Origin of the sequence: Streptococcus sanguinis (assembly GCF_050222175.1) — a bacterium.
GTDB lineage: Bacteria > Bacillota > Bacilli > Lactobacillales > Streptococcaceae > Streptococcus > Streptococcus sanguinis_M.
In genome coordinates this window covers 2,277,542-2,335,212 of the sequence record NZ_CP071420.1, presented here as the reverse complement: position 1 = coordinate 2,335,212, position 57,671 = coordinate 2,277,542, and the positions used below count along the sequence as shown (strand labels likewise).

Here is a 57,671-nt window from a genome sequence, read left to right as displayed (position 1 = left end):
AATTGGATGTTTATCCAAGATATAAAGGAGCAGTTCCTCTGTCATCTGACATTCTTTTGGAAAGCGGCCGATGAGAAGGGCTTTCGGGTTAGGATAGGCCTGAAGGAGGGCAGCTAGATTGCGGTCAAACTCCACATAATCATCTTCCTCCGCCTCTTCAACAAAGAGGACATAGTTTTCATCTGTCGGGGCATAGGGGGTGCCGCGCAGAAGTGAGAAAGTGGAGAGATTGCCGCCGATAATAGTGGCTTGGGCTTGCCCGTGATGATAGACTTTCCACTCTGTCTCATGGAAGGTCATTGGCGCATCGGGCAGATACCAAGCATTGTCGCCCCATTTTTCACTAGGAGTCAATTCATAAGAAGTCTGGCTGATGGCCTTGAGCCAGCTCTCGGTCTGATAGTCCTGCAGGGCATCCATCTTAAAGCTGGAGTAGGACGGTCCCATGTAGGTTTTCATGCCGGTCTTGCTATAGATAGCGTTGAGCAAGGCTGTTGTATCTGAGTAGCCGCAGAAAATCTTAGGATTTCTAGCAATCAATTCAAAGTCCAGATAGGGTAGGAGCTCATTGCAGTTGAATCCGCCGATGGTGGCCAGAATAGCATCAACAGAGTCATCCGAAAAGGCAGCATGAATGTCTGCCACCCGGCTTTCGATGGAGGCAGAGTCTAGCATATCATTTTCCAGATAATGTTCCGAAAAAGACACGGTAAATCCTAACTTTTCTAAGCGCTCCTTGGCGGCTAGATTGGCCTCAAAGCCACCGATGTGTTCGATTGACGCTGAGGGGCTAACGACCCGAATGTGCATGCCAGGTGTGAGTTTTTTCATAGGAACCTCCTTGTGATAAATTTTTATAGAATATCATAGCACAAAGGCCAAGACCTGTAAAGCAAACTTAGGTCAGTGCGGGAATTTTTATCAAAAAAAGGGAGCCGCTGAAGACTCCCTGATTGTATATATTCTTTTCTATGATTTATTCGCTGAGCTTAATGCTACCGCTTTCGACGCTGGCAGTAAGTGTAGTTGTCGGATTTTCGACTTTACGGATGGCAGAGCCGCCAAGTTCATGGCCTTTGGAGTGCTCTACACTTATACTACTAGGGATGTCAATTTCACCTAGATCCGTTTTCAGATCAAAGGATAGCTGCGACAAACTGCCAGAAACCAGATGCAGATTAATATCGCCCAGTTGGTTAGTGATAGAGATTGTACCAGCTAATTCCAACTGTTCAGAGTTCAGTGAGCCGCTTGAGATTTTCAGAGTGCTGTCGGAGATTTTGCTCGAGTTTAGATTGACCTCTCCCAGAGAGTTTGATATTTCGCCAGATGCGAACTGGCTGTTGCTCAGAGTGATGGTACCCGAAGAATCAATGATTTTTCCAGAGCTAATCTGACTGTTATTGATGGTAATCTCTCCCAGAGAGTTCTTAAATTTACCAGATGCGAATTGGCCATCATTCACAGTCAACGAGCCCTGAGATAGAGAGAAGTCAGCATTTTTGGCTGATAGATTGGACAGCGTAACATCTCCTAATGACGAACTGCCGCTGAATGTCTCAAGCTTGGTCCCCTTGGGCAGGGAAAGCTCCACAGTACGCTTCTCCTGAGATTCTTGGTCAAATAAGCTGAGTAAGGAGCGGATGCCAGTGCTTATGTGGAAGGAGCGGATGTCAGTGCTTATGTGGAAGGAGTCTGCACCATCTTCCTTGATGTTTAAGTTTCCATTTTCAGAACTTGTTGTTATTTTTCCAAGCATGCTGCCGCCAATCTGATAGTTGCCGTCTCTTTGGTAATAGGTCAAGTGAGCCTTGTCATCAGGAGATTCGCTGATGACGAGGTTTCTAGCTGCTAAGTTGATATTTAGGGAAGAAAGATCAGAGAAACTTTCTTCTTTTTTCGTTAGTTTTACCTTGCTTTTGGTAGAATTGACCAAGTCATTGACACCGCCTGTAATGGAGCCGATAGTTGTCAGGGCTCCACCAAAGAGGCAGGCTAAAATAGCTGCAGATAAAAGAGGTTTTTTCAATTTGATGTTAGCCATGACGTGTTCCTTTCTTTGCGAAAAGTTGAGCTAGTTTGACAAAGCCAGCCTTGCCAAACTGAGTAACAGGAGAAATGCCTGCGTAGAAGATGCCGGACAGTCCCAGAACTAGAACACTGAGCCCCAGAGTGAACAGGAAGGCCGGGATCGATGTTGTCAGTCCCACTGTCAAAGTGTCCCAGATCAGGCTGATTCCAAAAATAAAGAAGGCAAAGGCACCTATAGCCATGACTAGAGCAAAGATAAAGACGAAGAGGAAGAAAATAATAATCAAAAGTGCTGCTACTATAAAGAGCGGAATAGCCAAGGGTGCTGCCAAAATGGATAGGATAGCAATCTGGACGATGTTCTTAGTGTTTTTTGATGAACTGCTGTCTTGATTATCTTCCTCGACTTTTTTGTCCAAAAGATTTAGCATAATCTCGTGGGCCGCTTCCTTTGGGCTGCCTAAATCAGCAATAGCAGCTGCCTCGCCCTCTGGGCCTACCTCGTCGAAGTACTCAGTGAAGTAATCCATAGCTTCCTGGTAGTCCTTGCGTGGCAGTTTTTTCAGATATTTTTCTAGCTCAGCTAGATACTCGGTTCTTGTCATGACGGATGCTCCCTTCTATGATACCGTTGATGGTCATGGTATAAGTTTGCCACTCTTCTTTTAGAGTGAGTAAATGTTCATGCCCGTAGGCAGTGAGTGAATAGTATTTTCGTTTTCGTCCTTGGTACTCCTGCGAATAAGTCGTGAGGCAGTCATTTTGCTCCAGCTTCTTCAGAATGGGGTAAAGTGTTGATTCTTTGATATTAGCAATCAGCTTGATCGTTTGGCTGATTTCATAACCGTAGGAATCGTCTTTTTCAAGGATGGCTAAGATGAGAAACTCAATCAAAGCCGATGATGTGGGGAAAGACATAGGACCACCTCCTTGTGTAAAATATTTATATATAATCTTTCTATATATAGTCTACAACCTCTTAGGAAAAAAGTCAAGCAAAATATATAAAATTTTTATATATTTTTTGAAAAAGTCTTTTAATGGCTGTTTATAAGGCACATCAAAGTATATTTCTTCCTTACAAGAACTTTACATCTTCCTTAGCTTTTGTGTTGAAAACATCTTCCATAAAATGGTAAAATGGTGTAAGTCTAACTAAAAATATAAGAGAGATCAATGAAAAAACATCAAACCCTATATAAATTTTTAGGCCAAACCCTACTATATTTTGTTATCTTTCTGGCCTTGCTTTATTTCTTTAGCTATCTGGGTCAGGGTCAGGGTGGCTTTATCTATAATGAATTTTAATGTGAGAGAGTAGGAAACAATGTCAAATAAAGTGATACATGATATGATTGAGGCGATTGAGCATTTTGCTCAGGTGCAGCCGGATTTTCCGGTCTATGATATTTTAGGTCAAGTTCATACTTATGGTGATTTAAAGAAGGATTCCGATTCGTTGGCGGCTCAGATTGACCGTTTGGGACTTCCTGACAAGTCTCCGGTTGTGGTCTTTGGCGGTCAGGAATACGAAATGCTGGCTACTTTTGTGGCCTTGACCAAGTCTGGTCATGCCTACATTCCTATCGACAGCCATTCAGCCTTGGAGCGTGTGGCAGCGATTGTGGAAGTTGCTGAGCCAAGCTTGATTATTGCTATCAATGATTTTCCGCTGGCAGATGTGACAGCTCCTATTTTCAGTGCGGAGCAAGTTCAGACAGCCTTCAGAGATGGAGCGTCCTATGAGCTTAGCCATCCAGTGCAAGGAGATGATAACTATTACATCATTTTCACATCAGGAACGACTGGCAAGCCTAAGGGAGTTCAGATTTCCCACAATAATCTGCTTAGCTTTACGAATTGGATGATTACGGATAAGGAGTTTGCGACTCCAGCTCGTCCTCAAATGTTGGCTCAACCGCCTTATTCTTTTGACTTGTCAGTCATGTATTGGGCACCGACTTTGGCCTTGGGAGGGACTCTTTTTGCCCTACCTTCGGCTGTGACTCAGGATTTCAAGCAGCTGTTTGAGACGATTCTCAGTCTGCCTATTGCTATCTGGACTTCGACACCTTCCTTCGCGGACATGGCCTTGCTGTCGGATGATTTTAATAGCCAGAAGCTGCCTCAGCTGACGCATTTCTACTTTGACGGCGAGGAATTGACAGTCAAGACAGCTCAGAAGCTGCGCGTTCGCTTCCCTCAAGCTCGCATTATCAATGCCTATGGTCCGACTGAGGCAACAGTGGCCCTGTCTGCAGTAGCAGTGACTGATGAGATGCTGCAAAATTGCAAGCGCCTGCCGATTGGCTATACCAAGGCGGACTCTCCTACCTTTGTCATTGATGAAGAGGGGCAGAAGGTGCCGAATGGCCAGCAGGGAGAAATCATCGTCTGCGGCCCAGCTGTATCCAAAGGCTATCTGAATAATCCTGAGAAGACAGCGGAGGCCTTCTTTGAATTTGAAGGTCTGCCAGCCTATCATACAGGAGATGTAGGCTCGATGACAGATGAAGGTCTGCTACTCTACGGTGGCCGGATGGACTTCCAGATTAAGTTGAATGGTTTCCGTATTGAGCTGGAGGATGTGTCTCAGAACCTGAACAAATCGAAATACATTGAATCTGCAGTGGCTGTGCCCCGCTACAATAAGGACCACAAGGTCCAAAATCTGCTGGCCTATGTCATTCTCAAAGACGGTGTGGCTGAGCAGTTTGAGCGAGAAATCGATATTACCAAGGCAATCAAGGAAGATCTGCAAGATATCATGATGTCCTACATGATGCCGTCCAAGTTCCTCTATCGAGAGACCCTGCCTCTGACCCCGAATGGCAAGATTGACATTAAGGGGCTGATTAGCGAGGTCAATAAGCGATGATGGATTTCTTGAAAAAGCTGCCTCACTTGGAACCCTACGGCAATCCAGTTTACTTTGTCTATATCGTTCTGGCAGTTCTGCCAATCTTTGTTGGACTTTTCTTTAAGAAACGCTTCCCCCTTTATGAAGCCTTGGTCAGCTTGGTCTTTATCGTCCTGATGCTGACAGGTCCCAGTCTGGCGCAGCTTTGTGCTCTGCTGGGCTATGTCATCTGGCAGATAGTCTGGGTTTATTCATACAAACTCTATCGCCGGTCGCGGGACAGCAAGTGGATCTTTTATCTGCATACCTTGCTGGCGGTTCTGCCGCTTGTGCTTGTCAAGGTAGAGCCCGCGATTAGCGGTCATCAGTCTCTCTTTGGCTTTTTGGGGATTTCCTATCTGACCTTTCGCTCGGTAGGGATGATGATTGAGATGCGCGATGGGGTTCTGACAGAGTTCACGCTCTGGGAGTTCTTGCGTTTCCTGCTCTTCATGCCGACCTTTTCAAGCGGTCCTATTGATCGTTTCAAGCGTTTCAATGAAGACTATTTGAACATTCCCGAGCGCGATGAGCTGCTGGATATGCTAGAGCAGTCTGTCAAGTATATCATGCTAGGCTTCCTTTATAAGTTTATCCTGGCCCATATCTTTGGACATCTGCTGCTGGGCCATGTCAAGACCTACGCTCTCTATACCGGCGGTTTCTTTAATCTAGGAACTCTGGGCGTCATGTATGTCTTTGGTCTGGATCTCTTCTTTGATTTTGCCGGTTATTCGATGTTTGCGCTAGCTATTTCCAATCTCATGGGAATCAAGAGCCCTATCAACTTTGATAAGCCCTTTCTCTCACGCGATTTGAAAGAATTCTGGAATCGCTGGCACATGAGTCTGTCCTTTTGGTTCCGTGATTTTGTCTTTATGCGGTTGGTCATGGTCCTGATGCGCAATAAGGTCTTTAAAAACCGCAACACGACCTCTAGTGTGGCCTATCTGATCAACATGCTGATTATGGGCTTCTGGCATGGTGTAACCTGGTATTATATCGCCTACGGTCTCTTTCATGGAGCTGGTCTAGTCGTCAATGATGCCTGGCTGCGCAAGAAGAAAACGCTAAACAAAGAGCGCAAGGCTAAGGGGCTCCCGCCTCTGCCAGACAATAAATGGACCCAAGCTTTGGGGATTGTGGTGACCTTTCACGCAGTCATGCTCTCATTTTTGATCTTTTCTGGATTTTTAAATGAGCTTTGGTTTAAAAAATAAAAATGAATGAGGAATAAAAATGGATATAAAAGCAGAAGTAATTGAAATTATTGAAGAACTATTTATGGAAGATGTGTCAGATATGATGGACGAGGATTTGTTTGACGCTGGTGTCCTAGACAGTATGGGAACGGTGGAGCTGATTGTTGAGCTGGAAAACCGTTTTGATATCCGCGTGCCAGTATCAGAGTTTGGCCGCGATGACTGGAACACAGCCAATAAAATCGTTGAAGGCGTAACGGAGCTTCGCAATGCTTAAACGACTCTGGCTGATTCTGGGGCCGGTTTTCTGCGCCATGGTCATGGTTGCCCTGCTCTTTTTCTTCTATCCGCTTGATAAAAAGCATGATATAGAAGCGGAGAAGCGCTCAGCAGTGACCCTGACAGCAGAAAACTTCAAGAGCCGCAGTAAGAAGGTGACAGCCTTGACCGATAAGAAGATGCGTTTTGTTCCCTTCTTTGGCTCTAGCGAATGGCTGCGCTTTGATAGTATGCATCCGGCAGTGCTGGCTGAGAAATACGACCGCTCCTATCGTCCCTATTTTCTAGGACAGCGCGGGGCAGCATCATTTAATCAGTACTTTGGTATGCAGCAGATGTCCTCTGAGCTGGAGGGACAAACGGCGGTCTATGTAGTGTCGCCCCAGTGGTTTACCAAGACCGGCTATGATGCTTCGGCCTTTCAGCAGTACTTCAACAGTGATCAGCTGACGGCTTATCTGTCTCAGCAGCAAGGAGATGCGGCGGCGCAATATGCAGCTCAGCGCCTCCTTCAGCTCTATCCAGATGTCGCTATGGCAGAGAGCGTCCAGAAGCTGTCTGAAGGTAAAAAGCTGAGCAGCTTTGAAGAGCGCCATATTGAGATGACGGCTCATCTTAATGAGCGTCAAGATGCTTTTTTCAGCAACTTTGCTGCCCTCAACAATGAAAATTATGACCAGCGAATTTTGCCTTATATGGCTGATTTGCCAGACACCTTCTCCTATCAGGCTTTGGAAGAGATTGCCACAGCAGAAGCCAAGAAGAAGACCAATAACAACCAATTCGGCATAGACAATCATTTTTACAAGACTCGTCTGGCCGGCAAGGTTGCCAAGCTCAGAGGTTTTCAAACCAAGCAATCTTATGAAAAATCTCCTGAGTACAACGACTTGCAGCTGGTTCTGGACCAGTTTGCCAAGTCAAAGACCAATGTCATCTTCATCATTCCACCGGTCAATTCTAAGTGGATGGAGTATACAGGACTCAGTCCTGAAATGTACCAGCGGACGGTGGCTAAGATTCGCTACCAGCTGGAAAGTCAGGGTTTTACTAACATTGCTGATTTTTCTAAGGACGGCGACAAGCCTTACTTCATGCAGGACACTATTCATATGGGCTGGAATGGCTGGCTGGCCTTTGACAAGGCGGTTGATCCTTTTGTAGCCAATCCACAGCCGGCGCCAAACTACCAGATCAATGACCGCTTCTTCAGCAAGGAATGGTCTCAGTATACTGGCAAACCAGAAGAATTCAAATAAGGTTGGGACTTTCCAGCCTTATTTTTATAAAGGAGGAAAGATGAAGATTCGTTTGTCCCAAATAGAAGATATCCCAGCCATTATGGCGATTTATGATGTGGCTCGTCAGTTCATGAAAGACCAAGGCAATCCGACTCAGTGGGATGGAGGCTATCCCAGCGCGAGCTTGATTGAGGATGACATTGCGGCTGGCCATTCCTTTGTTGTCGAGGAAGAAGAGCAGCTGGTCGGCACTTTTGCCTTTATCATTGGAGAAGACCCGACCTATCAGGTCATCGAAAAGGGAGCCTGGCATTTTGCAGAGCCTTACGGTACCATTCACCGCATCGCCTCAAATGGCCAAGTTAGGTGCCTATCCCGTCAGGTCTTTGATTTTTGCTGCCAGCAGATTCCCTACTTGCGAATCGATACCCATGCGGACAATCAGCCTATGCAGGTAGCTGTGCTGAACTATGGCTTTAGGGAGTGCGGCATTATTTATGTAGCTAACGGTAGTCCTCGCCTAGCTTATGACTATCATCAATAAAAAAATCTGCTCAAGGGCAGATTTTTTAGGTTATATCAAAACATACTTTTCTATAGCTTCTGCGACCCCGTGCTCATTGTTACTTTTGGTGACGGCTTTTGCCTCGGTTTTGACTGCTTCGGGGGCATTGCCCATAGCGACTCCAAGTCCAGCCAGGCGGAGCATAGGAAGGTCATTGAAGTTGTCTCCGATTGTCATGACCTGCTCTAGGGGCACTTGGTAGTGCTGGGCAATTTCGTACAAGGCTTGCTCCTTGGAGACATGCTTGGCCGTGACTTCCATGTAGTTGTCCTTAGAAAGATAGAAGGCTGTCTTGGGAAAGTCTAAGGTCTGCAGGTAGTCGTGAAGTTTCTGGATGACAGGCGCTTGATCAATCAGGAGTAACTTGTGAGCAGGCATTAGAACATCCAGCACCGGCATTAACACATTCTGAATTATCGGCTGCTCACCTGTAATCTCAGCCTCTATCTGCACCCACTTATCCAGACGGTCAGCGATCCAATCCTTACCAGAATAGAGATTGATGGACACACTAGGAAATTCAGCCTTGACAAATTCCAGAAAAGTGCGGATTTCTTTCTTGTCCAGAGGGTGCTCAATAATGGTCTCGTAAGCTTGCGGGTCGCCCTTGATGACCAGAGCGCCATTGTAGCAGGCCAGCGGATTATTTCCTAGCCCCAGCTCACGGGCAATAGGCTCCATGCCTAGAGGAGAGCGGGCAGAAGCGAGAACGAAAGGGATTTTTTCTCGGTTTAGTAGGGGAATGATATCCTTGAGTTCGGAATCTACTTGATGCTGGTCGTCCAAAATGGTGCCGTCAATATCGCTGATAATCAGACGAATCGGTTGTGTCATAGCTCTTCCTCCTTTGTGTCTAAAAGATCGATTTAATAAATTATTTTAACCTTGTCTCCAATCAGTTCTTGAACTTCTGGGCTGGGCTCTTGGTCCGTAATCCAGTAGTCAAAGTTGCTGACAGGACCCAGGATGTACTTAGACTCTTTCTGCCATTTGTCTTGCTCAGCCAGCAGAATCTTAACCTTGGCGTGTTTCAAAGCTAGTTTTTTCAGGTGAGCATCAGCCTCGTCTTCAAAGCTGACCAGACCATCAGAGACACTAGCTGCCCCTATAAAGGCAATGTCAAAGGAAATCTGCTCCAGCAGCTCTGCTTCATTGAGCGCGTAGTAGAATCGGTTTTTGGGATAAAATTTCCCACCTAAGAGGTGAAAGTCTACTTTGTCCTGACTGCTCAGCATGATTGCATTATCCAGAGAATGGGAGTAGATTGTCATAGGCTCCTTGATGCGCTGAGCCAGATGGAGAACGATGGTTGAGACATCAAAGAAAGCTATTTGCCCCGGCTTGAGAAAGTCGTGGGCCTTCTGAGCAATAGCCTTTTTTTCTTGACTTAGTTGGTTGATACGGTCGTTAAAGGACGGGATTTGCCGGCTAGTATCCAGCGGGATAATGCCTCCGTGGGTGCGCTGCACAAGTCTACGCTCGCTCAAAATCGAAAAATCTCGCCGAATAGTATCTTTAGAAACCTGAAAATGCTCAATCATATCCTTGGCTGACAGCTGTTTTTTCTCAGCCAAGAGCTCTAAGATTTCAGCTAAGCGTTGTTCTTGGTACATACTTGTCCCTCCTTACTTTTCTAAATAGAGTATAACATAGCAAATAAGTTTTTACAAGTCTTTTTAATGTTTTACAAGTTTTTTGAAATGCGCAGGAGAAAATCAAAAAACCGAGCAAATCTCGGTTTTCATGAATTATAATAATCGAAATATATTTTTCAATTAAGGTGTTTGAATATTGACAGATCCATCGCTGCCGACCTTAACATCAACGCCGCCGCCTTGGACATGAACGCCATCTTCATTTACGCTAACACCAGCGTTGTCAGTTTGTACATTAGCACTACCGTCTCCGTTAGTTTCAACAGAAGCATCGCCGCTTTCGTCATCGCCATTTACATTAACGCTAGTATCACCGCCGTTTACGTTGACTTTGGCACTGCCGCTTTCTTCAGATGTGCTGCTAGAGCTTGTCTTAGCTTTAGATGAAGAAGATACGCTTGAGCTGGAACTTGAGCTTTCTTCAGTCTTCTTATCTGCAGAATTTCCGCAAGCTGCTAAAAAGAAAAGTGCAATTAGTGGTAATAAAAATAAAGAAATTTTAGATAATTTTTTCATCTTACCCCTCCTTCTAGTATAATATTAAACAAATATTTCATTTGAAGCAATGAAAAACTGGATTGATACATAAATAACATACTCTGTTAATAAAAATGTTACAAAATATATGTACGATAAATAGATAATGCATAGATTTTATAAGCTTTTCCACGATTTTTTGGCTGTTTGCATCGTAATCTTTTTGTAATAAATAATGAGTCTATGTGAAGGAGAAAAATAACATTTTTGCAACATTTCTTTTCCTCTGTAAATGGAGAAATCATGCTATAATCAACCTATGTTATCAAGAGATTTTCAGAAACTAATCGAGACAGACACAGTTGCAGCAGCGCGAGCTTTGCTAGGTATGCAATTGATTCTAAATGGCCAGAAGCTAGGCCGAATTGTCGAAACAGAAGCCTATCTAGGAGGTCAGGATAGTGCCTGTCATTCAGCTAGAGGGCGCCGCTCCCCTAAGAATGAATCCATGTATCTGCCAGCAGGTCACTGGTATGTTTATCAGATTTATGGTTATCAGATGCTGAATCTGGTGACCAAGGCTGAAAATGTTGCTGAAGCCGTACTGATTCGAGCCTTGGAGCTGCCGGATGGCCGACTTTTAGCTAACGGCCCCGGCAAGTTAACCAAGTATGCTGGGATTGATAAGCGCTTTGATGGACAGAGTTTAGCGACTTCCAGTCTGCAATTAGCCCATGATCTGACTCCCAATCAGATTGCCAGCCGTTCGCGGATTGGCGTGACCTGCACAGATGCCTGGCGGGAGGAGCCCTTAGGCTTTTATGTGGCCGGCAATCGTCATGTCTCAAAAGTGCCCAAGCGAGGCCTGCTGGATGATGAGGACACTTGGAAGAAGGAGTAAAAGATGAAGAAAACAGAGATTTTTGAGCAAGTCGTAGAAATTATGCGAGAGGATTCCTCTACAAAGAAAGACATTCTGGGTGCAAATCCCGAAGAATATCGAGCGCGTATCACAGACCAGATGAGCCAAGAGGACTTTCTTTACCAGATGCATTGTTATATAGCCAGTTTTGGAATTTTGTCTCATGTTTGGTTTGGACTTAAGGAAACGCAAACGCCCGGCTTTAAACTGAGATATTACCAAGACTGCCTCTACGTCCTGCAGGCAAATAGTGACACGGGGCTGAAACGTGGAGACCAGATTCTAGCCTTGGATGGGAAAGCCTTGCCTCAGGTTTATCAAGAGCACAAGGATTATTTTGTCAGTTCCACACCAGAGCGACAGCACAAGGAGTGGGCTTATTTTGTGGAGCATGCCGGAGAAGTTACAGTAGTCCGCAATGGCAAGGAAGAGCAACTGCATGTTCAGCCAACCGCTCACCCAAATAAGTCACCGCAGTTTGAATGGCGCAATCTTTCTGAGGACATCGTTTATCTCAAGTTAGAAGATTTTACGGATGAGGCTGCTATCAGTCAGCTATATGCAGACAGTCAGGCAGCAATTGAGCAGGCCAAGTATTTAATCATTGATGTTCGAGTCAATTATGGCGGGACGGACTCGCTTTATTATCCACTTTTCAAATATACTCTCCCTCAGGGGAAGGCTTTCAGTGACTTAGATTTGCCGAGCGATGATGGGATGGAGATTCTCTACACTGATAGAAATGTTGATTTGCGCCAGCAACTGATGCAAAATATCCTAGAAGATCCAAACTTGTCAGCAGAAACTCACCAGATTCTCAAAGAATTTCTAAAAGAGCTAGAAGAAAATCGGGGGAAAGGTTATGTCCTCTATGGCGATGAAGACAGCAATCAAAACTTTCTGCCAGATGTCCTAGGCCTAGCTCGACCTGAAAAAGTCTTTGTGCTAGCAGATGTTACCTGTGGGTCTTCAGGTGATAATTTTGTTGATACTATGAAAAAGATGCCCAAGGTTACGGTCCTAGGGCGTCCGACTATGGGAATTTTAGATTATTCCAATTGCTGTGTGAAGGATTTTGGTGACTATGAGCTCCTGTTTCCCACTTCACGTGACATTAGGATTGATCAAGGAAAGGGCATGAATGACAAGGGAGTTGAACCAGATATCTTGATTCCTTGGACACCAGAGCACTTAGAACGGGATGTGGACCTGGAAGAGTGCCTCAACTATTGCAAAAACGCTTAGGATTTCTAAGCGTTTTTTCGTCTATATTAGATCTTGTCAAACTTCTCAATGTAAAAGAGTGTTAGTGTCACAATGGCAGCCAAGCCAATGAGAATGAGGATGGCTGGAGTCCAGGAATGGAATAAATCAAAGCTGTATCCAAAGAGGCTAGGTCCAAAGGCGGCCAGAATATAACCACCAGTCTGGGCTAAGCCAGATAGCTGAGCGGTTTGCTCAGGAGTACTGGTTTTGAGCGAGAAAGTGACCATGAGGTAGGGGAAGAGGGCGCTGACGGACATACCGATTAGCAGATTGAGGATGAGCCAGTAGACAAAGGAATCTGTCTTGACCAGCAGCATGCCCAGACCAACCATACCAGTTGCAGAAAAGAGAGCTATCATCCCCAAGCGTTTTTTAGCGGATAGACGCGTTGTCAGACTAGGTATCGTCATAGCCAAAGGAAGGCTGATAATTGAAAAGATAGAGGCTAAGAATCCAGTAGCATCATCAGAAAGTCCAGCCAATTGTCCAAGAGTCGGCAGCCAAGTGATAGCTGTATAAAAGAGTAAAGATTGCAGGCCACCAAAAATAATCAGAGCCCATACTCTAGGATTTTTTAGCAGGGAGCCCATTTGCTGCTCGCGATTTTTACTAGTCAGTTTGTGATTGTGCCGGCTGTTGGGCAGCCAGATTAAGCAGGCCAGTAAGCAGATGAGGGTCAGGACGAGAATCAAGCCTTTCCAGCCAGCTAAGCGGACAATAGGTGCAGCCAAGGGAGACATGATTGAGATAGCTAGTCCCATAGAAGTGATATAAAGCGTGGTTAGAAATCCAATTTTCTCTGGCTGATTAGCCTGAATGACATTGGGCAGGAGCACATTTAAGACAGCGATGGCAGCCCCTAGCATGATTGTACCTGCGTAGAGTAGAGGCAGGTTAAAGATACGAATAAAAGAGCCCAGAGTCAGCACAATCATGGCTATGGTAAAGAGCTTTTCCAGACCGACCTTTTGAGCCAGGCGTGGGGAAAAGGCTGAGCAGAGGGCAAACATGATCAAGGGCAGGCTAGTCAGCAGTCCCAGAGAGTTGACGGGAACTTGCAGCCCCTTGGCAATATCGCCCAGAACAACGGGCAGCACTGCAAAAGGCGCCCGTAGGACAACCCCCACCATCAGAATGCCTGGAAGTAAAAATTTCGAATGTTGCTTTTTCATAAAGTAAAGTTTCCTCCTATATAAATATCAAAATAAAATCAGTCCATCAAATCCAGAAAATACTGGCTGATAATTGTTTCTGGCAATGTTTTCTTCTGCTGGAGCCACCAGCTGACCGTCTCCACAAAGGTAGAAGTCACGTAATTTCTCAGAAAGGGCTCTGGTAGCTGAGATTTTTTTCGCAGGAGCTGTTCCTGAATCATCGGAAAGAGATAGTTTTCCAGCTCAATCTTTAAGCGATTGGTGAAATAGATATTTTTCGAAAGCAGCAAGGTTGCAATCTTGTCCTGATTCTTTTGGAAATGCTTGAAAATGTGGGTGGTTGCTTCAAAGAGATCCTTGCCGTCGTCGCGTTCAAGAAAGGTATGCTGAAAGAGGTCTTGGCAAACCTCCTCCAGCAAGGCTTCCTTGGTATCGAAATGGGCATAAAAAGTCGACCGGCCAACGTCTGCCAGGTCGATGATTTCTTGCACGGTGATGCTTTCATAGCTTTTTTGATGCAGCAGGCTGATAAAAGCTTGGTAAATAGCTGCGCGTGATTTCTTGACTCGTCTGTCCATAGCGTTTCGGAACAAAAGAGCAGGATTGTTCAGTAACGGACAAAGCCCCTCAATTGCTTCTTGTTTCCTTTCTGAGAATAAGGGATAATAAAGATGAAGAAAACTGAACAAGGTGTTCCGTTTTGATTACATTATACTATAAATTTTGCTAAACTGAAAGGAGGCTGCCGTGAAATCTAGTAAAAATATGACCATTGCCTTTCTGTTAAACTTTTCCTTTGCCATTCTTGAGTTTATCTTTGGCTTTATGTTCAATTCCAGCGCTGTACTAGCCGATGCTGTGCATGACACAGGAGACGCGATGGCCATCGGACTCTCTACCCTTTTTGAAAAAATTTCTAATAAAAAAGAAGACAAGAAATACACTCTGGGCTACAAGCGCTACAGCCTTTTGGGAGCCCTGCTGACTTCTGTCATTCTGTTAGTCGGCTCGACCTTGGTGATTATCGAAAATGTACCCAAGGTTTTTGCGCCTGAAAAGGTCAATTATGACGGCATGCTAGTGCTGGGTATTTTCGCCATTATAGTCAATCTAGCAGCCAGCAAGGTGGTCGGTCATGGACATAGCCATGGACACAGTCATAATGAGTCTATTCTCAGTCTCCATTTTTTAGAGGATATTCTGGGCTGGGTGGCTGTTATTCTGGTCTCTATCGTTTTGCGCTTTACCGACTGGTATTTTCTTGATCCGCTGCTTTCCCTGCTCATTGCAGGCTTCATCCTCAGCAAGGCTCTGCCTAAGTTCTGGGAAAACATCAAGATTTTTCTGGATCATATCCCTAGCGATATTGATTTGAGCCAGCTTTATCAGGAAATTCTGGCGGTTGAAAACGTTCAGACTATTACCCAGCTCAATGTCTGGACCACAGACGGTTTGGAAAAATTTGCCATGATCCATATCTGTCTTGAAAATCCAGAGCTTCTGGCCGAGACCCAAGCCACCCTGCGTCAAGAACTGCAAGCTTACGGTATTACCAAAATCACTATCCAGACGGATAGTAGCTTGGAAGAGCATGAAGAGTGGTGTATAGGTGGAGAGGGTGATTTAAAACCTCATACTTAAATATTACTACTGTAAATTATATCTCTGCAGTCCGATATTTCGGGCTGTTTTTTCGTTTTGCAGTCTAATTTTCATCACTTAACTGGTTTTATTTTTACGATTTTCTTCTTATTTAATTCCTCTATTTCCCTGTCTGAAAATTCTAGCTTTTTGATTTTGTAGTTTTTCTATAAAAAATAGACAAGCTAAACACTCTGTGCATTTTTAGGGCGGTTTTACCTCTTAGAAAATGCAAATGTATTGACAATGCATTTTCTTTAGCATATACTATTGAGTAGGAAGAAACAGGCAAAGCTTGCTAAGCCTTGTCCTGAAGCGCCTTTCCTAAGCATATCGAATACCGATTAGAAGAAGACAGATGCTGTCACACTGTCCATCTGAAGGTTGAAAAAGAAGCAGTAAAGGGGAGAAATTCCCTCAAAAATTTTGCTGTTTTTTAAACTTTGAAAGAAAAAAAGCTATTTAAAAAACGTTAGAAACGTTGATATAACAAGCTTTTATCAAAATTAAACATTTTTTTAAATGCAATCATTTTTTTCGAGGCAAACCTGTTGACAAGATGTCAATTATGTCATATACTGGGATAGGTAAATGTTTTTTAAAGCAAATAAAGCTTTTGTTCCTAGCATTTCCTACCACAATATGCATATCGGTAAAAAGAAAAACCATAAGATAAGAATTCTTATCTTATGGCAATGGCTGCTTGATGATTCGGGTTAAACCAACTTCACACACACACGGTTTAACCTGCATCTAAAAGCATGAGAAATTTTGCAAGAGAACTTGCTTTGTATAGTATTTAAGAACGCAAGAACAAATGTTTTTGGCATCTGCTTTTTTGCGCCCCTTTTGACAAATCTAAAACGCCCCTTATCAATCCTAGGATTGTTTTAAGGACTGTTTGCTAGGTTTATCAAATGGAGATACTGCTCAAAGCATCTAACTTAAAACATTAAGTTTGGTTCTATTGGTAAATTTTCCATGTACTAGCCTAACTTAAAAAGCTTAAAGAAACCTTAAAGGAAGCTTTAAGCGAGGGAGATTTTTTTAAGAAAGCTGTTATCTATTAACGCATAGAAAGAATTGAAGGATTTTTACAAAAAAATCACAGACAGGAGAAACAAATGGCACTAATCGCTATATTGGTTCAATTCAATCTGATAACGGCAGCTCAAAAAGAAGAAATTCTTCAAGATATGCCACAATCAAACATGCAGTTAGAGAGATATCTAATCAGCAAGGGCTATGTGACAGAAGAAGATATGCTGAAAGTCATGAGTTACTATTATCGTGTACCTCATGTCAATCTATCACAGTTTGTGATAGAAAAGGAAGCTGTCGAGAAGGTTTCAGAAAAAGTTGCTAAACGTCATGGATTGATTCCGATTGCCTTCACCGATGGAGAAGCGGATGAAGAACCGAAATTAATAGTTGCAATGGCAGACCCAAGCAATTATATCGCCCTAGATGACGTTAAAATCGTCTCTAAGATGGCGGTAGAACCTTATGTAACTTTTCGGGATGATATTGAGAAGTATATCGATCAATACTATTCCAAAGGAGAAGAAGCCCAACAGGCAGCGACCGAAATCGAAGGTTTTAATGTGGATGAAGAGATCATTGAAGAAGATCTCGAAATCAAAAACGCTCCGGTTGTACGTTTGATTGACTCGATTATCAGTCAGGCAATCAAGACGCGGACCAGCGATATCCATATTGAGCCCTTTGAAAAAGTTGTTCGTGTACGTTTCCGGGTTGACGGAACCTTGGTGGAAAACATGCAGTTGAAAGCCAATGCTCACTCAGCCATTGCGACACGGATTAAGATTATGAGTGGTCTGGACATCGCCGAGCGGCGGATTCCTCAGGATGGACGGATTGAAACAACCATCGACGGCAAAGAAGTCGACATGCGGGTTTCAGTCTTGCCTACTGTATTCGGTGAAAAAATCGTTATTCGGATTTTGAGCCGGAATGCAACTCTCCTCAGTAAAGAGGAGCTGGGATTCTCGCCAACCAATCAGAAGCTCTTTGAAGATATTCTTAAGGCGCCAGAAGGCATCATCTTGCTGACTGGTCCGACAGGAAGCGGAAAGACAACCACTCTCTACACAGCGCTCCGTGAGCTCAATGATGTAGGAAAAAATATCATCACTGTTGAAGATCCGGTTGAGTACCGATTGGAAGGAGTCAACCAAGTTCAGGTAAATAATAAAGCTGGACTGACCTTCGCGAGTGGTTTGAGAAGTATCCTGCGTCAGGACCCGGACATCGTTCTCTTGGGGGAAATTCGGGACGAAGAGACAGCTAGTATCGCGGTTCGGGCCGCTATCACTGGTCACGTCGTTCTCTCGACTATCCACACCAATGACACAGCTAGTACAGTCAACCGTTTGGTCGATATGGGTATCAAGCCTTATCTGGTCTCAACGGCGACTGTCGGTATTATCGCACAGCGCTTGATTAAGCGCATCTGTCCTAAGTGTAAGACTGAATATACTGTAGAAACAAATGAACATACAGGTATCGGTATTCACAAGGGAGACACCTTGTATCGCGGACGCGGCTGCAACTACTGTAGCGGTACGGGATACTATGGACGTATAGCTATCCACGAAATCATGGCAGTGACAAGGGAGATTAAATCACTAATTAATGATGGTGGAACAACAGCACAGCTTCGAGCAGAAGCTAAGAAAAATGGTATGCGAGACTTGGCGGAGGAGGCCATTGATATCGCAAAACAGGGGACTACAACGATTGAAGAAGCAATGAAGATTGCCTTTAGTCTAGAAGGGGAAGTTTAGGATGAATTTGGATGAGTTAATTAAGCAGGCGATTGAAGCGGGTGCATCAGATATCCACTTCACGGTTGGCGCTGAGCCAACCATGCGTCTGCACGGGAGGTTAACACAACTCAACAATACAATTTTGACCAACGAAGACACGGTTCGCTTCACCAAGCATATTTTAAATGAGAAGCAGATTGCTCATCTTTTAGAAGTCGGTGAAGTGGACTGTGCCTACGAGGTCGACAATGGCTATCGCTTGCGGGTCAATATCTTTAAGCAGAAAAACAACTGCGGGATTGCCTTGCGGGTCATTCCCAAGGATATTCCATCTATGGAATCTCTGGGATTGCCACCAGTTATCAAAAAGCTGGCTGAGAAACGTCGGGGTCTGATATTGGTTACCGGGCCAACAGGAAGCGGAAAGTCAACGACCCTGGCAACCATGATCAACTACATGAACAGCTTGCGGGACGAGCACATCATCACGATTGAAGATCCGATCGAGTACATGCACACGCATAATAAGTGCTTGGTCAACCAGCGTGAGCTGGGAGCGGATACGCAGAGCTTCGGCAATGCTCTCCGCGGTGCCCTTCGTCAGGACCCTGATGTCATCCTAGTCGGTGAGATGCGGGATAAGGAAACGATTGAAATCGCTCTGCGTGCGGCGGAAACAGGTCACTTAGTCCTGTCAACTCTCCACACGGTCGGTGCTGTAAACACCATGGACCGGATTATCGACGTATTTCCAGCCGAGCAGCAAGAGCAGATCCGTGTACAGCTCTCCGCCGTTATGGAAGGGGTTGTATCGCAGCAGCTTATGCGTACAGCGACCGGAAAGGGTCGTGTGGCTGCCTTTGAAATCATGCTGGGAACACCCGCTATTCGCAACCTCATTCGCGAAGGGAAGACCCACCAGCTGCTGACCCCAATCCAAACAGGGGCTCAGCTAGGCATGATTACCATGGACACTTCGCTCATGGGACTCTACCGTCGCAATGTCATCGACCAAAGAACGCTGCTGTCCTACTCAGTGGACCGCGCTCAAGTTGAAAAATCCCTAGGAATAGTGGGGTACTAGAGCATGACAGTATATGTTTGTAAATACTTAGACACTCGGCAAGGGGTCGTTACACTAGAGGTGGATGCTCCTAACCGGACGGACGCCGTCAATCGGATCCGTCTCAAAGGTAAGCCAATCAGTGTCGAAGAAAAGGTCATGGGCTCTAAGGAGATTGTTCTTTTCCAAAGCAAGAAGATCAAGCTCAAGGACATATCGCTCTTCTGTAAGCAGATGTCAGTTATGCTGGAGTCAGGGATTCCCCTCAATAATGCAGTGGATATCCTAGAGCAACAGGCTACTTCAAAGAATCTCAAGTCTAGTCTTAAAATCGTCAGCAAAAGCCTAAAAGAAGGTAGTCAGCTGTCCAAGGCTATGCTGGATCAGGAAGGGATGTTTCCCGATCTCCTGATCCGTATGGTGCAGGCCGGTGAAAAGACTGGTAAGCTGGACGAGGTGCTGGAAAAGATGTCTGAGCACTATACTAAAGAGCTCAAGACCAGCCGCCAGATTCAGGGAGCAATGATCTATCCCGCAGTCCTAGCCTTTCTGGCTGTGGCTGCAGTCTTGGCCCTGCTCTATGTCGTTATCCCAAGCTTCTCAGGAATCTTTGAGCAGAGTGGGATGGCCATGCCACTGCCAACGCGTATCGTACTAGCAGCTAGTAACTTTGTCCGCTCTTCATGGTACATCCTCTTCGGTGTGACAGGGATTCTGGTCTTCCTCTTCCTGCGCTATCGCAGCACAGAGGCAGGTCGCTACCAACTGGATCGGCTCAAGCTTAATCTGCCGGTCATCAAGGGGCCAATGCAGAAGATTGTCACTGCTCGCTTTGCCAGCACCTTGGCTATCCTGACCAGTGCGGGTATCCCTCTGGTTGAGGCCATTGAGTCTGCTGCTGCAACGACCAACAACGCTGTCGTCATTGAAAAGATGAAGATCGCTAATGAAGGTCTGCAAAAAGGGGAACGTCTGACAGGGATGATTACCTCAACCGGTCTCTTCCCGCCGATGATGCTCTCGATGGTCAAGATCGGTGAGGAGTCCGGGTCTCTGGAGTCCATGCTGGTCAAGACATCAGATTATTATGAAGAAGAGCTTGAAACAGCGATCAAGCAGTTACTCTCACTCTTGGAGCCAGCCATGATCATCGTCATGGGGGTTATCATCGGTGGTATCGTAGCCTCTGTCATGTTGCCAATGTTTGAGCTTGCTCACGCTGTGGATGCAGGATCTGGAGTTGACCAATAGGAAGGCGCTTCAGAAAAGTTTAGGAGGTAGCAGGGCAACTGCTCTGCACAAAAAGTTAGGAAATCGTTCTGATACTGGGAGTTTGTAGGGTCTCCCAGCTAGGAACAAAACAAATGCCCCTGTGGGCGAAAATAGTAAAAATTGTGAAAAAATAGGAGATCTATTCAAAATGTTAAACAAATTGCAAAAGTTCCGTCAGGACTTGAAGAAAAAAGGTAAAGGTTTTACCTTGGTTGAGTTAATCGTGGTAATTATCATTATCGCTATCATTGCAGCTGTAGCTATCCCAGCTATCACTTCCTTCCAAGATAACGCCCGTCGTTCACGTATCCAATCCGAACACCGTGAATTGGTATCAGCTATCCAGTCTTATATCGGAGCACAAGATGATCCATCAGACGTTAAAGATATTACCCTTGAAAAACTGGCGCCATACATTTCTAAAAATGCCAAAGGTTCATCTAGTCTCACAGAAGCTTTAGCTAAAAATGGTACTGCTTCAGCGCATAAAATCGAAGGTACAGAATTGATTTCTACTTTTATTCCTTCTGGTAAAAAAGCTGGTGACGCAGGTCAGAAAGAATGGAAGTATGATTGGACATCTAAAGGTGTTAACACTGCAGCAGCAAATAATAATGCTGGTGGAGCTAATCCATAATCATCAAATCATCTATAAAATGATGAATTAAAACCCTACATTTGAGAGATATTAAAAGGCTGCTCAGCAGCCCTTGTGAAAAAGAATTAGGAGAAGTTAGTGCGAAACAAATTGCAAAAATTTCGTCATAATTTGAAGAAAAAAAGCAAAGGTTTTACCTTGGTTGAGTTGATCGTGGTCATTATCATTATTGCCATCATCACAGCTGTAGCGGTTCCAGCCCTCACTTCCTTCCAAGATAACGCTCGTAAGAGTCGTATCCAGTCCGAACACCGTGAGTTGGCAACTGCTATTCAGTCTTATATCGGATCGCAGGATGATCCAGAAACTGTAAAGTCAATTACAATGGAGCAATTGGCACCATACATTTCTAAAAATTCCAAGGGAGATTCAACTAAGATTATGGATTCCCTTGCTAAGAATGATAAGGAGCCAGCACATAAAATTGATGGGACAACCTTGGTTTCGACCTTCCATCCTTCAGGAGCGGGAACTGATAAAACCAAGGACAAAACTTGGCTTTACGATTGGAGATATAGTGGTTCAAATACCAACTAGCCCAATTAAATTTAAAATTAAGCTGGTATTCAGCGAAAAATAAAGATAAAAAGAAAATAGGAGATTATTTTAATGTTAAACAAATTGCAAAAATTCCGTCAGGACTTGAAGAAAAAAGGTAAAGGTTTCACCTTGGTTGAGTTGATCGTGGTCATCATCATTATCGCTATCATTGCAGCTGTAGCTATCCCAGCTATCACTTCCTTCCAAGATAACGCCCGTCGTTCACGTATCCAATCCGAACACCGTGAATTGGTATCAGCTATCCAGTCTTATATCGGAGCACAAGATGATCCATCAGACGTTAAAGATATTACCCTTGAAAAACTGGCGCCATACATTTCTAAAAATGCCAAAGGTTCATCTAGTCTCACAGAAGCTTTAGCTAAAAATGGTACTGCTTCAGCGCATAAAATCGAAGGTACAGAATTGATTTCTACTTTTATTCCTTCTGGTAAAAAAGCTGGTGACGCAGGTCAGAAAGAATGGAAGTATGATTGGACATCTAAAGGTGTTAACACTGCAGCAGCAAATAATAATGCTGGTGGAGCTAATCCATAATCATCAAATCATCTAAATATAGAGATTTCTCTACTCCGACTGCTTTAGCAGTCGGATATTACCAAAGTAGTTGTCAGACTGTGACAACTATTTTGGCAATATCAAAAGTAGAAGTATTAGGAGAATACTATAATGAAAGGCAAAAAAAGACAGGGATCAACCTTGCCTATGGTCATTGTAACCATTGTGCTGCTGGTAGCTATGATTGGGATTCTAGCTTCCATTGTCGATACTGGACAAACGCAGACTCAGCGCATGTATAACTATCTCAAAGCTAAGTACACAGCGACTTCTGGTACACAGTTGGCTTTAGGAGCTTATTTTGAGAATGAAGAAGTTTCTCCTTTGAAAGCTGAATTTAGGAAGAGAGCAGAGGGGAACCCGAACTCAGCAGGACCTATTAAATCAAAGCACAAGTTTAAAGATGGTAGTGAGGCAGAGATCGAGATGACAGGAGCTTTTGTAGGTGCTACTAGTGGGCCAGAAAATTACTACATTACGATTAAGTCAAGGTCTAAACTCCCTAATAGTGACGACTATTATGAACATATCGTTAAATTTAATTGGGCAAGCAGTGGTATCCGTTCAGAAGAAGGTCACTTGATTTCGACTAAGAAATAAAAAATAGGTAGGAATGATGAAACAAATAAAAAAAGGGTTTACCCTAGTCGAGATGATTATGGCTATTATGCTCATGAGTATGATAGCGCTCATCATCGGAGTTATATTTAATACTATGTTTTCTGGTCGAGAGCTCATTGAGCGTGAAGCAAATATTCAAGCAGAAATGCGAACTTCTATGCAGTATGTTGACCGTACTATTGGCAAGGCAACCTCAGTCTTTATCTTGGATGATAGCAAGTACAAAGGGAGCGGGGAAGGCTTGACTAAGGAGTGGAGCTATATCGGTCTTTCGGCTGATGGAAAAATGGTTCTTAACTATGTTTGGGATAAGAAGAAACAAGATTGGAATGTTATTAAATTAGGAACAAAATCTCTTTATGGTATGAAGCTGGACTTAGAATTTAAAACTGACGGTGCCTATCAAGATAACCGTCTAATTAATTACAATCTGACTGGGAAATATCCAGATTCTAATAATAAGTTTTCGATAGATACAGCCATGTCAGCCCTCAACAGTAAGCAGGTCTTTTCAAAAGTCGGTAAAGGGAAAAAGGGCATCGCTCTGGCTTATAGAAACGATCCGATTGAAGGACAGGTGAATGTTGCTATTTCTTTTGTTTTTGATAGTTCTGGCTCGATGGAAAGAGATATGAAAGGTAGAAAAACGAATGTAGTAAAGGATCGACGAATTAGCATTTTGCGAGAGAAAGCAATCGAAATGGTGAAAGAACTGAAAGAAATAGGCAATGTTAGTGTTAACTTATCAGGTTTTTCACATTATGGTTTTTATGTTCAAAAAGATTTTTCTCAACTAGATAAAGGAACAGAACAAATAGAGAAAAGTATTAACAGTTTACCGACCCGAGGAGTTACTAACCCTGGTGATGGTCTCCGTTATGGAATGGTTAGTTTGCAGCAACAGCATGTCCAACTTAAGTATGTCGTTTTACTGACAGATGGTATCCCCAATGCTTATATAGTAGACCCTAGTGCTAATTATCCTGGAAATAAAGTATGGATTCGAGGAGGAGATATAGTAGATTACCAAAATCCAATATATAATTTGTCCACGAAAGTGGATAATTTCCAAGTTGGTTATTTAGACGGTGCTAAGTACAGTGAACAATTTTCTAGACTAGCTTATGATCAAGACTCCTCTGACAGTGCTTTTCGAGCTAAGACAATCGGCTACGCTGGGGAAGTATCTAAAAAGTTTGGCAAAGACATAAGGCGAGTTAATCTTATAGGGTTTTCTGGAGTAAAGCAAGAGGTTGCATATGGTGAAGCTCTAACAGAAGCTATTCGCGAAGGTGTTGTGGACGCGCAATATGTGTCGGCTACTGATGCTGAAGAGTTAAAAAAGACTTTTTCAGATATTAAAAAACAGATTCAGCAAGATCTTTGGTTTGTTTCTGGTCCATAGAAAGGAGAAGAGATGAAAAGATTACAGAAACGTAAGGGTATAACGTTAGTTGAAGTATTAATTTCTCTTATTCTAATAGGTGTCATTGCTGCGGGACTTTTGACATTCTTTGCCGGCAGTTATCACAATATTCTGGGGCAACGCAAGCAAAATACTATCAACTTTGATATCCAACAGGACTTTGAAACTCGCTTGTCAGAAATTAAGAAGAATAGCGGCAAGGGGACAGAGGTGGAAACTTTCTCCTACCGGATTGGAAATGGCTCTTTGCAGAATATAAAAGTGACAGGTCAGACTCTTTCTTATAATAAAAATAACCAAACTAAAAATATACATCTTTTTGCAGCAAATGCAAAAGAGAGTGTTCTTCAAATTCCAGAAGATTTAGATGTAAAAGTTCCAGATTCTAAAAGATTTTATTATATTGGGGAAACTACTAAACCTGGCTCCGTTGGACTTGCTGATAGTCAGCAAGGAAGCAAAGCGAGGATTTATACAGAGTCTGGATGGTTTCTTAGTGATCGTAGCATTGGGAATGGTCTTCCTGGCATTGTACCAGTTGGGACAATTGGTCAAGTTGGTGATACAATCGGTTCCGCGACCGTTCTTCCTGAAATGCCTACTGACTTTCGACAACTTTCTAAGAAAGGAAATGGAGTTTACATTACTGATAACATGCGAGGACGCTATCTAACCTTTGCGGCACGGGTTATTAACTCCTACGGTCGTGTCGGTAACTACCAAGAAGCTGAGCGTATTTGGGTTATGGGACTGCCTGTAACAAATAATTTAGATATACATACGGACGCCGATTTAGCGCTTCTGAAAAAAAATAGCACATTTTCAATGCTACCGAGTGATGCTCAAATTTACACCAATACGGACGTACGTGACTATGCTCATGATAAGTCTTTGGATTCACTTAAGATTTCTAATGTGCCTGTTCTTAATTATTATGAAGATGTGATTCGTCAATCAAGACAGTTTATAGCACCTCGCGATAAGTATTCGTTGACTTTTGAAAAACGAGATTTTAGAAATGGGAACTCAAATACGACATCAATCTTAATTGGGAATAGAACGCAAATAGGCTCGTTGTTAACTTATAAGTTGGATAATACTTTAAGTTGGGCAATTAACTTGGAAGATAGCGGTAAAATTGCAATAAAAACAGTAGATAATACTGCAGCTAATAATGGTGGTCAGCAGTATGCAAATGCTAAACTAGATTTTACAAAAGATAATTCTATTCAGGTTCGTAGTTCTACTAAAAATGATATTCTAACACTTGAAATTTTTGTCAACGGAGCATTGAGTCATACACAGCAACTATTTTTGAATCAAAATGGTGTTCGTCATAATGTTGAAACAGGTCAAATTGTATTTGGTGGAAACACCTATATAAATGAGTTCGCGATTTATAAAACAGCGTTAAACGACGGTGATATACAAAAACTTGCTAAATATTTTAGTGAGAAATACAAGGCAAGTGAATAAAGAAAAAGTTTTAGAAAAATAAGGGAGATTAGGAGATTATGGCAAAAAATATGTTTTCGTCCAAGGGGCGCAGAAGAGCTCTGGACGAAGAAGATAATGAGAAAAAAGGCTCATTTTTAGGAAAATTAAATAAACCGCTCTTCTCATCAAAAGGGAAACATAAAGAACACTTATCTATTCAAGGGGTTCAGATTAAGTCAGATCGTCAAGAAGACTTTGACGATGAGGAAAAGTCAACGGCAAAAGGGAGCTTCTTAACCAAGCTCAACAAGCCGCTCTTTTCTAAGAATAGTGGCAGTGATGATATGCCTGCTAAGTCTGGTAATCGTTCGCTCTTTGCTAAGAAAGGCAGTGGTGCGGCGAGCCAACCGGTCACTAGAATGCATGCACCTTACACTATGTTTGGTAAGCCAATCAAGGGCAATCTGATGGCCATTGACTTCACTGACGAATCAGTCTATCTGGTTGTTGCTAGACAGAAGCGCAATGAGTTGGAGATTATCAAGATGGCTTCTGCCAATCTGCCAGAAGGTGTTGTATTGAATAGTGAGATTATCGACCCGATTACTCTCAAAAATATTATCAGCGACCTGATGGAGCAGCATGCGATCACTGCTAAGTATGCTTTCTTTGCTCTGGGCAATACCAATATCATTGCCCGTTCGGTTGATGTGGCAGCTAGTGTGCAGAATGATGAGGATATTGAGGGCTTGGTATCTTACGAGCTTCAGCAATATCTGGATATTGATCCGACTTCTTATGTAATCCAGTTCCAAGAGCAAGAGTCTAATTCAGCCTTTCCGCTTGATGAAGATACTCGCTCACTCATGGTCTATGCTGTGCCAAAAGGTGTGGTAGAGCAATACTTGGGCTTGGCTAATAATCTGAAGCTGACACCCTATGTCTTTGACCTTCAGTCTAATACCTTTGAAAAATGGCTGGAACGCGTTCAGGCGGTTAACAATCGTGCCAAGAAGCTGACCAAGGAAAATGTCGGCATGGTACATCTGAGCAAGAGCTTCATCGGTGTTTATCTCTACTCAGAAGGCAAGTTTGTGACCAGTAACTATCTCAACCGTGGTTACAAGGACATCCTGAGCTATGCAGACGATGCTAGTCTTTTGCAGAAGCTTCCAGCAGTTGCTTCAGATGATCTGGACACAGGTCTCTTGAAGAGGGCCTTGGATGAGTGGGTGGCTGATGCTAAGAACCACATTCTCAATACTGAAAACTTCTTTAGTGGATCGACTGGTCTCAACATTGATAGTTTCTACGTCTTTGGTGACCAGGATATCTGCTGGCAGTTGGCATCTATTTTGAAGCAGAACATGAATCGGGAATTCATCTCGATTGATAACGTAGATTATGAGAATGTACTGTGGGAAGGTTCTGCCGAGTTTAATGCGGAGTTCATTCCGGCTACAGCCATGTTGATTAGGAGAGCAAACTAATGCGGAGAGATTTAAACTACTTTTCAAAATATCATGTGGCACCGGCTAAAACCAGTCCACTGAAACTTGCTGCTATTTCCGCTTTTGCTGGGATTGCAGCGATTATGATTGTGCTGATTGGCTTCTTCCAGTTTAGCGCTATGCACCTCCAGGGCGAGATTGACCGAGCGGAGCAGACACTTAAGAGTCCAGAGATGGCTCAAGAGCTGAAAGCTATCTCGGAGACAGAAGACAAGATTGTAACGGTCAAGAATGACGAACTTCTCTTTGGCAGCTTGGAAGGCGACTTCCGCCGCCTGCACCGAGTAAACAAAGCCTTTATGGACTTCCTCAATAAAAATGTGACACGGGACTTGGTCTTTGACGATATCAAGATTAATAACGACAGTGTAGAAATCAATGGCTCTGCCAAAGAGCAACTTTCCATCGCTAAGTTTGAAGAAGAGCTTCGTAAGTCTGAGAAATTTAACCATATTTTTGTGGATAAGATTACTCGCGAGGAAAAAGATAATAATTCAATTTATGAGTTTAACATTAAAATTTTGACGAAGGATGTAGATTTCAATGAAGAACAAAAATGAGAAAGAAAAGAAAAAACTCCTGAGTAATTTGAATGAGCGTGACAAGAAATTGTTGGCCTGTGTCGGAGGAGTAGCGGTACTTGCTGGTGGGGGATATCTAGTATCAAATTCATATACTCGGATGGCTCAGCTGAATGAAGAACACGCAACAATTATGACAGAGCTGGATGGCAAGAATGCCAAGATTAGTCAAAAGAAGTCTCTTACCAAGCAGCTCAAAACTCTGAATGCCAAGACTCTGGATCAAGCTAAAAAATACTATGGTACAACCAATCAAGGGGAGTTCATTTTCTTGATTGACAAATTGGTCAGAGAAAGCGGCATTAAATTCAAGTCTGTCAACTATACTGAAAGCAAAGAGTTGGAACTCCAGCAGGAGGGATTAGCTGCGACCTCATCTAATGGTCAAAACTCCAACTCTTCTGATACGACTGGCAGCTCAAGTTCCAGTGGAACATCATCGTCATCCAGTACGACCTCTAGCTCGTCTGGTACATCGTCCTCATCTAGCAGCAGCTCTTCATCAGATGCCAATACTGCAACGACAACTGCGGCTAGTACAGCGACTCCAGGAAACGGTAAGTACAACAATTCCAATATTACTCAGATGACAGCGGACATTGAATTCGAAGGAACTTATACGCAAGTTTTAAAACTCTTAGAATTAATCGATGGAAATCAACAAAAAATCGTTTCCAGCGAGCTAGAACTAGGTGAAAAGACAAGTTGGTCTTCTATCGAGGAGAATAGGAATCCAGAGCTAGCTACCGGTAAAATCAAACTGCGCTTCTATCAAGTAAAAGATGTTGAGCGCTATGTGACTCCAGAGAGCAATGTCGATAAGACCCCGATTCAGTTTGCTAACTGGGAGTCCCCGTTTGCTGCTCCAGCTTGGCAGAAACCCTTCATGAAAGTGGTATCGTCTAGTAACGGCACGGATGCGAGTGGGAACAATAGCACCTTGGGGGCCGCAACAACCAATACAACTAGCAGTGCGACTGCTAAAAACAATACAAATCTAGCTTCGTCTTATCTGGAGCAACTCAGCAATCTAGCTCCATCTTATCTGGAGCAACTCAGCAATCTGTCCAGTCAGAACAATGGTTTGTCAGCTTATTACAATTCATCAACAATCTATCGCTTCGAGTCACCTCTTAAGTTGACTCAGTCAGGTAGTAGCAATCAGTATGATGTGACGGTTGATAACACGGACTTCCTTGAGGGTTCAGGTTCAAACGTGGTTAAGATTCCAGCAACCAAGTCTTCTACCATGTATGAAATGGAATTTGCAGCACCGTATGTATCCTTGAACAATAAGCCTGATTCTATAAGCTTCTCTCTATCTCTGTCTAATCAATGGGCTGGTAAGATTGGCTTGATTGTCAAAAATGCCAGTGGTCAGAAGATTTATCTTCACGTCATTCGTCCCAACAGCTGGACTGGCTGGCGCGAAGTTAGCTTCGATCCTGAAAACATTCCAGGATTCAGCTATCCAATGACTATTGTGGGTTACTACTTTGAAACTCCGAGCGAAGAAAGCCCTGAAACGACTATGAAGCTGGACAACCTATCTGTGAATAACTTGGTAGTTAGCTAAAACACTTTGAAAAAATACCAAATAAGTCTATGGTTTAAAATTTCAAGAGCATGACTAAATTTTTTCTTAAAAAAATGCTAAAAACCAAGTTATTAGACTAGTATTCACGGTGCATTTATAGTAAACTAAAACATAGAGATATTTGAAGTATAATACAAGCAAACTCAGAATAGACGCCCGAGTCTATTTTGGGTTTTAATGGAGTTTATGGAAAAACAAAATCAAGACTGGTTTTGCATTGAAAAAGTTTAATATCATTTAGAAAGTGGGGGGTGTCGAAAATATTCAAATGGCATATTTTTTACCTTTTGGAGCAGGGCTTATAGCGCTGCATACGATTAGCATTTTATTTGTTTCTAGGATTTCATTAATAAAGCGCCTTTTTCTCGTAGTATGGGTCATGCTATTTGCGATTGGTGCTCCATTCCTCTTTCAACAAGTTCCCGGCATAGCCTTTGTTGGACTCTGTGCTTTGGCCTTGGCAGTCTATATGGTGCTGCTCTTTTCACAGGAGCTAGCTCCAGTCAAGAAGAGAGCAACTGCTTCAGCGCGAAGCAGAAGCCAGAAGCATACCAAGAGAACACGCAAGAAAGCAGAAGTGACGAGCGCAGGCTTGTCATCTGCTAGGGATTTGAACTTATCCAATGCTTCAACCGGTAGGATGAGAAAGGAAAGTAAAGAAAGGGTTCAGGCTGAGGAAAGTCCGACAAGGCAGAGGGTATCTGCTTCTGGTCGCACCCTAGCAGACCGTTCTATCAAAAAGGATATGACAAGATTTGAGAAAGTAAAACCTCTCTACCCTGTTGATAACTTGGCTACAGCTCCTGCCTTTGGAGAATATGAGCCAAACAGTCAGCTAGCGGCAGCTGAGGTCGGTATGGTGGGTATGGACCACAGCTCACAAAAGGCCAATGATGAATTTTTGCAGTCTCTGCTTCATCATCGCAAGGGCTCTACTAAGATTAAGGTGGCCAACTCTCTGATTCAGCCTACGGAAGCAAATGCAGCCGGCAATCAAGGCTATACAGATATAGATGATCCAGCCTTTGAGACAGCTGTTCTGTCTAAGATTAGACCGATGTCCTATACGGAGTCTAGCTATGGCAACTTCAGACCGCAAGCAGTTGAGGTGACAGGGGTTGTTTCTGAAGATGAGGAAGAATTCTTCACTGAGCAAGAACAAGCTCAGCAGCCAGTGGCAGAAGAAGTAGGAGGCAACAGCCTGGAAGATGTTTTTGCTGCTACGGGAGATATCAAGCCAGTTAGAGCAGAAGAGTCGAGAGCAGCAAACAGCTTAGAATCTCTCTTCTTTGCTGAGGAGAAAGCTGAGCCAGAGGCTCAGAGGGACTCAGTCTTCAGCCAAGCTAGTGCAGAGCCAGAGTTTTCTGCTTCTGAGGAGTCTATGGTTAGCCGTGATCGCGCTGATATTCAGGGTTATCAAGATATTCTCAGCCAGATTCAGCATGATTTGCTTGGGGCTGAAGAGGAAGATTTGACTGCTGAAGTGGCAGAAACTTGGGAGGAAGAAAGCAACTTCTCACCTGCAGCGGAATCGTTTGAGTTTGAAGAAGCAGTTGAACCAACTGTTGTTCAATCAGTTTCTGAAGACGCTGTTTGGACACAGGTTAGGCCTGTTCAAGAAGCAGTTGCAGATGAGACAGAAGAAGACTTGCTCAAGGGAATTGCTGACATCCTCAAAGCTGAGGAAGCGCAAGTCAAAGCTGCTCCGGTCGTTCCGGCTGCAGATGAGACAGAAGAAGATTTGCTTCAGAAAATCACTGACATCCTCAAGGCTGAGGAAGCAGCAGAAGCAAGTCCAGCTGCAGCAACTGCGGGAGATAAAGAGGTCTATTTCCAATTCCTTCTACTGGAAAGTCAGGAATTGTTGGCTTCTAATGCAGTTCTAGAAGCGACTAGCTACCTGCAGGAAATTGTGCAAGGAAGCTCAGATCAGAATCTTCGTCAAGAAGCGTTCAACATGCTGGACAAAATCGGGAAAAATTAATACTATATAAACATACAATTGATAGCAATCAATTAGAAGGGTTTTAGGGGAAATTATGAAAAGTTGTAAAACAATCACAGGGACCGTTGTCATTGAGATTGAAAAAGGGATGGGACTGGGTGAAGTCCATGAAGTCTTTGTTGACGAGGGGGTCAATCTGACTTTTGTCATTAAGTCAAAGCAGTCTGAACAGCCTTTTGCCTTGCTTTCTAGCAAGAACATCCAAGGTATCGGTGACTTCGCGGTCATGGTAGAAAACAGCTCAGTCTTTCAAGAGTTACAAGAAGCTGACCTGAAGGTCTTGAACGACAAACAGGGTAGTATCTTTGATGAAATCGTCATTACCATTGATGGAAACAAGGTGGGAACTGTTGTTGACTATCATATTGACGAAAAGAATGAAATTGGCTACTTGGTGGTCAATTCTGAAGATGCCAGCGAGGAAATTCAGATTCCTAAATCACGCATCTTGATGATTGGTAAAGAGTATATCATCCTCAATGATGAAAAAAAGACAGCTCCTCATCTTGAAGCAGATGTAGAGATGGGCCGTCTGGCTGCAGCAGATTTGCTCCATGAGACTGAAGCTGCAAAACCTGCTGAAAAAATTGAGGAAGTAGTCGCGGAAGCTCCTGTATTCGAGCCAGTTGTAGATGAAAAAGCAGATGTAACAGAAGAAGCTGCGACAGATTTGACAGAGGCCTTGGCTGCTGTAGGTCTGGGAGCTGCTGCTTCTGACTTGGAGTTTTCTGAAGCAGTCGTAGAGACAGCAGAAGAGCCAGAAGTTCAAGACTTGGTACAAGAAACAACAGCTCCAGCTCAAGAAGAAGTTGAAGAAACAGATGCAGCGCTGAGTCTGGATGCTGCTTTGGAAGAAGTATTGGCAGCTCCTGCTGAGGAAGTAGAATCAACAGTCAGCACAGCGCCAGTTGCTGAGGAAGACTCTGCAGCAAAGAAAGCTGTTAACGACTTTATCGATCAGCAAAAACGTCTTCTGGTAGGCAAAACACTGCAAAAAGACCTTATTAATGCAGATGGAGGAGTTATCCTGAATGCCGGAGATACTGTTTCTGATGACATCATTGATTTTCTTCGCCGTATCGACCGTAAATTCCTTATCCGCTTAGCTGAATGCGTAGTATAAGGTTGGGATGAGATTCATGTCAAGAAGAAAAAGAAAGGTTTCATCAAAATATCAAAAACTACTTCCAGCAGCGATACTTGCTGCCTTTCTGCTGGGTAGTTTATTTTATGTCATTTTTGTCTTTAATCCAACGATTGACCTGAGTATCAATGGCCGTCCCTCTATGAAGGTTCGCTCTCGGAGCGAAGCTGAGATTGAAGTTTACAGAGAACTGCCCTATAAGGCGACATTTCAGTTGTCTACGGGGCAACACTTCTCTGTAGATATGCGCTTTTTAGGACTGAGCTATTTCACAGAAGAAGAGCTCAAGCGGCTGGATAATATTTCAGCCAAGACAGTCTGGGATAAGTTTACACCGTTTTTCGATACCAAGGAAAATCTACAGATTTCCATCTATCCTAACCGTCTTTTTTGGCTTAGACCTTTAAACGATGTCTTAGCTGCCCACCCTGATGTTCTCAGTCAGCTTCCAACGACCAATCATCTGGTCATGGACGGTGAGTCTAATGTAAAGGTGGGAGACAAGTCTAATGGCTATAAGATTGACCCTGCTGCTTTTATCCAGGCATCTGAGGAGATTGCCAAGACTGGTAAATTTGATGATGTCAAGGTTGAGAGCACGCCTGTTGAAGCAGAAGATCAGAGTGAACTTCTGAGCCAATATACGCACTTTATAGAGCGTAAGGAAGTACCACTGCCGACCAACGCTGCCCAAGCTCAAAACATGAAGACAGCTTTTTACAAGTTGCAGAATGTTTACTTGGCTCCTGGCGAGACCAAGTCTATCTCAGAGTTGCTTGGCGCTTTGAATGCGGAGTCTGGCTACCTGCCAGTCAAGGACAAGGATAATAAAGAAGTTTACGGTCAGGGTGCTGAGCAGATTATAGATGCCATTCAGCAGCTCGCCTTTTCACGGACCAATGTTATTTCCTATCGAGGACAGTATTTCAACATCGGAACGCCGACTGAAGGTTTGACCGAATTGACCATTCAAAACAATACAGAAACAGATATGGTATTTTCATTAAGTTTGGAGGAGGGGCAAGTATCCATCATTCTGGCATCTAAGTGATACTCAAGGGAAGTCTAAGTTTGACACCGTCATCTGAGATTTTCAAAGAGTATAAAAAGGGAAAAATTATGATTGCAAGTTTAGTATTTATATTAGGTGTCGTATTTGGGAGCTTTTTCAATGTCGTCATCTACCGTGTTCCGCTGGAAAAGAGCATTGCCAAAGGTCGGTCTATGTGCCCGTCCTGCGGTCATGTCTTGACTTCGGTGGAGCTGATTCCGGTTGTGTCGATTATCATGCAGGGCTTTAAATGTAAGCACTGCAAGGAGCCGATTTCACCGCGCTATCTCATTGTGGAGCTCCTGACGGGTATGCTCTGGCTGGCCTCTTATCTGATCTTTCAAGATCAGGGGCCATGGATGGTTGTTTCAGCCTGTCTTTTGGTGTCGCTTTGTCTCATTATCGGTTATATTGATTTTGATACTCAGTACATCTCGGACTCGGTTCTGCTGGTCTTCTGGCTGGGCCGCATGGCTGTTGCGTTTTTTACCAATGAGTTCAATTGGGAACTGCTTTTTTCGCTGCTAGTCGGCGCTGGTCTCTACTCTCTCATTTATTTTGGGGCCAAGGCTTATTACAAGAAAGAAGCTTTCGGGATGGGAGATATTCTCTACCTAGCAGCCCTGAGCAGTTGGTTTAGCCCCTTGAATACGCTGATTTTGGGATATGGTTCTTTCTTTGTGGCTGGAGCGATTCTCTTAATCGCAACCATCTTTAAGAAATTCAAATTTAAGTTGAAAGAAGAAGTCCCTTTTGGTCCTGCTATGAGTATCATGGCGGTCATCCTATATTTCTGGGGAGGAATCTAGGAAACCAAAAGCGACATAGAAATGGATAGAAAAAATGTTTAGGAAGAAAAAAGTTATCATAGTATTAGCGACAGCTACTGTTCTTTCAGGCAGTGTACTGCCTGTCAGCCACCTAGCGGCAAATGAAAAGGCCAGTCTGGATCCGTCTTTAGTGCAGGTGTCAGATCAGTTTCAGGCCAAGAAAACAGGAGCAGTCGTCTTTTCAGAAGATGTAACAGTGCCAAGCACAGTGTCAGCCGATTTCATTGATAGTCGTCTGGCTGGCACACCGATGGCTGGATTGGGAAAAGCTTTCAAAAAAGCAGAGAAAGATCATGGAGTTAATGCAATTTTTCTCGTAGGGCTGGCTATTCACGAATCGGATTACGGCCGCAGTCAAATTGCTCAGGCCAAGCACAACTTGTTTGGTTTCATGGCTTATGACTCCAGTCCTTTTTCCAGTGCAGGAAATTTCGCAACATTTGACGATGGTATAGATACCGTTGCCCGCTATCTCAGCGAGCACTATCTCAAGCCTGGCGGTCAGTTCTACAATGGTAAGAGCATGGCTGCTATCAATGTAAGGTACGCATCTGACAAAACTTGGTCAAGCAAGATTATGATTCGTATTCGAAATTTTTTGAAAAAAGGTTAAGGAGGCTGGGACAATCATGTCTCAGCTTGCTTTATTATAGAAAGAATTTCTTTTGGTGAGGTGATTGACGGAGTTTTTGCTGCTCTCTGGGGCTCTAAAAATTCTTAATCATCTTCACGGGACTAAAAAATAAAAAAATTGCTTCTGCTACATCTACATCGTCTTTTATGGCGAAAAATGACTTAATTAGGGGATTTATGAAAAGAAAGTTTGACGTAAGCGATGTGTTAAAGGAAGCCTGGGGACTGACTGTTGATTACTTTTTTGTATGGACAGCAGGGCTTGCTATCATTCAACTGCCATTTTTTATTCTAGGGCTGTTAATTCTATTTTTTTCTCCATTGACTTCTACATTTCTTCCAAGTATAATTATGCTGGGATTTCTATGTTCTTTTGTGATTGCTTATATCCATAAGTTTTCCTTGACCATGGTTCGTAATCCGCAGATGGTGCGGCGAAACTTCTGGAGGGCTGTTGGCTACAGTATTTCTGATGGCTTTTTTGGGCGTTTGCTTTCTATGTCTATTTATGTCTTCATCTTTTTCTTGGCTATGTTACTTCTTTTAGTATACTCCTATAATGTCTTGATGTCAGATGCAAATTTTCAAGAGATTCTGGGAACTTGGCTTATTTGGGTCGCAAATAATCAAGAGAAAATGGCTAGCATGCTCTTCCTGGTTTTTTTAATAGCACCAATGTTTAACTTGGTATTCCATTTGTTTTACAGTTATTTTATCGTCTTTCACTTCTTCTTGTTGCCCTATATTATTCAGGATACCAACTCCTCTGATAACCTCTTGCGTCCTCTGTCTGCCTTTGGTAGCTTGGGCAAGTCTTTTTCTCGTATGAATGGTCAGAGGGGGCGTTACTTACTGGTAGAGCTTGTCTTAAAGCTTATTCCTGTAGTCTTGGGTCTAATAGAAGTTTTGAGTATACTTTTTGGCGATGGCGTATCTAATGTTGTGGGAATGATTGTTAGTATGATTAATGGCTTTTTACTGATTTATGCCTTGGCAGCCCGTTCGGTTATGGCCGACATCCTGATGTCTTATGATCGGGAAATAGTTAATTTTGGAGATTAATATTTATGAAAAAATTAGAAAGGGTTTTAGGATTTAGGATAATGAACGATGAATGATGTAAAAGTAACAAGGGTTTTCAGAGAAGCTTGGATTTTTGTTACAGAGTATTATTTTGTTTGGCTGAAAGGCCTTTTGCTGGTCGGAATCCCGCTTGCAGTGCTGGGCTGGTTTCTTTTTCCGCTGGTTTCGAGTTGGTCTTACCGGTCTATTTTAGTCTTGACCTGTTTGGCATTTATAATTGCCTTCGGTTTTGCTTATGTCAATAAATTTGCCTTGACAGTGATTCGAAATCCGCAGATGGTTAAGCTCTATTTTGGCTATGCGGTTTGGTACAGTATCTCGGATGGCTTGCTTACTCGCCTCTTTTATTCCTTCATTGTCAGTGCAGTCCAAGTCCTGATTCTGTACATGGGTTGGTCGGCAATTGGCATCAATCTTGGGGTGGCTAGTCTCTTTGCCTTTTATCGGAGGGCAGTAAGTCCAGAGGCCATTGTGATTTTCCAGTTTCTCTTTCCTTTCTTGTTCATGGTTTTTTACCTGCTCTTCACTTATCTGGTTGATTCACACTTCTTTTTGCTGTCTTATATCATTCAGGACACTAGCTCCAGGGACAATCTAGCCAAGCCGCTTTCTTTTTATGGCTGTTTGAGAAAGTCAGTCCTGCTGATGAAGGAGCGCAGGGGTCGTTATGTTCTGCTCAGCTTTTTTCTAGCTTCTTTTGGTGGGTTGATTGGCTTGGGTACTCATCTCCTGATGGATCTGATAAGGCAGTATATTGGTCCCTTGCTGGGGGAACTGGATGATTTACTTGGCTTGATTCAGATGATTCCTGTCCTAGTTTTCAGTAGCTTTTACTGTGTATTTGTTCTGGTTGTTCGGACAGTTTTTGCTGATACTCTGATGGAAAATGATGCAGAAGTGGTGGATTTTGGTGATTAATTTAGGAAGTAGCAAGACCAGACAATACTTGATAGAAACAAGAGGAAGGATATGAAATCAGTAACAAGAATCTTAATAACAGCTTTGGTGCTAACTGGGATTGGCTTTATTCCTCTCCCTTATGAATTAGAGACCGTGAGGCCGGCTTTGAATGCCAAAGACTTTGTCCAAGTTCAAGGAGGAACTGATAAAGGAAAAGGTAAAATCTATGTCATGGCTGTTGGTGTTTCCAAGGCCCGAGTGTTCAGTCTCTTTTTGACTCTGCTGCCTAATTACAGGCTGGAAACAGAGTATGTCTCTGTTCCTGAAAACTATTTCGATAAGGAGAAGGGACGGGAAGAGCGAGAGAACAGCACTATGGGATCTTCCCATCTCAATGCCTTGCAGGTGGCTTATCAGGCTGCTGGTCGTACAGTTGAGATTAGGCATAAAGAGATTTACGTAGGTGGCATCAGCAGCGAGACACCTCTGTCAAAGGAGTTGCAGAAAGGCGATGTGATTTTAAAGATTGACAATCAGACTTACACTAGCCCATACGACATCGTTGATCAGATGGAACAGCGGACAGTCGGCGATGTGGTATCAATTGAGTACAGCCGTAATGGTGTAATCGGTTTGGCTAGCGGTCCTGTGATTGTGGATGAGACAACTGGTAAGCCTGGTTTGGGAATCGAATTGGGTTCTAAAGCCAGTGTTGCCATGAATCCTCTGACGGAGTTTAAGAGCAACGGTGTAGCAGGTCCTTCTGGTGGACTCATGTTCAGTTTGGAGCTTTACAACCAGCTCGTGTCTGAAGATATTACTAAAGGAAAAACTATTGCTGGTACTGGAACGATTGACCACAAGGGAAATGTTGGCCGGATTGGCGGGATAGAGATGAAGGTCATGGCTGCAGATAAGGCAGGCGCTGAGATTTTCTTTGTTCCTGATGATACCATTGATGCCGATATTGCCCAGTACAATCCCAAGCTGCGCTCTAATTACCATGAGGCACTTCGTGCTTCTATCAAAATCAAGAGTAAAATGAAAATCGTCCCTGTCAAAACCTTCAACGAAGCTTTGAACTATCTCAGAGAGATGGAATAAGGGACTTTGCTACTCTTGAATAATCAAAAGAAACACAAGCCCCTGCTGGTTATTTATCTGGCAAGGGCTTTTATTATAGAATTTTTTCAAATAATTGCCACCTCAGCACATAAATACTTGCTTTCCAAATTGAAGTGTGATATATTTATAACATAAGGAGTGTTAAATATTTCTAACAAAACGAAAGGAGTCTATCATGAAAAAAAGTCAAAAAACGGGTGGCCTCATTGCGATGATTGCCGCAGCTCTCTTTATTGATTTTACTGTTTTATTTGGTTCTAATCTTAGTTGGGGGCCCAAGTTGATTATTGTTGGGATTTCAGTATTAGGTCAGATTGTAGCTATTTGGGGCTGGCTGCACATGAAACCATGGCCACCTAAGAGTCAGAAAGGTAAGGAAAAGACTATTTTTGACTTGTCTGCTAAGCTGTACACGATGCTTTTGTTTGCAGCAACCATTTTTTATACAGTAGGGATTTGGGTTGCGACCCCAAGTGAAGGATCCAGCGTTAAAGAATGGATTTTGGGAGTTGGCCTCGTTATTGAAGTGATTGTATTTGGTTTTTTCTCTTTGAAAAATGTCAAGGAAACTCCAGACGAACGCTTCTATGCTAATCTAGCTAAGGCAGCTAGCTTGATGTTTGTCTTTATACTAGGCGCACTGATGATCCTAGCAGTTATCATCGGATACATGGGTTCTTTCACTCTTTACATGGGCCAGATCTTTATTAGCATAGCTGCCTTGATTTGCATCTTTGCAGTTGTCTATCTTATCTTAGAACGGAGAGGATAACCATGGCCAAAGAAAGCAAGATTATCACCAATCTAAAATCCGTTCGCGAATCCATGGGCATGACCCAGCAGGAGCTAGCCGACCGCATCGGCATGAGGCGCGAGACAATTCTGCACTTGGAAAATAACCGCTACAATCCATCGCTGGAAATGGCTCTCAAAATTGCTCAAGTTTTTAATCTAAAAGTAGAAGACCTCTTTGAACTCAGACAGAAAGAGGAGGCATAATTCTTTTTGAGACCTAGTATTAAGTTTGTTGTTCAGCTAGGGATTGAAGCAAAAAGAAAAATCCTTTGAAACTTTGATTTCAAAGGATTTTCTTTATCTCAATTATTTAACCTCTGTAAGGAATACTTAAAATCTATTTTAGTTGTGATAAACCTTATTAAATCAAGGTTTATAAGCTATTGATTTGGATAAAACTGTTAAAGGTTGCCAAAAAGGTTGCCATGAATTTCATGAGGTTAGCTCCGCAATTTTATTTAGATAAATATCTACCGCTTGTGTTTGATTTTTAGGGGCAAGCTCGGCATATATGTCCATAGTAGTCTTGATAGACTTATGTCCCATACGAACCTGTAACTCTTTCCAATTCATACCAGCATTTAACATCATAGAAGCATGTGTATGACGGAACAAGTGAAAACCATAGTCAGGTAGATTAACTTCCTGTAATCGTCTTTTGAGTGTCGAACGTTCATTCCTATCGCACATATAGTTTCCGTAGATAGTTGGGAAAATCAACTTACTTTTTGAAAGACCGTTCTTCTTGAAATAAAGATTCATTTCATCATGGAAGTTTTGAAGTTGCTCAATAATTTGGTACGGAACAGCTATTTTTCTATTACCTGAATCAGATTTAGGAGTATTTTTACAAACAACCTTTCCTTTTAATCCTAACTTAGGTTTCGCATTTTTCCAAACAAGAGTTTTAGTGACTAATATTTCAGAACTTTCAAAATCAAGGTCATAGATAGTCAAAGCTAATAGCTCATTGATTCTCATTCCTGAAGCAAGTAGACTGTCGCAGATAACTTTAAATCGCCGATTAGCCCTAGTATTAGGTAAAGTATCAACGAAATTTAGCCAGATAGTTAAATCTTCATCATGAAGAACCATAATGCGTTTTTGATTGCTTTTAGGTTTTGGGGGAATTTTGATAGATTGAGCAGGATTATGCTTTAATTCAAAGTGTGTTATTCCAAAATCAAAAATATCACTTAATTTATGGGCAATAGCTCCAAAATCTTTAGCACAGCCTTTTTCAGCTCTTTTTATTCCAGAATCTACAGATTCTTTTGATTTTGTTGCAAGCTCATTAACCCAGTTTTGAATATCAGACGAAGTAACTTTATCAGGCTGATATTGCCCAAATTGGGGGAGGATATAGGTATCTAGATAGTTCCTCACTCGGTTTAGAGTGTTATCTGAGCTGACCCAAGTCTCGTAGTTGGAGAACCACAGTTCAGCTAAATCTGACAAGGTAGCAATGCTAAAAGTTTCTTTCCTTGTTGAACCACTTTCTTCAAAATCAATTTTAGCTTGAATAATTTTACGGTCTAAGGAGCGTAGGGTTTTAGCTGTTACGGTTGTTTTTACAGGTTTTCCAGTCTTTATATCTAAGCCTAGATAGATGCTCTTTGCTGAATAACTAATCTCGCCATTGTCCTTTACTTTCTTGAGGACGGTTTTTCCTTTATGGATAATTTTTTCTATATTCATTGCTGCTCTCTTCAATCAATCGAAGAATTGAAAAAAGCTAAAATAGATAGTATCTCACTTTCTTTTTTGATACTCCTATTTTAGCACATTTCACTTCTAGTTGTGGCTTAAAAACTCTAAAACAGTATCAATATGATAGTAAACGGTTCTAGTACCCTCAATAGGTGGTTCTAAACGTTTAAGACCTCTATTTTCCCATGACTTCAATGTATTTGGAGATATACTCAGTAGATCTAATAACTCTTTTTGAGTATAAATAATACCAGTTCTATTCTTTTCACTATTTAAATGTTTTAGTAGGTCAATAACAGTAAGAAGCATGAGTTCAATTTGCTTTAAATCAAAATTATTGCTAGACATACTATTCTCACTTTCTTTGGTAAATATAATTGAAATATGAGATAATAGCAGTAGGGGTAAGCTACTGCTTATCTCTCGCTAATCCGCAACATCACTTTTAGGCTTCTTGGCGGAATCTTTAGGAGTGATGTTGTTTTTTTGGTAAAAAATTTGAAAGGCATCTTCAAGAAAATCTTCAAAATTAAATTTCTCAAGTTCCCTACTAAATTTATTTAACCATAACCCTACGTCTGGGTTGGGGGTGTAGTTGGTCTCATACTCTTGAATGAGCCTGATGATGAAGTGATTGCGGGCTTGAGTGCCCCAGACTTTTTCAATTTTCGTTAGAAGAGGAAAGAGTCCACTACCCTTCATTAAATATGAAATGGTTGATAAAAGGTCATTGTTACGAGAGTTCAAAGATTCAAGCTCTGGGAAGATGCCAGCCCCTTTAAGTAAATCACTAGTGAATTGCAACGGTTGACCAGTCTCTGCATCATGGAAACAATATTTATCAATCATTTTGTTGACAATGAGTTTACTCAAATCTTGAGGGTTATCAATATCAAGAAGTAAGGTTAGTATTTGATTGCTATAAGTTCCTTTGTAAGAAGCTTCCATACGTACCCAAGAATTGCAATACTTAGTTAAGTGCATATAGCGACCTTGATTGTCTAATTGTTCCTGATACTTGTTATAGATACGCAGCAGAGCATTTACATTCTTTTTCTTGCTACCGATATACATCGTTTGCGCTTGACCATTTACTTCTTGAGCGCTGATGTTAGAAATATTTTTACGTCCCTTATGATTAGTAATGATATATCGCTTGTTTTTCAGCCCTTGATACAGGTCATTGACCGACATTGGATAATTAAAGTAATCAACAGCAAGGTCAATACGAGAAAGGCGCAAATCATAATAGTCAGTATATAGCAATTGTGCTATATTGTGGATGTCAACTGCTTCACTATAATAGTCTTGATAGGAGGCTTTATAGTGAGACAAAGCCGATGCAGAAAATTTCAGGATAATGCCCATCGTGAAATTCATCTCATGCCATGCAATGGCAAAATAATAGGGCAAATGTTGAAAGGTAAAGCCATTTGTATAGCCTGCTGGCGGGGTTTCCAGTGGAACATAATTTCCAAAGAGAACTGGGAGGGATAGCTTTTCTGCTACTGTTTCAGACAGCGATAAAGCAAATTGATACCAATTATCTGGGTATTCTCCCACAGTATCTTCTGTCGGTTTGATGACAAATGTAGCTTCATCGACACTGGTCATAATGACTGGGTTACGGTCGTTATCTTTTTGAAGATATTTTTCAATTTCATTTCTACAAATCATTTTATCTTCTTTCTATCCGCCTAAAGAGTTAAAGTTAACTGGGCGGTAAATATTGTTTTGGTTAACTATTTATTGTAATGTAGCAAAATTCCTATGCTTTTATTATTCTACAGTTTTAGGAGGTAGTCACCCTAAATAAAATGTTGTAGAATAACGTTGATATAACAACTCTTTAAGGCAATAGAGTATAGTTTCCCTAAAGTGGAATTTGCAAAGCTTTAAAAAACAAGGTCAAATGGAACGGGGGTCTTTACATGTCCCCCGTATAACAGCCAGCTAAAGCTGGCGAGACAGTAAGCCAGCGTTTCCGCCGCAAGGCTACCCCTCGGCAACTGTCTCATCAGAATAGAAATAGCGGTCTGAACGATTAACAGCTTCTCGAATCAGGTTTTCTAAAGGAAGCATGTTATAACTTGGTACAATGATGTGACGACTATCTTGCCCATCTATCTTCATGTATCCTACACCTCGAGGGTTGTTTCTCACAATGTTTTCTTTTTCATCTGAGAAGAGCATTGAGACAGTTTCCTTCGAGAGTTTGCCTAGTGCAATCACTGTACCTATCGAATCCCTTGATAGACCAAGTGAACTTTTATGAGCATCTTGCTGCGAAATAATCACATAGATTCTAAAGGAGCGTCCTAGCTGAATTAAGCGAGTATAGTCTTTAATTGCCTGCTCACGCTCCTTTTTGTCAAGGCTATTTTGCCACGCATTAAACTCATCAAAACAGATAACAACAAATTCTCGTGATTTATCAATTCCTTTTTGACGATTTTCTAAAATGTTCAAGCCAATTTTTAATATGTCTGATACAGAATCAAAACGCTTAAAAGTTTTGCAGTCATTTAAAAAGGCAAAGTCAGAATCAGCCTTATAGTCCGCAATAAGGAATGGGGATTTTGGGTAACTATGAGCAAAACGAGCTAAGAAAATTTTTGTCGCATAAGTTTTTCCAGAACCACTGGAACCTACCAATAGAGCATGGGGCACACGCTCCACGGGTATATCCCAAAAGAATGGAGCCCCGTAGTCATATAGGCTTGCATCAAGAAAACATTTCATGTATAGTGCCTTTCTAAATGTAGGAAAAAGACATTTGGAGATTAAGGTAATATTGTTTGTTATACCGTAAAATTTTTCCAAATTGAGTGTCAAATTGCAGTCTGTGTCCTTTGTCGGACCAGCTTTCATAGGTTGTAGATTCAGCTAGGTTTTTGCTAAACTGTGTTAAAAAGACTTGTTGGATATAGCTTTCTTCTTCTTCATCAACAGGCTTCTTAGATAGCATAATAGGAAAACTAACAAGGTAAGAACGATTGTCATTGCTACTTTGCAAAAATCGAATGTAGCGCCTATCTAAAAGAAGTTTTTGACCTGAAACAGTGGCGCTGTCTTCAATTACCTGCTCAATATCTGCTGTGATTGCTGGGAGGTTTAACTGAAGCATCTGAGCCTGTCTCTGCTTTTCGATAGTTTCACTAATCCTAAGAGCTAAATAAAGAAATCCAGTAAATAAGATAATTAGCCATGATATAAATGACATATAACAATTCCTTTCTATGGATAAGGGGAAATACTCCCCACTATCCATTAAACAAGTTCAATAAAAGCAGACTTAGCTTTTACTGAGAGTGCAGCACGATTCCCATTGGTATATGCAGTGATAGAAACATTCTCTAGAACAATTTCGACTTTTTCATCAAACAAAGTTGCAAAGTCAGATACATTAACCATATCAGCCTTGATATTTGTTTGATTGAACCGACCGTCTGGAGTTCGTACACCGATAGTTAATTGGGTTTGACCAGTGCTGAGACCAGAAGTAAAATCTTTTACTTCCGATGCGCCGATAAGACGACCTTGTATTGTTGTTTGTGTAGCTTCCACAGGCTACCTCTTTTCTAACCGTTTTATTAAATACATCAAAAAATTCACGGCTTTTCAAATTTATTGAAGGTATGTATTAGTGTGTGATAGCTATCTCACATTATTATTGTATAAAAACTAAAAAAATATGTTTACCTAAGAAATGCTATATTTTTGATATAATCTTTTTTGTTTAAAAATTAGGAAACTGTGGAATTTTTGATGAACTCATAACCCCTTGTAAATACTGGATTATAAAGACTATTATTTAGAGATTAAAAAAAACTATAATTTAGCATGATAGAGTTTAATCAAGCATCATTATTTTTTGAAAACGTTTTACCCTAAAAGCTTTCTCCCTTCTTGAAATCTCTATATTTTATGTGATAAAATAAGATACTTTAACTTTAGGAGATGTTTCTATGAAAAACAAAATTAAAATAGAAGAACGTATGTTAGTTACAGTGACTCTCAATTTGATGCACAAAATGCAAGATTTTCAAGATTTTAAGAAAGAACAAGGTATTAGCGGAGATTATGAAGCCAAAGTCGCTTATCTAGTAGAGCACTTGCACGTACATGAAAAAACGGCTGAAAATTTGTTGTCTGGAAAGGTCGTGTCTCATAATAACTATTTAGAAATTTTCCCCTCGTTTGATTCTGAATCAAATGGTGATAGGCAAACAAAATTAGAAAAATTTGCCGAAATAATCTCGAAAGAAATTGAGAACGGAGATGACAATACTGTCAAAGAGGTAAATAGGATACTTTCTGATAAGTTAGATAAGTTAGATTTAAAAAAAATAGTCAATGCGACATTTATCCAATCACTGGAAAAATCCAGTCAGTCTAGTTTAAAAATCCTAAAAAATACAAGTAAAAGGACAAAAACTTTGGATTATGCTTGGGTCATCTGGAATAGCTTTTTTTATGACTATATTTCTAAAAGAGATGATCAATATCAAATATTTACTAAATTTAATGTAATAGAAAAAGCAATGGACTACCTCCCTTTAATCGAAAAGATTTTTGAATCAGAAGAAAATCTAGAGGTATTTTGTCAAGTAGCTGAACGATTGGATTTGTTTAAGATAGTTGATGAATATGAGGATTGGGAGAATATGGAAAAGTTTATTAAATCGGTTCAATCACGAAATGGATTTGATAATTATATAGATATAAAATAAGCATGTAAAAAACCAAGTCGTTTTTCGACTTGGCTTATTTTATCTGTTTCAACAATATTCTGAGGGCTTTAATAGTAGGCTCTCTTTTTTCTTTTGGGAGATTTTCAATATCTTCAATGAGTTGCACAAATTCCTTGCCTTTATTCTGATTTTCAATATTGAAAAAGGTATTCACGTCAACTTCAAGTGCTTGCATGATTTTTTCAATGGTTTCTATTTTAACGTTTAACTGTTTATTTTCTAAACGGTAAATGTAATTGAAACCTAAATCAGCTTTTTCTGCTAGATATTCTTGAGTCATTCCATTCTTCAGTCTTAAATGTCTGATTTGTTTAGCAACAAACTCTCTTAAATTCATATTTTTAGTCATGATAGCACCTCTTAACTATCATACAAGTTTCTTTTAATTAGAATACCACCCATTAAAGACTGAATTTTTAAAAATAATATAATTCTAAAGACTGCAAATGTGATATAATATTTATAAAACAGTCTCTTGAGACTTATTTATTTAACAAAGGAGAACATTATGTCAAATTCTAAAACTCATGGTCATGGTACCATTAAGAAGTTACGCACGGGTGCTGTGGTATCTGTATTGGCTTTGTCGTCTGTATATGGGGTATCTACAACGGTAAGTGCTGACGAGGTAGGTACAGATGCTAAGGAGAGTATTGTTAAAACTGTAGAAAATCCTAATGCTAAGACTAATGCCCCTGTTGCTAAAGTAACAGAGCAGCAAGTAGCAGAAGCTAAGTCTCAAGCGGATACTGCTAATCAGGCTGTAGAGGTTCAACAAGGGGTAGTGACTCAAGCTCAATCTTCAGTAGATATGGCTGATAAAGTTGTTAATGACACTACAAATCAAATTAAAGAAGTAGAAACAGTTACACCTGCTAAGGTTGATGAAGCTAAACAGGCAGCTCAAACTAAATTAGATGAGCTTGCTAAGGCTGAGGACTCCGTTAAGTCTGCTGAACAGAGTCAGGCTGATACTGCTAAAAAGGTAGCAGACCAAACAACTGTTGTTAATCAGGCTGAAGCTGATGCTAATAAAACTGCAAGTGCTGTGGCTGATGCTCAGAAGAAGGTAGATAACCTTTCAAATTCATCAACTGATACCGCTAAACTGCAATCAGATGTGGATTCTCTTACTAAAAAGGTAGCTGACGACCAGAAATCCTTAGATACGGCTAAGCAATCTTTGGATACTGCTAAGTCTGCTGAAGCTAATAAAGCTAAGGCTATTGAAGATGCTAATAAAGTTGTAGGCGGTGCAACTCAGGTAGCAGAGTCTGCTAGACAGGCATTAGATGTTGCTAAATCCACTGAAGCTAATTCTACTAAGAAAGTAGAAGACGCTAAAAAAGTTCTTGATGTAGCTAAGGAAGGTACAACTAAACAGGTTCAGGTTGGTACTAAAACTGTAACAACTGGTGGTAAGGCAACTCTTAAGGAGGGTGTAGCTACTTCTGACTTTTTCCAAAGTAATGGGGTAGTAACCTCTGACGCTTACTTGAAGGCTATCAAAGCCTTAGCAGAGGGTAAAGGATTGCACTCCGCAGTTCGTAAAGCTATTGCTGATGGTCTGGAAGATTATCCAGGAAGCTCATTGGCTGATATTGCAGCGCCAGACTTGACATCGTTCCGTAGTTGGAAAGAGAACTACGACCCACAATTCTCAAATACTGACAAGACTACTAAGGTGTCTGTCCATGACCTTACCGATGAGCAGTTGACTGATTTGGCTCTGTTCTATACTGCATTGGTTAACGATTTGCGCTCAAAAGTGGGTACAGAACCTCTGAAAGTAACTACAGAAAGTGTAGCAGTTACTAAAGATGCAATCCGTAAGTTGTTCAACGATTCATTCCCTGAATACAAGGATATGAACGAACAACAGCTTCGTGCTAATGGATTCTGGGGACCTGAGTCTATTAAGGGTGTAACTAACTCTGGGACAAAAGTGGAATATCTTGAAAAAGCTCAGGGTAGAGGTAAGTTGTTGTCAACTCCACTTGCAAACCAAATTCAGTACGCTAACAACAATGGTGCGTTCCAGACTATGGCTGACCTTAAGGCTAATATCTTGGGCTTTGTAGGTAAGATGCTTTACACTCCTACAGGTACAGGTTCTGTTGTAAACACTGCAGGTCGTCATGAGACTCTTTTTAACTCTGCTTTAAGTATTCTTGGTCTTAATAACAAGTATAACTCAGTAGGTCTGGAGTTTGACTTCTACACTGTATTCAACGGCTTGGGGTATACAGCGCCAGGTACTTACGCTCTGATGCTTAATACTGATGGTAAGGCTATTGAAAACCCTTATCAGACTACTACTGGCGGAAAAACAACAACTACACCTATCTTTGAAACAAAGACTGTAGTTGACCCACAAGCAGTAGCAAATGCACAAAAGGCGTATGATGAGGCTGTTAAGGCTGATGAGACTGCTAAAGCAGAACTTGATTCTGCACAGTCTGCTTATGACACTGCTAATCAGGCTCTCGAAGCGTCTAAGAAGAGTCTATCTGACCTTACTAATGGTACAGTAGATATTCCAGCTCTTGAAAAGGCTATTGTAGACGCTCAAGCACAGTTGGATGCTGATAAGGTATCTCTTCAATCTGCTAAAGAAACTCTTGCAGTAGCTAAAGCTAGTGCGGTAGATAAAACTAATGCATTGGCAAGAGCTCAGGCTGAGCTTATCAAAGCTAAATCTGCTAACAAAAAGGCTCAAGCTGAAGTAGTTAAGGCTAACGAAGAGCTTGAAGTCCTTACTAAAGCTAATGAAGTAGCGAAACTTGCTTTGGCAAATACTATTGCTGAACGTGATAAAGCTAAAACATCTTCTGATGAAGCTAAGTCTAAAGCAGATGCTCTTGAAAAAGCACTTGTAAACGCTCCCCTTGTTCTTAAGGAGTTGAATACTAAACTTGCTGATGCGCAAGCTAAGGCAGGGGTAGTCCGTGCTGAGCTGGAAACTGCTAAAGAAGCACTTTCTAAGTTGCAGGCAACAGCTAAAGAAAAGGTTGCTAAGTACAATGAATTAGTTAAACTTAAAGATGAACAAGACAAGGCTGAAGCTGATGCTAAACGTTTGCAAGATTTGAAAAATAAGGCTAATGAAATCCGTAAAAACGGTGGTCAACCTAAAGAAGTTCTTGATGCTAAAGGTAATGTTGTAGATGTTGTTGATGCAGCGGTTAAAGAAGTGCCTACTAACTCTAAAGTAGTTCCTGTAACTTATTCAAGGGTTGAAAGAAGCAAGCAACTACCAAACACAGGCTCAAGAGAATCTATGTTCGGTTTACTAGGACTTAGCCTGCTAGTAGGTCTAGGATTGGGATATAAAGGAAAACATAGAAGGAGATAGGAAAATGGCAGAAGTAACAACAATAGTATATCGTCTAGGTAGTCAATATGACGAAAAAATGTCTGCAATTAGCGTCTTTGATGCTCACTTATTCCATGCAAAGTGTCATGGTGATAAAGTATTATTCACTGTGCCAACACAAAATAATACAAAAGTTGGGAAAAAAGTTGAAAAAATCGATAATATCATCCTTACTTTGAAAGACGGTTCAAAATCTTTATTTGCAGAAGTAGATGCGCATGGAGTTTTTCCTGAGAAAGTCAAAGATGGATATATTTATACACTTCCATCCCAGTGGAATGTTTTCGAAGAGATAGAACAAGGTTATACTTGGTTTGCTTTAAAAGGGGTAAGAGAAATATCGGAAGAAGAACAAAATTCCTATAAAAGTACGAACGAAAGGAAATATCCACTTTTACAAAGTATATCTGGCGCTTCGTGTCGTATTTATGTAACTGAAAAATAGAATAAGATTCAAAAATCTTCTTACATGGTGTAGGAAGATTTTTATATTCCACAAATGATTGAAAAGACTATGCTATTTCACTCATTTTTAGGAATGAAAAAAAGCCCTAGGAATCTTCTAGGACTTCTCATTCTTCAATTGTTGACTTTCTTTTTTATTTCAAAAAAGGTTGCCAAAAAGGTTGCCATGGAACTGATTTCAAATGATTTGTACTGAAATTCAAAATTTCAAAAATCGCATGGAATCAGGGTTTTCAGTATGTACTGAAATGTAATGAAACCTTATTTAACTTCTGTAAACACAACGTGCTTGCGAAGTTTTGGTGAGTATTTCTTCAATTGAAGACGGTCTGGTGTGTTACGTTTGTTCTTAGAAGTAAGGTACAAGCGTTCACCAGATTCTTTGTGTTCAAGTGTGATATTTACGCGCATGGTAGCTCCCTTCTATTATTCTGCTGCAGCAGCTTTGGCAATCTTACGGCCCTTGTAGTATCCTTTAAGGGATACACGGTGAGAGCGTGAGTAATCACCAGTAGTTTCGTCAAAAGTTACAGTTGGAGCTGTCACTTTGTAGTGAGTGCGGCGTTTGTTTTTCTTCGCTTTGGAAGTGCGACGTGCAGGTACTGCCATTGTTTGTTTCTCCTTTTAGTTTATGAATTCGATTCAATTTGATGATTTTCATCAACTTTAACAGTATAACAAAACTTTTTTGTAAAGTAAAGTTACTTGACAGATTTTTTTAAATCTTTTCTGCTTAGGTTTTTAAAAGAAACCGGTTTTTCCGTATGCTATAATAGGAACAAAGGAGGCGGACTATGAAAGCAGCATTAAAATTACTTGGTCTATTCTGGCTGGGAATCATGTGTATTGTTTTAATCTTTTGGGGAGTGAAAAGTTTTCGTGATTATCAAACTATGAAAGATGTGGAAAAGCATTTGACTATGGATTTCCAAAGAATGGGATACAAGGGGAAAGTGACAGTCAAAAACTACGATAGACCGGCAGGTTATGGGGAGACCATGGACTTTAACTATAAAGAAAAGATTGATGGAAGACTTTTGACCTTCTCAGATAGCGTGGATTATGATCCGACAACTAAGCAATACGAAGCTTCAAGATTAAGTCCCGTACCTGAGGAAACTGAGACAGGCTTAGATGATAGCATTCAGTTGGAAGCCATGTGGCAGCAGCCTTATGTTCAGAATCAGTTTAAGAAAATGAAGTCGGTCTTCAAAAAGCTAGAAGATGAGGATCTGACTTTAAAAGAAATTTCAGGTGAAACAATGGAAGTGCTTCATCAGGATGACGGACAAATAACCTCAGAAATGCTAGATGCTGGGCAAGCAGAGCTAGTTCAGGATTTCCAAAAGAACAGGCAGAAAGGCTTGCCTCTCAATGGTTATTATAATGTTGATGTTGAGTCTTATCTGCAAAAACATACTCTGCAGCTTCGAGTGAACTATGAGCTATTAGTTGATGATTTGTATGATGATGAGAAAGCTAGAGATAAGTACCCCGGAGTCTTTTTTCAAAAGCTTAAAAAGTTAGACTACAGTCAATTTTGGGATGGTTATTACCTAGTAGGCTATGATTTGAGAGAGCGTTCTGGTAGCGCTAGAGGCGGTATTTCTGAGGTGATTGTGTTGGATATTCGTGGAGGTAAATTAGTTCGCACTTTTTAGATTTTTACTATATTTTAAGGAGAACTTGTTTATTTAAGGAATTAAGCTAATAGGCTTTAATTGCTTAGGATTTTTGAGGAAAATTCATTTTCTGAAAAATTCTGAAAATTTAAAAATTTTCCTCTGTAAAATACAGCCTAAGTGTGGTATAATAAAGCACAAAGATTACTGCAATGAAAGGGAAAGCAATGACAGATAAGGATATTCGTCACAGAAGTAAGATTTATGACAGTATGGTTAAATCTCCTAACCGTGCCATGCTTCGCGCGACGGGGATGACTGATAAAGATTTTGAAACTCCTATTGTTGGGGTGATTTCTACTTGGGCGGAAAATACACCTTGTAACATCCATTTGCATGACTTGGGCAAGCTGGCCAAGGAAGGTATCAAAGCAGAGGGTGCTTGGCCTGTTCAGTATGGGACTATTACGGTTGCGGACGGGATTGCCATGGGAACGCCGGGCATGCGCTTCTCTCTGACCTCACGCGACATCATCGCAGACTCCATCGAAGCTGCCATGGGCGGGCACAATGTGGATGCCTTTGTAGCTATCGGGGGCTGTGATAAAAATATGCCAGGCTCCATGATTGCCATTGCTAACATGGATATTCCTGCTATCTTTGCCTACGGCGGAACGATTGCGCCAGGGAAGCTAGACGGCAAGGACATTGACTTGGTTTCTGTCTTTGAAGGAATCGGGAAATGGAACCATGGTGACTTGACGGCTGAGGAAGTACGACGCATTGAGTGTAATGCCTGCCCTGGTCCTGGTGGCTGTGGCGGTATGTATACGGCCAATACTATGGCGACTGCTATTGAAGTTCTGGGCATGAGCCTGCCAGGTTCTTCTTCTCACCCTGCTGAGTCTAAAGACAAGCAAGAGGATATCGAAGCAGCTGGCCGTGCTGTTGTAAAAATGCTGAAGATGGGGCTGAAGCCGTCTGATATCTTGACACGTGAAGCCTTTGAAGATGCAATCACAGTGACCATGGCTCTGGGTGGTTCTACTAATGCTACCCTGCACTTGCTGGCTATGGCGCATGCGGCCAATGTTGAGCTGACGCTTGATGACTTTAATGTCATTCAAGAGAAAGTACCACATTTGGCTGACTTGAAACCGTCCGGTCAGTATGTCTTCCAAGACCTTTACGAGGTTGGGGGAGTGCCGGCTGTGATGAAATACCTTTTGGCGAACGGCTTCCTGCATGGAGATCGCATTACTTGTACAGGTAAGACGGTGGCAGAGAATCTAGCAGAATTTGCTGATCTGACACCAGGTCAAAAGGTCATTATGCCGCTTGAAAATCCAAAACGTGCAGACGGTCCGCTTATCATCCTGCATGGTAATCTGGCTCCAGACGGCGCTGTTGCCAAGGTTTCTGGTGTTAAAGTACGCCGTCACGTCGGACCAGCCAAGGTCTTTGACTCAGAAGAAGCCGCTATTGATGCGGTACTGGCCGATGAAGTGGTCGATGGCGATGTGGTTGTAGTTCGCTACGTTGGACCAAAGGGTGGCCCTGGTATGCCAGAAATGTTGTCACTTTCTTCTATCATCGTAGGGAAAGGTCAAGGAGACAAGGTGGCTCTTCTAACAGATGGTCGCTTCTCAGGCGGTACTTACGGCCTGGTTGTCGGACACATTGCTCCGGAAGCTCAGGATGGTGGTCCGATTGCCTATCTCCGTACAGGTGATATGGTCACGGTTGACCAAGATACCAAGGAAATTTCCATGGCAGTCTCTGACGAAGAGCTGGCGAAACGCAAGGCAGAAACGACCATCCCACCGCTTTATAGTCGCGGGGTACTTGGTAAATATGCTCACATGGTATCCTCTGCCGCTAAAGGTGCTGTTACAGACTTCTGGAAACCAGAAGAAACTGGTAAAAAATAGCTTATATATGATAAAAGAACCCGCTAGTTTTTCTAGCGGGTTTGATATTTTTATTTTAAATGTAGATGAACTAGTCGTCTTCTTATCTAGGACTGATTCCCAGAGCAATGCGACCGAAGCGGCTGATACGGGTGATTTTCCAAGCAGGAGACCAAGTAACCTCGACAGAGGCACTTTCAATCTCGTCGATTTTCTTAAGAGAGTCCATAATGGCGATGGGCAGGCTCTCAGCACAGTCACAGGCTGTATCGGTAAAGGTCATGACAACCTTGCAGTGGCCGTTTTCGTCTAAGTTGATTTCATAAATCAGCCCTAAGTTATAGACATCCAGCTCTACATCCGGATCGTAAATACGCTCGAGCTTATCCACCAATTTATCCTGAATTGCAGCTGCTCGATCATTGATTTTGATATCGTCTCTCATGGCTATTCCCTTCTATCTGAGTTGAATTGTTTTTATTTTCTCACAATTCAGACTTTTTTTCAAGCTATTTTGGAACATGAAAACGGATTTAGTTCTTCCAAATGAAAAATCCCTTTCGGGCTCCTCAAAATGGCGGACTTATGATAGAATATAAGTACTAAAGAAGGCGGAGGTCAGAAGATGAAATTACAAAAACCTAAAGGAACTCAGGACATTCTTCCTCAGGAATCAGCCAAGTGGCAGTATGTAGAAGACTTTGCCCGCAAGACATTTAGAAAATATAATTACGGTGAAATTCGTACGCCAATTTTTGAGCACTATGAAGTCATTAGCCGCTCTGTCGGGGATACGACAGACATTGTGACTAAGGAAATGTATGACTTCTATGATAAGGGCGACCGTCATATCACGCTGCGTCCAGAGGGGACAGCGCCTGTGGTGCGTTCTTATGTAGAGAATAAACTTTTTGCTCCTGAAGTGCAAAAGCCTGTCAAAGTCTATTATATGGGCTCTATGTTCCGCTATGAGCGGCCTCAGGCTGGCCGTCTGCGGGAGTTTCACCAGATTGGTGCAGAGTGCTTTGGATCTAGCAATCCTGCTACAGATGTAGAAATGATTGCCATGGCGGCTCAATTTTTCAAGGATATTGGTATTACCAATGTCAGCTTGGAGCTTAACTCGCTGGGGAATCCTGAGAGCAGAGCTGCTTACCGCCAGGCCTTGATTGATTATCTGACTCCACTGAAGGCTAGCCTCTCAGCCGATAGCCAACGGCGCTTGGAGGAGAATCCGCTGCGCGTGCTGGATTCTAAAGAGCCCGAGGATAAGGTCGCTGTTGAAGGTGCTCCGTCTATTCTGGATTATCTGGATGAGGAAAGCTGTGCCTACTTTGCGGCTGTTCGTTCTATGCTAGAGACCTTACAGATTCCTTATGTTATCAATACCAACATGGTTCGTGGGCTAGACTACTATAATCACACAATTTTCGAGTTTACGACAGAGGTGGCTGGCAGTCAGCTGACTATTTGTGCTGGCGGCCGTTATGATGGGCTGGTGGCTTACTTTGGCGGACCTGAAACACCAGGTGTTGGCTTTGGTATGGGCTTAGAACGTTTGCTTCTCGTACTTGACAAGCAAGGAGTAGAGTTGCCGATTGAAACCGCTCTGGATGTGTATGTAGCTGTTCTAGGAGCTAGTGCCAATGGAAGAGCTTTGGAGTTAGTGCAGGCTCTCCGCGCACAGGGCTTTGCAGCAGAGAGGGATTATCTTGACCGCAAGCTCAAGGCTCAGTTCAAATCCGCAGATATCTTTAAGGCCAAAACTCTTATCACCTTGGGTGAAAGCGAAGTGGAAAGCGGTCAGGTGACTGTTAAGAACAACCATAATCGTGAAGAGATTACTGTTAGCCTAGACCAAATCCAAGAAAACTATCAGCTTATTTTTGAGAAATTGGGGTTTTAAAGGCTTGAGTCTAACAGGCATAAACGTTATAGTATCAAAAGATTCGACGAAACAGGTTGACAATGTGTCAACATATTTTTGAAAAAAATATCATTAAAAGCTTGAAACATAAAGTGATTATTGATATAATGTACCCGTTATATAAATTTGCTAAAGGAGAAACAACTATGGCACAAATTAAATTAACTCCAGAAGATCTACGCACATCTGCGCAAAGATACACTCAAGGTTCTGAAAATGTAACTCAAGTTCTTAATGAATTGACTCGTGAACAAGGTATTATCTCAGATAACTGGGATGGTTCTGCATTTGATAGCTTTGAAGCACAATTCAATGAATTGACTCCAAAAATCAGAGAATTTGCAACCTTGCTTCAAGATATTAATGCTCAATTGGTTAAAGTTGCTGACATTGTTGAGCAAACTGACCAAGATATCGCTGCACAAATTCACTAATTTTGTTATAACGGCTTTAGGAAGGCAAGAGCCTTCCTATTTTTGTAAAGATTAAAAATGAAAAAATGGCAGTTTCTTTCATGTTTGATAAGAAAATCGCTGCAATGTAAAGGCAAGCTCTGACAATCTGAATCAATATCTGAATTAGACTGTTAGAGCTGTTTGTGTCTTTCTGTGTGCTTTTTTATGTAACAATAAACTAAAGAAATTTAAAAAGAAAAAGAAATTTACATCCATGGGAAATAAAAAATTACTTAAGTATATAGGAAACGTTGTTTTGGTTATCGCCTTGCTGGCTGCAGTAGTGACGCTGAATGTCGCAGTGCAAAAGAATACAAGCAGTGCTAGAGACAGCAAGATCAAAACAGACCAAAAGACTAAACTGAATGTTGCGGTTGTCAATGAGGATCGGGCTGTCAAGGTTGACAAGAAAGAGTACAATCTTGGTGCTAGCTATGTCAAGAATCTGGAACGAGATGACTCTCAAAACTGGTATATTGTGACGCGTGGAGCTGCGGATACTGGTCTCGAAAATGGCAAATATCAACTGGTCGTAACGATTCCAAGTGACTTTTCAGAGAAGGTGCTAGATGTTAATGCTATCAGCGCAGATCGGACAATCGTCACTTATAAGGTCAATGCTGCTGGAAATCAGCAGATTGAAAATGAAGCTAATAATCTAGCTAAGGATATTATCGCGGATTTGAATAGCCAGTTGGTTGATATGTATATGGCTAGTATCCTGAGCAATCTTTATACAGCCCAGCAAAATGTGCAGGCTAGTTCAGAGGTGCAAATTACCAATATTGGCAATTATCGAACCAACTTGTTGGAGTCTGCTATTGGGTCTAAGAATATCTTCCCAACGTTGGTTAGTATGTCTGCCTCATCTGTCGAAGCCAATAACTCTCTGAAGACGACTCTGGAGACTTATGCTAAGGCTTTTGACGACTTGGATAACTCTCAGGCCACTTATGGAAAGAATTTTGATAGTCTTCTCAAACAGCGAGCGGATGACCAAGTTAACTATGCCGCATTTATGAAGCAACTGATGGAAATGGACGAAAAAGTTGTCCATAATAATACTCAAGAGCTTTATGCTAAAATGGAGACGACACTTAAAGAATTGGAAAAGCAGTTGAGTTCTTCCGAAAGTGCAGATAAGTCTTATGCACAACTAACTGGAGATGTTAATGATCAAATAACAGCTTTAACAAATAGTTTGAAGGCTGAACGTGCTAAATTGGATGAGCATACAACTAAAGAAAACATTGAAGGATTTGTTAAGACAAAATTAGCATCCTACTATGGTGTCGATGAAAATACATCAATTACTTTGGAAACATTGCTCGGAAGGGATGGTTCGACTGCCCTCAATAGCTATGAAGAGATTCTGAGAAACCAAATAATCGCAGCATTGGCGACTGTACCAAAAAACTATCCTGCTGAAAAGGAATTCGAACTTTCTGTTTCGATGAATGGTTTTGATTATGAAGCGGCTCAGCAGTTTGGGGGAGCAAAAGGAAATGGAGCTGATGAATTGGGAGCACTAGCAGTTGCGGCAAATCAAGCAGCCAGTTCTACTACCGATCAGGTTAGTGGCCAAGCCGGCAGCAAAGCTACTGTTTCTGTTCATTCACCAGCTGGGGTAACAGTTAACTCTATTACTTACAATGGGAAACCAGTAACAGTTGGTGAGGCGATTGACTTAGATGCAAATGGTAGTTTTTCTGTTCAATACAGTGTGGCTAGTGATGCTGTAGCCAATCCATTCGATACCCAAATTGATATTTCTTTAAATGGCGTCGCGGTTGCTAGCGCACCTGTGAATGTAAAGGAAGCTCAAAAAGCTGCCGCTTTATACGGTGCTAAAGTCCAAGAACTTTCTTCTGCTTATCAAAATGCTAAAAATCTGATGGATGTCTATTCTGCTTTTGTCAAACTCAAAAATGAAGATGTTTCCAAGGCTTTGTCTAATCTGATGTTTGATGCTGTTCAAAGCAACCTTAAGGGCTATCAGGACAGTATTGAAAAAGCTAATAATCAAGATAATAAGAATCAAAATCAAGATAATCAGAAAAAAGCTGAAGAAAATGGAAGCATTAAAGAGAGATTGGATAATGCTCTGAGTGAGCTGAACAAATTGGGACCAGACTTAACAGCTAATCTTCAACAGATTGAAGATAGCAATAAGGCCCTGACAGACAGCATGAGGGAGCAGATGGCTTTGTATGTTCAATTGACAGAGAAGGTGGAAAGCATGAGGACTTCACGAGAATCCTCTACTGATGCACTGAATAAGACGGATGCTGATTTGTCATCTCTGAATTCAGAATTCTCATCCTTGCTGTCTTCAACTTCTGGTGTTAAGTCTTCTTCACAGACCAATGTGCAGGCAGCTGATAGTGTCAACCAGATCTTCAGTAGCTTCAATCGTGAACTGGAAAATGCACAAGGAACGACAGAGAAATTGTCTGCGAATGCTGAAAGTTTGATGGGGC

58 protein-coding genes (2 of these 58 running past the window's edge) are annotated in these 57,671 nt (G+C 41.9%); 39 read left to right on the top strand and 19 right to left on the bottom strand.

The features are described from left to right. From J1C91_RS11580 to J1C91_RS11565, 4 genes are all read right to left on the bottom strand, one after another. A protein-coding gene (locus J1C91_RS11580) for a S66 family peptidase (protein ID WP_125439399.1) crosses the window boundary here: on the bottom strand, window positions 1-831 show its 5' portion. The gene continues 123 nt to the left of window position 1, outside the view; 831 of the gene's 954 nt are visible here — the first part of the coding sequence; its start codon is at window positions 829-831; its stop codon lies off the left edge, out of view. 145 nt (window positions 832-976) lie between these two features. Beyond that, on the bottom strand, window positions 977-2,044 hold the full coding sequence (locus J1C91_RS11575; protein WP_004189406.1) for a DUF4097 family beta strand repeat-containing protein: 1,068 nt from the start codon (window positions 2,042-2,044) through the stop codon (window positions 977-979). After that, window positions 2,037-2,636, bottom strand: a complete 600-nt coding sequence (locus tag J1C91_RS11570; RefSeq protein ID WP_125439397.1) for a DUF1700 domain-containing protein — start codon at window positions 2,634-2,636, stop codon at window positions 2,037-2,039. Before J1C91_RS11570 ends, J1C91_RS11575 begins: the two co-directional genes overlap by 8 nt. Further along, window positions 2,611-2,949, bottom strand: a complete 339-nt coding sequence (locus J1C91_RS11565) for a PadR family transcriptional regulator (RefSeq protein ID WP_125439395.1) — start codon at window positions 2,947-2,949, stop codon at window positions 2,611-2,613. The genes J1C91_RS11570 and J1C91_RS11565 overlap by 26 nt, the downstream gene beginning before the upstream one ends. 258 nt (window positions 2,950-3,207) lie before the next feature. Here J1C91_RS11565 and J1C91_RS11560 point away from each other — a divergent pair, with 258 nt between their 5' ends. From J1C91_RS11560 to J1C91_RS11535, 6 genes are read left to right on the top strand one after another with little or no spacing between them, the layout of a single operon-like run. Continuing rightward, window positions 3,208-3,339, top strand: a complete 132-nt coding sequence (locus tag J1C91_RS11560; RefSeq protein ID WP_002894209.1) for a teichoic acid D-Ala incorporation-associated protein DltX — start codon at window positions 3,208-3,210, stop codon at window positions 3,337-3,339. A 19-nt stretch (window positions 3,340-3,358) separates the two neighbouring features. Beyond that, window positions 3,359-4,909, top strand: a complete 1,551-nt coding sequence (gene dltA, locus J1C91_RS11555) for a D-alanine--poly(phosphoribitol) ligase subunit DltA (RefSeq protein ID WP_125439393.1) — start codon at window positions 3,359-3,361, stop codon at window positions 4,907-4,909. Continuing rightward, the gene (gene dltB, locus J1C91_RS11550) at window positions 4,906-6,150 is read left to right on the top strand and encodes a D-alanyl-lipoteichoic acid biosynthesis protein DltB (protein WP_125439391.1); all 1,245 of its coding nucleotides are present in this window, start codon (window positions 4,906-4,908) and stop codon (window positions 6,148-6,150) included. Before dltA ends, dltB begins: the two co-directional genes overlap by 4 nt. A 19-nt stretch (window positions 6,151-6,169) precedes the next feature. Further along, complete coding sequence (gene dltC / locus J1C91_RS11545) at window positions 6,170-6,409, top strand: D-alanine--poly(phosphoribitol) ligase subunit DltC (protein ID WP_002894204.1); 240 nt, start codon at window positions 6,170-6,172, stop codon at window positions 6,407-6,409. Next, the gene (gene dltD, locus J1C91_RS11540; protein WP_125439389.1) at window positions 6,402-7,670 is read left to right on the top strand and encodes a D-alanyl-lipoteichoic acid biosynthesis protein DltD; all 1,269 of its coding nucleotides are present in this window, start codon (window positions 6,402-6,404) and stop codon (window positions 7,668-7,670) included. Before dltC ends, dltD begins: the two co-directional genes overlap by 8 nt. A gap of 40 nt (window positions 7,671-7,710) precedes the next feature. Then, window positions 7,711-8,196, top strand: a complete 486-nt coding sequence (locus J1C91_RS11535) for an N-acetyltransferase (RefSeq protein ID WP_125439387.1) — start codon at window positions 7,711-7,713, stop codon at window positions 8,194-8,196. Window positions 8,197-8,226: 30 nt separating this feature from the next. On the opposite strand, the gene J1C91_RS11530 is transcribed toward J1C91_RS11535, so the two are convergent. From J1C91_RS11530 to J1C91_RS11520, 3 genes are all read right to left on the bottom strand, one after another. Further along, window positions 8,227-9,051 (bottom strand): Cof-type HAD-IIB family hydrolase, encoded by an 825-nt coding sequence (locus tag J1C91_RS11530; RefSeq protein WP_125439385.1) that lies wholly within the window; start codon window positions 9,049-9,051, stop codon window positions 8,227-8,229. Window positions 9,052-9,083: 32 nt separating this feature from the next. Continuing rightward, window positions 9,084-9,830, bottom strand: coding sequence for a DeoR/GlpR family DNA-binding transcription regulator (locus J1C91_RS11525; protein ID WP_125439383.1), 747 nt, complete (start codon window positions 9,828-9,830; stop codon window positions 9,084-9,086). Between the two features lie 162 nt (window positions 9,831-9,992). After that, window positions 9,993-10,388, bottom strand: a complete 396-nt coding sequence (locus tag J1C91_RS11520; RefSeq protein WP_002907568.1) for a hypothetical protein — start codon at window positions 10,386-10,388, stop codon at window positions 9,993-9,995. Between the two features lie 280 nt (window positions 10,389-10,668). On the opposite strand from J1C91_RS11520, the gene J1C91_RS11515 reads away from it, so the two are divergent. Both J1C91_RS11515 and J1C91_RS11510 read left to right on the top strand, forming a co-directional pair. Then, a complete protein-coding gene (locus tag J1C91_RS11515; RefSeq protein ID WP_185761352.1) occupies window positions 10,669-11,250 on the top strand; it encodes a DNA-3-methyladenine glycosylase in 582 nt (193 codons plus the stop codon). Window positions 11,251-11,253: 3 nt separating this feature from the next. Continuing rightward, window positions 11,254-12,516 carry a S41 family peptidase gene (locus tag J1C91_RS11510; protein WP_125439379.1) on the top strand — a complete coding sequence of 421 codons (1,263 nt, stop codon included), beginning with the start codon at window positions 11,254-11,256 and terminating at the stop codon, window positions 12,514-12,516. Window positions 12,517-12,542: 26 nt separating this feature from the next. Here J1C91_RS11510 and J1C91_RS11505 read toward each other — a convergent pair whose 3' ends face one another. Beyond that, complete coding sequence (locus tag J1C91_RS11505; protein ID WP_002908305.1) at window positions 12,543-13,709, bottom strand: CynX/NimT family MFS transporter; 1,167 nt, start codon at window positions 13,707-13,709, stop codon at window positions 12,543-12,545. Between the two features lie 38 nt (window positions 13,710-13,747). Beyond that, window positions 13,748-14,269 (bottom strand): TetR/AcrR family transcriptional regulator, encoded by a 522-nt coding sequence (locus J1C91_RS11500; RefSeq protein ID WP_002907562.1) that lies wholly within the window; start codon window positions 14,267-14,269, stop codon window positions 13,748-13,750. 169 nt (window positions 14,270-14,438) lie between these two features. Between J1C91_RS11500 and J1C91_RS11495 the strand changes: the two genes are divergently transcribed. The 23 genes from J1C91_RS11495 (at window position 14,439) to J1C91_RS11385 (ending at window position 39,176) form a co-directional block, all read left to right on the top strand. Then, a complete protein-coding gene (locus tag J1C91_RS11495) occupies window positions 14,439-15,332 on the top strand; it encodes a cation diffusion facilitator family transporter (RefSeq protein WP_125439377.1) in 894 nt (297 codons plus the stop codon). 1,124 nt (window positions 15,333-16,456) lie between these two features. Next, entirely contained in the window at window positions 16,457-18,139 is a 1,683-nt protein-coding gene (locus J1C91_RS11490; RefSeq protein WP_125439375.1) for a GspE/PulE family protein, read from the top strand. A 1-nt stretch (window position 18,140) separates the two neighbouring features. Then, entirely contained in the window at window positions 18,141-19,205 is a 1,065-nt protein-coding gene (locus J1C91_RS11485; protein WP_002899359.1) for a type IV pilus twitching motility protein PilT, read from the top strand. 3 nt (window positions 19,206-19,208) lie between these two features. Beyond that, complete coding sequence (locus J1C91_RS11480; protein WP_002894191.1) at window positions 19,209-20,435, top strand: type II secretion system F family protein; 1,227 nt, start codon at window positions 19,209-19,211, stop codon at window positions 20,433-20,435. Between the two features lie 169 nt (window positions 20,436-20,604). Then, window positions 20,605-21,093 carry a prepilin-type N-terminal cleavage/methylation domain-containing protein gene (locus tag J1C91_RS11475; RefSeq protein ID WP_427151638.1) on the top strand — a complete coding sequence of 163 codons (489 nt, stop codon included), beginning with the start codon at window positions 20,605-20,607 and terminating at the stop codon, window positions 21,091-21,093. 99 nt (window positions 21,094-21,192) lie between these two features. Continuing rightward, on the top strand, window positions 21,193-21,651 hold the full coding sequence (locus J1C91_RS11470) for a type II secretion system protein (RefSeq protein WP_125439476.1): 459 nt from the start codon (window positions 21,193-21,195) through the stop codon (window positions 21,649-21,651). A 72-nt stretch (window positions 21,652-21,723) separates the two neighbouring features. Beyond that, window positions 21,724-22,212 carry a prepilin-type N-terminal cleavage/methylation domain-containing protein gene (locus J1C91_RS11465; protein WP_427151638.1) on the top strand — a complete coding sequence of 163 codons (489 nt, stop codon included), beginning with the start codon at window positions 21,724-21,726 and terminating at the stop codon, window positions 22,210-22,212. A gap of 132 nt (window positions 22,213-22,344) precedes the next feature. After that, window positions 22,345-22,833: a hypothetical protein gene (locus J1C91_RS11460; RefSeq protein ID WP_125439370.1), complete on the top strand. Its 489-nt coding sequence runs from the start codon at window positions 22,345-22,347 to the stop codon at window positions 22,831-22,833. Window positions 22,834-22,846: 13 nt separating this feature from the next. Beyond that, a complete protein-coding gene (locus J1C91_RS11455) occupies window positions 22,847-24,259 on the top strand; it encodes a VWA domain-containing protein (protein ID WP_125439368.1) in 1,413 nt (470 codons plus the stop codon). A gap of 12 nt (window positions 24,260-24,271) precedes the next feature. Continuing rightward, the gene (locus J1C91_RS11450; RefSeq protein ID WP_111676821.1) at window positions 24,272-25,756 is read left to right on the top strand and encodes a type II secretion system protein; all 1,485 of its coding nucleotides are present in this window, start codon (window positions 24,272-24,274) and stop codon (window positions 25,754-25,756) included. A 38-nt stretch (window positions 25,757-25,794) separates the two neighbouring features. Further along, window positions 25,795-27,207, top strand: coding sequence for a pilus assembly protein PilM (pilM, locus tag J1C91_RS11445; RefSeq protein WP_125348701.1), 1,413 nt, complete (start codon window positions 25,795-25,797; stop codon window positions 27,205-27,207). Then, window positions 27,207-27,788: a PilN domain-containing protein gene (locus J1C91_RS11440; RefSeq protein WP_125439366.1), complete on the top strand. Its 582-nt coding sequence runs from the start codon at window positions 27,207-27,209 to the stop codon at window positions 27,786-27,788. Before pilM ends, J1C91_RS11440 begins: the two co-directional genes overlap by 1 nt. Then, window positions 27,772-29,385: a hypothetical protein gene (locus J1C91_RS11435; RefSeq protein WP_125348697.1), complete on the top strand. Its 1,614-nt coding sequence runs from the start codon at window positions 27,772-27,774 to the stop codon at window positions 29,383-29,385. Before J1C91_RS11440 ends, J1C91_RS11435 begins: the two co-directional genes overlap by 17 nt. A 289-nt stretch (window positions 29,386-29,674) precedes the next feature. Continuing rightward, window positions 29,675-31,390, top strand: coding sequence for an SSA_2305 family type IV pilus system protein (locus J1C91_RS11430; RefSeq protein ID WP_427151637.1), 1,716 nt, complete (start codon window positions 29,675-29,677; stop codon window positions 31,388-31,390). A 55-nt stretch (window positions 31,391-31,445) separates the two neighbouring features. After that, window positions 31,446-32,534 (top strand): hypothetical protein, encoded by a 1,089-nt coding sequence (locus tag J1C91_RS11425; protein WP_125439362.1) that lies wholly within the window; start codon window positions 31,446-31,448, stop codon window positions 32,532-32,534. Window positions 32,535-32,541: 7 nt separating this feature from the next. After that, window positions 32,542-33,606, top strand: coding sequence for a VanW family protein (locus tag J1C91_RS11420; protein WP_125439360.1), 1,065 nt, complete (start codon window positions 32,542-32,544; stop codon window positions 33,604-33,606). After that, window positions 33,603-34,415, top strand: coding sequence for a prepilin peptidase (locus J1C91_RS11415; RefSeq protein WP_185761351.1), 813 nt, complete (start codon window positions 33,603-33,605; stop codon window positions 34,413-34,415). Before J1C91_RS11420 ends, J1C91_RS11415 begins: the two co-directional genes overlap by 4 nt. 34 nt (window positions 34,416-34,449) lie before the next feature. Next, window positions 34,450-35,049, top strand: coding sequence for a glucosaminidase domain-containing protein (locus J1C91_RS11410; RefSeq protein ID WP_125439356.1), 600 nt, complete (start codon window positions 34,450-34,452; stop codon window positions 35,047-35,049). Between the two features lie 167 nt (window positions 35,050-35,216). After that, window positions 35,217-36,131 (top strand): hypothetical protein, encoded by a 915-nt coding sequence (locus J1C91_RS11405; protein WP_125439354.1) that lies wholly within the window; start codon window positions 35,217-35,219, stop codon window positions 36,129-36,131. Window positions 36,132-36,179: 48 nt separating this feature from the next. Beyond that, window positions 36,180-37,070, top strand: a complete 891-nt coding sequence (locus tag J1C91_RS11400; protein WP_002894163.1) for a hypothetical protein — start codon at window positions 36,180-36,182, stop codon at window positions 37,068-37,070. 51 nt (window positions 37,071-37,121) lie between these two features. Next, entirely contained in the window at window positions 37,122-38,156 is a 1,035-nt protein-coding gene (locus J1C91_RS11395) for a SepM family pheromone-processing serine protease (RefSeq protein WP_002899613.1), read from the top strand. Window positions 38,157-38,352: 196 nt separating this feature from the next. Further along, window positions 38,353-38,949: a DUF3796 domain-containing protein gene (locus tag J1C91_RS11390; RefSeq protein ID WP_125439352.1), complete on the top strand. Its 597-nt coding sequence runs from the start codon at window positions 38,353-38,355 to the stop codon at window positions 38,947-38,949. Between the two features lie 2 nt (window positions 38,950-38,951). Next, on the top strand, window positions 38,952-39,176 hold the full coding sequence (locus J1C91_RS11385; RefSeq protein WP_002894155.1) for a helix-turn-helix transcriptional regulator: 225 nt from the start codon (window positions 38,952-38,954) through the stop codon (window positions 39,174-39,176). Window positions 39,177-39,404: 228 nt separating this feature from the next. Here J1C91_RS11385 and J1C91_RS11380 read toward each other — a convergent pair whose 3' ends face one another. The 6 genes from J1C91_RS11380 to J1C91_RS11355 all read right to left on the bottom strand — a co-directional run bounded on the left by J1C91_RS11380 (window position 39,405) and on the right by J1C91_RS11355 (window position 44,249). Then, on the bottom strand, window positions 39,405-40,670 hold the full coding sequence (locus J1C91_RS11380) for a tyrosine-type recombinase/integrase (RefSeq protein ID WP_125439350.1): 1,266 nt from the start codon (window positions 40,668-40,670) through the stop codon (window positions 39,405-39,407). A 96-nt stretch (window positions 40,671-40,766) separates the two neighbouring features. Continuing rightward, on the bottom strand, window positions 40,767-41,030 hold the full coding sequence (locus tag J1C91_RS11375) for a MerR family transcriptional regulator (protein ID WP_000097742.1): 264 nt from the start codon (window positions 41,028-41,030) through the stop codon (window positions 40,767-40,769). Window positions 41,031-41,108: 78 nt separating this feature from the next. Then, window positions 41,109-42,359, bottom strand: a complete 1,251-nt coding sequence (locus J1C91_RS11370; RefSeq protein WP_125439348.1) for a replication initiation factor domain-containing protein — start codon at window positions 42,357-42,359, stop codon at window positions 41,109-41,111. 318 nt (window positions 42,360-42,677) lie between these two features. Beyond that, a complete protein-coding gene (locus J1C91_RS11365; RefSeq protein ID WP_125439346.1) occupies window positions 42,678-43,424 on the bottom strand; it encodes a type IV secretory system conjugative DNA transfer family protein in 747 nt (248 codons plus the stop codon). Window positions 43,425-43,437: 13 nt separating this feature from the next. Beyond that, window positions 43,438-43,905 (bottom strand): RNA-binding protein, encoded by a 468-nt coding sequence (locus J1C91_RS11360; protein ID WP_260469037.1) that lies wholly within the window; start codon window positions 43,903-43,905, stop codon window positions 43,438-43,440. A gap of 47 nt (window positions 43,906-43,952) precedes the next feature. Next, a complete protein-coding gene (locus tag J1C91_RS11355) occupies window positions 43,953-44,249 on the bottom strand; it encodes a hypothetical protein (RefSeq protein ID WP_021002216.1) in 297 nt (98 codons plus the stop codon). Between the two features lie 401 nt (window positions 44,250-44,650). On the opposite strand from J1C91_RS11355, the gene J1C91_RS11350 reads away from it, so the two are divergent. Beyond that, entirely contained in the window at window positions 44,651-45,415 is a 765-nt protein-coding gene (locus J1C91_RS11350) for a hypothetical protein (RefSeq protein WP_125439342.1), read from the top strand. 34 nt (window positions 45,416-45,449) lie between these two features. On the opposite strand, the gene J1C91_RS11345 is transcribed toward J1C91_RS11350, so the two are convergent. Continuing rightward, a complete protein-coding gene (locus tag J1C91_RS11345; RefSeq protein WP_000164875.1) occupies window positions 45,450-45,785 on the bottom strand; it encodes a helix-turn-helix domain-containing protein in 336 nt (111 codons plus the stop codon). Between the two features lie 159 nt (window positions 45,786-45,944). Here J1C91_RS11345 and J1C91_RS11340 point away from each other — a divergent pair, with 159 nt between their 5' ends. Next, on the top strand, window positions 45,945-48,791 hold the full coding sequence (locus tag J1C91_RS11340; RefSeq protein WP_125439340.1) for an SEC10/PgrA surface exclusion domain-containing protein: 2,847 nt from the start codon (window positions 45,945-45,947) through the stop codon (window positions 48,789-48,791). 4 nt (window positions 48,792-48,795) lie between these two features. Beyond that, complete coding sequence (locus J1C91_RS11335) at window positions 48,796-49,257, top strand: hypothetical protein (protein ID WP_125439338.1); 462 nt, start codon at window positions 48,796-48,798, stop codon at window positions 49,255-49,257. A gap of 281 nt (window positions 49,258-49,538) precedes the next feature. On the opposite strand, the gene rpmG is transcribed toward J1C91_RS11335, so the two are convergent. Together rpmG and rpmF are read right to left on the bottom strand one after the other, a co-directional pair. After that, window positions 49,539-49,688: a 50S ribosomal protein L33 gene (gene rpmG / locus J1C91_RS11330; protein ID WP_001265622.1), complete on the bottom strand. Its 150-nt coding sequence runs from the start codon at window positions 49,686-49,688 to the stop codon at window positions 49,539-49,541. Between the two features lie 15 nt (window positions 49,689-49,703). After that, window positions 49,704-49,886, bottom strand: coding sequence for a 50S ribosomal protein L32 (gene rpmF, locus J1C91_RS11325; RefSeq protein WP_002894148.1), 183 nt, complete (start codon window positions 49,884-49,886; stop codon window positions 49,704-49,706). 185 nt (window positions 49,887-50,071) lie between these two features. On the opposite strand from rpmF, the gene J1C91_RS11320 reads away from it, so the two are divergent. Beyond that, window positions 50,072-50,938, top strand: a complete 867-nt coding sequence (locus tag J1C91_RS11320; protein WP_125378280.1) for a hypothetical protein — start codon at window positions 50,072-50,074, stop codon at window positions 50,936-50,938. A gap of 188 nt (window positions 50,939-51,126) precedes the next feature. Then, window positions 51,127-52,830: a dihydroxy-acid dehydratase gene (ilvD, locus tag J1C91_RS11315; RefSeq protein WP_125439334.1), complete on the top strand. Its 1,704-nt coding sequence runs from the start codon at window positions 51,127-51,129 to the stop codon at window positions 52,828-52,830. Window positions 52,831-52,912: 82 nt separating this feature from the next. Here the strand turns inward: ilvD and J1C91_RS11310 are convergent, their stop codons facing one another. Further along, complete coding sequence (locus J1C91_RS11310; protein ID WP_125439332.1) at window positions 52,913-53,254, bottom strand: metal-sulfur cluster assembly factor; 342 nt, start codon at window positions 53,252-53,254, stop codon at window positions 52,913-52,915. Window positions 53,255-53,434: 180 nt separating this feature from the next. Between J1C91_RS11310 and hisS the strand changes: the two genes are divergently transcribed. The 3 genes from hisS to esaA form a co-directional block, all read left to right on the top strand. Next, complete coding sequence (hisS, locus tag J1C91_RS11305; RefSeq protein ID WP_002908262.1) at window positions 53,435-54,715, top strand: histidine--tRNA ligase; 1,281 nt, start codon at window positions 53,435-53,437, stop codon at window positions 54,713-54,715. Window positions 54,716-54,882: 167 nt separating this feature from the next. After that, window positions 54,883-55,170: a WXG100 family type VII secretion target gene (locus J1C91_RS11300; protein WP_032909143.1), complete on the top strand. Its 288-nt coding sequence runs from the start codon at window positions 54,883-54,885 to the stop codon at window positions 55,168-55,170. 235 nt (window positions 55,171-55,405) lie between these two features. Beyond that, window positions 55,406-57,671: the 5' portion of a type VII secretion protein EsaA gene (esaA, locus tag J1C91_RS11295; protein WP_002908258.1), read on the top strand. 734 nt of this gene lie beyond the right edge of the window; the window shows 2,266 of its 3,000 coding nt (coding positions 1-2,266); its start codon is at window positions 55,406-55,408; the stop codon falls past the right edge of the window.

Coding starts and splice junctions, on each gene's coding strand:
- J1C91_RS11575 (WP_004189406.1), bottom strand. CDS start 2,044: ATGGCTAACATCAAATTGAAAAAACCTCTTTTATCTGCAGCTATTTTA.
- J1C91_RS11570 (WP_125439397.1), bottom strand. CDS start 2,636: ATGACAAGAACCGAGTATCTAGCTGAGCTAGAAAAATATCTGAAAAAA.
- J1C91_RS11565 (WP_125439395.1), bottom strand. CDS start 2,949: ATGTCTTTCCCCACATCATCGGCTTTGATTGAGTTTCTCATCTTAGCC.
- J1C91_RS11560 (WP_002894209.1), top strand. CDS start 3,208: ATGAAAAAACATCAAACCCTATATAAATTTTTAGGCCAAACCCTACTA.
- dltA (WP_125439393.1), top strand. CDS start 3,359: ATGTCAAATAAAGTGATACATGATATGATTGAGGCGATTGAGCATTTT.
- dltB (WP_125439391.1), top strand. CDS start 4,906: ATGATGGATTTCTTGAAAAAGCTGCCTCACTTGGAACCCTACGGCAAT.
- dltC (WP_002894204.1), top strand. CDS start 6,170: ATGGATATAAAAGCAGAAGTAATTGAAATTATTGAAGAACTATTTATG.
- dltD (WP_125439389.1), top strand. CDS start 6,402: ATGCTTAAACGACTCTGGCTGATTCTGGGGCCGGTTTTCTGCGCCATG.
- J1C91_RS11535 (WP_125439387.1), top strand. CDS start 7,711: ATGAAGATTCGTTTGTCCCAAATAGAAGATATCCCAGCCATTATGGCG.
- J1C91_RS11530 (WP_125439385.1), bottom strand. CDS start 9,051: ATGACACAACCGATTCGTCTGATTATCAGCGATATTGACGGCACCATT.
- J1C91_RS11525 (WP_125439383.1), bottom strand. CDS start 9,830: ATGTACCAAGAACAACGCTTAGCTGAAATCTTAGAGCTCTTGGCTGAG.
- J1C91_RS11520 (WP_002907568.1), bottom strand. CDS start 10,388: ATGAAAAAATTATCTAAAATTTCTTTATTTTTATTACCACTAATTGCA.
- J1C91_RS11515 (WP_185761352.1), top strand. CDS start 10,669: ATGTTATCAAGAGATTTTCAGAAACTAATCGAGACAGACACAGTTGCA.
- J1C91_RS11510 (WP_125439379.1), top strand. CDS start 11,254: ATGAAGAAAACAGAGATTTTTGAGCAAGTCGTAGAAATTATGCGAGAG.
- J1C91_RS11505 (WP_002908305.1), bottom strand. CDS start 13,709: ATGAAAAAGCAACATTCGAAATTTTTACTTCCAGGCATTCTGATGGTG.
- J1C91_RS11500 (WP_002907562.1), bottom strand. CDS start 14,269: ATGGACAGACGAGTCAAGAAATCACGCGCAGCTATTTACCAAGCTTTT.
- J1C91_RS11490 (WP_125439375.1), top strand. CDS start 16,457: ATGGCACTAATCGCTATATTGGTTCAATTCAATCTGATAACGGCAGCT.
- J1C91_RS11485 (WP_002899359.1), top strand. CDS start 18,141: ATGAATTTGGATGAGTTAATTAAGCAGGCGATTGAAGCGGGTGCATCA.
- J1C91_RS11480 (WP_002894191.1), top strand. CDS start 19,209: ATGACAGTATATGTTTGTAAATACTTAGACACTCGGCAAGGGGTCGTT.
- J1C91_RS11475 (WP_427151638.1), top strand. CDS start 20,605: ATGTTAAACAAATTGCAAAAGTTCCGTCAGGACTTGAAGAAAAAAGGT.
- J1C91_RS11465 (WP_427151638.1), top strand. CDS start 21,724: ATGTTAAACAAATTGCAAAAATTCCGTCAGGACTTGAAGAAAAAAGGT.
- J1C91_RS11460 (WP_125439370.1), top strand. CDS start 22,345: ATGAAAGGCAAAAAAAGACAGGGATCAACCTTGCCTATGGTCATTGTA.
- J1C91_RS11455 (WP_125439368.1), top strand. CDS start 22,847: ATGATGAAACAAATAAAAAAAGGGTTTACCCTAGTCGAGATGATTATG.
- J1C91_RS11450 (WP_111676821.1), top strand. CDS start 24,272: ATGAAAAGATTACAGAAACGTAAGGGTATAACGTTAGTTGAAGTATTA.
- pilM (WP_125348701.1), top strand. CDS start 25,795: ATGGCAAAAAATATGTTTTCGTCCAAGGGGCGCAGAAGAGCTCTGGAC.
- J1C91_RS11440 (WP_125439366.1), top strand. CDS start 27,207: ATGCGGAGAGATTTAAACTACTTTTCAAAATATCATGTGGCACCGGCT.
- J1C91_RS11435 (WP_125348697.1), top strand. CDS start 27,772: ATGAAGAACAAAAATGAGAAAGAAAAGAAAAAACTCCTGAGTAATTTG.
- J1C91_RS11430 (WP_427151637.1), top strand. CDS start 29,675: ATGGCATATTTTTTACCTTTTGGAGCAGGGCTTATAGCGCTGCATACG.
- J1C91_RS11425 (WP_125439362.1), top strand. CDS start 31,446: ATGAAAAGTTGTAAAACAATCACAGGGACCGTTGTCATTGAGATTGAA.
- J1C91_RS11420 (WP_125439360.1), top strand. CDS start 32,542: ATGAGATTCATGTCAAGAAGAAAAAGAAAGGTTTCATCAAAATATCAA.
- J1C91_RS11410 (WP_125439356.1), top strand. CDS start 34,450: ATGTTTAGGAAGAAAAAAGTTATCATAGTATTAGCGACAGCTACTGTT.
- J1C91_RS11405 (WP_125439354.1), top strand. CDS start 35,217: ATGGCGAAAAATGACTTAATTAGGGGATTTATGAAAAGAAAGTTTGAC.
- J1C91_RS11400 (WP_002894163.1), top strand. CDS start 36,180: ATGAATGATGTAAAAGTAACAAGGGTTTTCAGAGAAGCTTGGATTTTT.
- J1C91_RS11395 (WP_002899613.1), top strand. CDS start 37,122: ATGAAATCAGTAACAAGAATCTTAATAACAGCTTTGGTGCTAACTGGG.
- J1C91_RS11390 (WP_125439352.1), top strand. CDS start 38,353: ATGAAAAAAAGTCAAAAAACGGGTGGCCTCATTGCGATGATTGCCGCA.
- J1C91_RS11385 (WP_002894155.1), top strand. CDS start 38,952: ATGGCCAAAGAAAGCAAGATTATCACCAATCTAAAATCCGTTCGCGAA.
- J1C91_RS11380 (WP_125439350.1), bottom strand. CDS start 40,670: ATGAATATAGAAAAAATTATCCATAAAGGAAAAACCGTCCTCAAGAAA.
- J1C91_RS11375 (WP_000097742.1), bottom strand. CDS start 41,030: ATGTCTAGCAATAATTTTGATTTAAAGCAAATTGAACTCATGCTTCTT.
- J1C91_RS11370 (WP_125439348.1), bottom strand. CDS start 42,359: ATGATTTGTAGAAATGAAATTGAAAAATATCTTCAAAAAGATAACGAC.
- J1C91_RS11365 (WP_125439346.1), bottom strand. CDS start 43,424: ATGAAATGTTTTCTTGATGCAAGCCTATATGACTACGGGGCTCCATTC.
- J1C91_RS11360 (WP_260469037.1), bottom strand. CDS start 43,905: ATGTCATTTATATCATGGCTAATTATCTTATTTACTGGATTTCTTTAT.
- J1C91_RS11350 (WP_125439342.1), top strand. CDS start 44,651: ATGAAAAACAAAATTAAAATAGAAGAACGTATGTTAGTTACAGTGACT.
- J1C91_RS11345 (WP_000164875.1), bottom strand. CDS start 45,785: ATGACTAAAAATATGAATTTAAGAGAGTTTGTTGCTAAACAAATCAGA.
- J1C91_RS11340 (WP_125439340.1), top strand. CDS start 45,945: ATGTCAAATTCTAAAACTCATGGTCATGGTACCATTAAGAAGTTACGC.
- J1C91_RS11335 (WP_125439338.1), top strand. CDS start 48,796: ATGGCAGAAGTAACAACAATAGTATATCGTCTAGGTAGTCAATATGAC.
- rpmG (WP_001265622.1), bottom strand. CDS start 49,688: ATGCGCGTAAATATCACACTTGAACACAAAGAATCTGGTGAACGCTTG.
- rpmF (WP_002894148.1), bottom strand. CDS start 49,886: ATGGCAGTACCTGCACGTCGCACTTCCAAAGCGAAGAAAAACAAACGC.
- J1C91_RS11320 (WP_125378280.1), top strand. CDS start 50,072: ATGAAAGCAGCATTAAAATTACTTGGTCTATTCTGGCTGGGAATCATG.
- ilvD (WP_125439334.1), top strand. CDS start 51,127: ATGACAGATAAGGATATTCGTCACAGAAGTAAGATTTATGACAGTATG.
- J1C91_RS11310 (WP_125439332.1), bottom strand. CDS start 53,254: ATGAGAGACGATATCAAAATCAATGATCGAGCAGCTGCAATTCAGGAT.
- hisS (WP_002908262.1), top strand. CDS start 53,435: ATGAAATTACAAAAACCTAAAGGAACTCAGGACATTCTTCCTCAGGAA.
- J1C91_RS11300 (WP_032909143.1), top strand. CDS start 54,883: ATGGCACAAATTAAATTAACTCCAGAAGATCTACGCACATCTGCGCAA.